Consider the following 43,686-nt stretch of genomic DNA (forward strand, 5'->3'; position numbering starts at 1 on the left):
TTCGCTTCGAAAACAAAAACAAACACCGGCTTGGATCAAGATGTTGAGCACCTATTCATTTGGGATTTACTTGCTGCATCCATTCGTACAAACGTTGGTAAGCAGGCAACTCACAGTCAATGATATGAGCCAAATAGCTTATCTATTTATACAGTTTATTGCTGGAGTTCTAGTTCCAATCTTGCTAGTTTATCTTGTTTCTAAGTGGTCTTATGGAGGATATGTTGTAGGGAAGATAGCAACTCCTATAAGGAAGGGCCATAGTAAACTGGGTGAGGCGAAGGTGGCGTGAAACCATAGAGTTAAAAGAAATAAACTTAAAAGACTTTTTCTCTATACGAGAAAGAGTCTTTTATCTTTAAATGGCAAAACTTTAAAAAAAGTTAAAAAGTAGATTTAGTTACCTGAAATAAGGTTTCTCTTGCTTAATATACAGTTTTATTTGTTTGATTGAAGATAGCAAAGAGGATGAGACGTTTAGTAATCTGTTCATAGTGAATATAATAGTAAATAGGGCATAAAAGGAGTTTGATAGAATGCATCAATTAGATGACCGTTTACTAGTTGAAACCTTTAAAAAGGCTAAAAGGTTAAACTTAAACGACGACTTTATAAAGTTGTTAGAGGATGAATTAATAAAGAGAAAATTACTAGACCAAGTCTACGTTAGTAGATAGTTTAAATGGTAAAGGTTGTTAATTTCGGCATATTAATAGTTCATTAACTGATAAATGTTACACTAGGAGAAGCCTGAGGTCATTTGAATAGTCTGAAATTATGAGAAATGGTTGAAATCCAATAAAAACTATATCCCTTTACTAATCAGATATAAATCAAGTGTCATCCAGAGGAAAGGGAGGTAATTTCATTGGAACCAATAATTAAAGTAATTATTGCGGAAGATAATAAAGATGCACAAGATATTATGGCTTCTTTTTTAAAACCACTTCAACAGTTCGAAGTTATTGGAGTGGCGGATAATGGTGAGAGCTTACTAGATGTTAATCTTAATCTGAAACCAGAATTGATTATTGCAGATATTAATATGCCTAAATTAAATGGGATTGATGCAATTGCATCCTGTTTAAAGGTCAATCCTGATTTGAAGTTCATTTATACAACAGCCTACGAAAAGTACGCAGTAAAGGCTTTTGATCTAAATGCAGTGGACTATTTAATAAAACCAATAAAGAAAGAACGCTTTTATGTCGCGTTAGAAAAAGCAAAAGGATTATTGGATTATAAAAAAGAGAAGACTATTTTAACAATCCAGATGGATCGAACTTCTTATTTTATCCAAAATAAGGATATTATATGTATCGAAAAAGAGAATCGGAAAACAATTATTCATACAGCTACTCAAAAATATGAAACAAATGATTCACTAGATAGTATTTTATCAAGGCTATCAAATAATTTTTTTCGGACCCATCGATCCTTTATTGTGAATATAGATTATATCTCTCATATTACAGCAGAAGGTGAGACATATCTTGCTCACTTACGAAATTACCCCCATCCAGCTTATGTGTCCAAGCTTCGTATAAGTGAATTGTACAAAGAGATCTCCTAATAAAGACACTCTACTTTCGTAAATAAGGCAAAAGTAGAGTTTTTTCCTTTGATTACCAACGTTATCCCCTGTTCGTGTCCACAAAACTTCATTAGAATAGAAAGAACGTATCTATTTATAAATGGAGGATAAGTGTGTGTTTGAAGATAATCCGGCAACCCTTACATTGCAAAAGTTAACTAGAAACTTACTTGACAGAGAAAGTGCACATATCATATATATGTTTAGTGAATATGATCAGTATGTCAATAATGCGCTTGCGTATATTTCTGATGGTTTAAATAATGGGGATAAAATTTTAGTTTTTGAAGACCAAACATTTTATTATACGTTAATAAAAAAGCTTCAATTATCTGGCTATACAAGAGAAGATATTCAGTCAATAACTTTTCAATGCAGCACGACTTATTATGGAACAGGAGAGGGGTTTAGCGCCGATAAAACGTTGGAAATCCTTCATGATTTTGTGGAAGATAATGTAGAAAAAGGCATTCGAACAAGAATATGGGGACAAGTACAAGTGCAAGATATGTCTATTAGTGAATTACGAAAATATGAATGTCAGTGCGATAAATTTTTCAGTGGAAAGAATTTCATCTCAATTTGTACGTATAACGGATTATTAACGCCTGCTTATCTACAAAATGAATTATTAAAAGTACATGAGTATTTAATGGTGGACCAGCAATTAGAAAGATCTCCTTTCTATCACCAAAGCTATGTTACCAACTTGTCTGATTCAGAGGTAGAAAGACTGAAAAAACTTGAAAGTGAAAACGATGAGTTACGTCGGAAAAACGAACGACTGTTAGTAAAACAGGCTAGGCAAAAAGAGCGGGAAAAGTTCCTTGATCTTGCAAGAGAAAATGCTGAAAAAGCGAATATAGAAAAAAGTGCATTCCTTTCACAAATGAGTCACGACCTGCGAACTCCATTGAACACGATTCAAGGATACATTCAAGTTATCCAGATGAATGAAAACGATGCGGAACTTCAATGGAAAATTAATCGAATTTACCAAGCGTCGGAGCAATTACTAAAGCTAATCGAGGAAATCCTAGATTTTACTGTGATTGATTCTGGAAAGGTAAATCTGAATAAAGAATTAATCAAGTTAAAGTCTTTTCTTCATAATTGTGTAGACTCTATCTTAGAAACACCAAAACACGATATCCAGCTTCATCTAGAGAAAATTCCTGATGATTTCTATGTAGAAGCAGATCCGGTTCGGTTAAACCAAATCATCATGAATCTTTTAACGAATGCCATTAAATACAATCAACCATTTGGGGTCGTGAACATATTCTGTTCGTTTAATGAATATAGCAATGAGATTCAAATCCATATAAAAGACAATGGAATTGGGATCGAACAAAAAGAATTAGATCTTATATTTGAACCTTTTTATAGGTCAAAAAGGACGATGGATAATTGGGAAGGTACAGGACTAGGCTTGGCGATTGTCGCACAATTAACAAAAAGAATGAATGGTACGTATGGTGTTACAAGTGAAATTGGCAAAGGATCAACCTTTTGGGTATCGTTTAAAAAAGTTAAGCCAAATCAATCATATGAATTAGAAAGTACAAATAGCAAAAAGGACACCGATGTGTTGGGTACGGGGGTTTTTAAAATTTTATATATAGAAGATAACCAAGAAAATAGAGATGTGATGGCCGTTATGCTACAATCCATGGATCATCATATTGATTTAACTTTTGCGTCTACGGGTGAAGAGGGAATAAATAAAGTGTTTGAAGACAAGTCTCATCTTGTTTTACTGGACTTAAATTTACCTGATATTAATGGATTTGACGTATTAAATAAGTTGAAATCGAACCCTATTACAAAAGAGATTCCTGTTGTAGCAGTGAGTGCAGATGCATTAGAGTCAACAATCAAAAGAGCGTTACTTGATGGGTGCGCGGCATACGTAACCAAGCCGGTTGATTTTAAGGAGTTAAGAGGGGTTTTACAGAAAGTTGCTGTGAAAATATAAACGATTTGTAAGTGTCTGTTATTGTTAAATCAACAATGACAGGCACTTTTTTTTGTTCAGAACAGTTTGATACGAATTTATTTTAATCAATAGAGGAAAATGAAGTGAAATTGTCGAATGATGTTCTAAAAAAGTGGAGGCAAACATGTACAATCGATTAATTTGCTTTAAAAGATGGAAGACACCATCTTTCTTATATAAAGAAGCTGAGAAGAGAAACGAAATCACATGATTACTTATGAAGCTTTCTTTTTAATGATTTTAATCAGTATATTAGGTCCTGTTGTAGGAGTTGTATTGTTAATTTTTTTCAATATGTTTGAGAAGCAAGTGTATGTATTAGAAATTGAAAAAAAGCAAATTGAACTTGAAAAGGAGCTAGAAAGAAGTAGGTACTTACAGTTAAATCAGCAGATACAGCCGCATTTTTTGTTTAATGCCCTAAATTCAATGCTAAGCTTGATCCGTTTAAAACGGTATGATGGGTTGAAAGAAGCGTTTGAGCATATGGTTCTATATCTTCGCTTTAAATATGTAGATAAAGATCCACTCTATGTTATGACTGATGAAATTTCCTATACAAACCACTTCATTGCTATTCAAAAGTTACGTTTTGGTGAAAGGCTACAGGTGTCTTGGGAAGTGGATATCGCTGTTAAACAGGCCTTAATTCTTCCGTATCTTTTACAAACACTAGTAGAAAATGCTTTTAAGCATGGAGTTGAAATGGTTGAAGGGGATGCTCTCATCCATATAGAGATCAAGAAGTATAACAAAGAAGTATCGCTAACAGTAAAAGACAATGGCCCAGGTTTTCAAGATACGTCTTTCCTTGATCACTATGAAGGGATCGGATTAAAAAATATAGAAACTAGGCTGCATCTACTTTTTGGTGAAACGGCCAAGCTAGTTATTCAACCAACTGTTGAAGAGAGTGGAGGCATTGTTACGGTAATCTGGCCATTTATAGAGGAGGAAAAAGATGAGAGTATTGGTACTTGATGATGAACCGTTAGAGTTGGATCAAATAGAAATACTTATTCATGATCATTTTCCGACATGGGTTGTAAAGAAAGCGCAAAATTATACAGAAGCAATGGAAGTCGTCGATCGTTCGTTACAAGAAGATCAGCCAATGCAACTGGCACTCATTGATGTAAAACTACCTGGTCGTAATGGTTTAGAAGTAGCAGAGAAAATAAAAGCAAGAATTCCGCAGATTGATTTTATTGTCGTCTCCGCCTTTCAAAACTTTGATTATGCAAAAAAATCTATTCAATTAAAAGTCGTCGATTACTTAGTGAAGCCTGTGATAGAAAAAGAATTTGTCACTGTTCTTCAAAGCTATGTTCATGAACATCCCGAATACGAGATTCATTCGGAAGTGGTACAGAAAATGATTCGGATTGTACAGTCGAGCTACCAGGATTCATTAAAGCTTTCTGATATAGCAAAAGAGTTACATATGAATGCTAATTACATGAGCCGATTGTTTAGTGAGGAAGTAGGGAAGAGCTTTTCTGATTATCTACTAGGATATCGAATTGAAATGGCAAAATCACTCTTAGTCAAACATAAAGACTGGAGTATTCAAAGGGTAGCAGAAGATTGCGGGTTTAATAGTCAGCATTATTTTAGTACAACTTTTAAAAAATTGGTTAATCAAACGCCAAAAGCTTTTCGAAAGTAAATATACTAGGGGTAGAAATCATGAAACAAGAAAAGCCGTTAAGTCTTACAGTTTTATTGTCTAATTGGTTTTCAATTAGCATGCTGTTTATTTCAGGAGAAGTTGTTTTGAGATACGGTGCAAAAGCAGGTTTTGTGATGGTACTTGCTTTTTTAGTAGCGCTCATCCTTGTTTTTCCACTCCTAAAAGAAAAGAGGTTATCGAATGTATCAACGGACTGGTTGCGCTTATTCTGGTTAATGGAAGTAATTCTCCTTCAGCTGTTTATAGGAATCATCTTAATTAAGGAGATTTTCTCATTTGCGATTTTTGAGGCAGCGTTTTGGACAATAATGGGTTCACTATTTTTTACACTTTTACTGAAATATGTTAAAAAGCTGCTTACTTTGTTCGAAATAAGCCTATTGAGTCTGATTTTTGGGATGGCCATATTATTACCGAATTATGTTTATTTACAAAAAGGTCTTGAAACGGTTTATCATAATTTACTTCATTATCATCCGAAATTGTTACATCAAGATCAAACAGGGATAAACGGTTTGTTTTTTCTTCTCGTCCTTATTTTTTTCTCGAAGCTGTTTGTTCAAATTCCTGTTTTGCGTCAAGTTACTGGTTCTACAAATGGAAAGGGATTTAGAAAGCTAATAATTGCAGGCATTATTTGGTCAACAATTGTTTTAGCCTTCTCAACCATGACGATTGTCTCAATTACTCAAAACATGACAATTGTTCATTCGAATGAATTAGTTCCAGAATTATTAAGGAAATTATCAACCCCTTTTATTTTTTATACGGTGTTGATTTCCTTTTACATCGGTACATTTATTAAAATTGCCCTATCTTTTCTTACATTTTTAGATTTTCCTCACAAAGGTTCCCTTAGTCCCAAACTTATATATCTTACGTTAGGGTGCTTGATCGTTCTTGTTCCTTACTTATACGTTAAAGAATATACTGTTCTAGCTATTTTCTTGTATGTTGGGGCATTGCTTAGTTCCCTAACGATTTTGTCCTTCCTCTTTAGCTTGGTAAAAAATCTCACAATGAAAAACCAGTAAGGTAACAATAGTGAAAAAAGTCTGAATAATTTTGCAAAAAATGTATTCAGACTTTTTTTATAATTTAGTTGTTAGCAAATAACAGAAAAAAGGGGAGATTTACAAAATGACAGGTAAACGTATAACACTGTTTCTGTTTGTATTACTTGTTTCATTGTTGTTCGTTGGTTGTTCTTCGGAGTCAACAACACCAGAATCATCAACAGATGATGCAGCTACAGATACACCAACAGGGAACAAAGTTGTTGTGGTTGGTCTCGAGGCTGAGCCAACATCTTTAGATGCACATCAATTATCTGATTATAATTCGAGTCGTGCTGCGATGGAATTGTATGATCAATTGGTTGAATTTAAAGATGAGTCAACCGATATTGTTCCAGGGCTGGCGGAAAAATGGGATGTTTCTGATGATGGCCTTAAGTATACATTTTATTTAAGAGAAGATGTAACGTTTCATGATGGAACTCCATTCAATGCAGAAGCTGTAAAATTTTCTATTGATCGACAAATTGATTCTGACCATCCTTTCCATGATACAGGACAGTTTGCTTATGCTGATTACACATTTGGACCAGTTGAAAGTGTTGAAGTTGATGATGAGTTTACAGTTACTTTCACGTTAAATGAGGCATATGCTCCGTTTCTAAGTAATATGGCCATGCATGCGGCAAGTATTGTCAGCCCAACAGCTGTAGAAGAACATGGTGCAGACTTCACAAAAAACCCTGTCGGTACAGGCCCGTTTAAATTTGTAAGTTGGAATCCAGGTGTGGAAGTTGTTCTTGAAGCAAATCCGGACCACTTTGAAGGAGCACCAAATGTAGATCAAATTATCTTCAAGCCAATTACAGAGCCACAAACTCGTTTAGCTGAGTTAGAAGCAGGAAATATGGATTTAATCGTAAACGTTCCACCCGATGACTTAGCACGTCTTGAAGCTGATGATAGCTTACAGATCATTGAGCAAGCTGGTATGCATGTATGGTGGACATCTTTTAATACTCAAAGAGAACCATTTAATGATGTGAAAATTCGTCAAGCGATCAATTATGCTATTAACAAAGAAGCCATTGTAGATGGTATTTTGCAAGGAACAGGTGAAGTGGCGAATAGTCCTGTCCCACCAGTTGTTTGGGGACATAATCCTAATGTGTCCAACTATGAATATAACCCTGAAAAGGCAATTGAACTTCTTGAAGAAGCTGGATACCCTGATGGATTTGAGTTAACGTATTGGGTTCCTGAATCAGGTTCCGGAATGCAACAGCCACAGGCAATGGCAGCCGCCATTCAATCAGATCTTTCTAAGGTCGGAATTGATGTAACAATCCAAACTCTTGAATGGGGAACGTATTTAGATAAAGTGTTCGTTCCAGTAGAAGAAAATGATATGGACATGCATCAAATGTCTTGGATTGGTGATAACGGAGATCCAGACAACTTCCTTTATGCCTTATTAGGTGGAGAACAATGGCCAACGGCAGGATTTAACTCCTCTTACTATGAGAACGCTGAAGTAGATGAACTTCTAAAAGAAGCTCGTATTACGAAAGACAAAGGTGAACGTACAGAAATGTATGAGAAAGCTCAAGAGCTGATTATGGAGGATGCACCTTGGGTGATTATTGATCATGAAATGCAGATTGTTGCAACAAGTAAAAGATTGCAAAACTTCAAACTTCATCCGACAGGTGTCTTCAGATTTTCAGATGTAGATGTTCAATAACGTGATTTTGTAAAGAGGAGATGCTTTCTCCTCTTTACCTATTTTTCTTCTATTCGTCACTTTAGATAGTGATTCTATGTTTAAGAGGTGAATGAAATGGCTTCGTATATTTTTAGAAGGATGATTGGGTTACTTCCTGTCTTGTTTGGGGTAACGATCCTTGTTTTTTCAATTATGCACCTATCACCGGGGGATCCAGCCAAAATTATTTTAGGTCCAAAAGCAACGGAAGAATCAATAGAAAAATTGAACGTACAGCTTGGGCTCGATCAGCCACTGCATGTTCAATATGTGACCTGGATAGGAAATGTCTTCAAAGGAGACTGGGGTAGATCAATTCAAATGAAAATGGAAGTTCTTCCACTCGTCATGGAACGGTTTTCGGCAACCTTAATTTTAACCGTATCGAGTTTGACAATCGCAACGGTTATTGGGATTGGTGTAGGGATTATCTCAGCTTACCGAAAGTATTCTTGGATTGATCGGTCTTTAATGATGTTCGTGCTAATTGGTTTTTGTTTGCCAGTATTTTGGCTAGGCATCCTTTTGCAAATTGTTTTTGGTCTGAAATTAGGTATATTGCCGATTTCAGGAATGTATCCCGCTGGACAGACAGGATTTAACCATTTGTTGACACATTTAATCCTCCCATCGCTCGCTTTATCTGCAGGAGCGGGAGCGGTTATTGCTCGGATGACTAGATCAAGCATGTTAGAAGTATTTGAACAGGACTATATTCGAACAGCTCGTTCAAAAGGAATTAAGGAACGCAAAGTAATTTACATTCATGCACTAAAAAATGCAATCATACCAGTATTAACGGTATTAGGGATGCAAGTCGGTTTTTTACTAGCAGGAGCTGTATTAGTTGAAATGGTATTCTCATGGCCAGGCATTGGAACTTTAATGGTCAATGGAATATTAGCACGAGATTTCCCGCTCGTTCAAGGAGTAATTTTATTAGTTGCTACGACTTATGTCGTGGTGAATTTATTAATTGACATCTTATATGCGATTCTTGATCCGAGAATCTCTTACAGTTAGGAGGGTGGGGATGGAACCTCAACAAACACAACTCCAGGCAGAAAATCAAACAAAAAATATATCACTTCCAAAACAGAAGCGTAAAAATCCATGGAAGGTCGCGATGAGAAAGCTAGCTCGAGATAAAGCAGCGATGTTTGGGTTGGCGATGCTTTTTGTGATTTCGGTTACAGTCATACTTGCACCTGTCCTACCTTTGCCTGATCCTGTAGAAGTTGATTTAGCCAATCGTCTGCAGCCGATTGGAACAGAAGGTCATTTACTTGGAACAGATGATTTAGGAAGGGATTTGTTAAGTCGGCTTATTTGGGGTGGAAGAGTCTCGATAGCAGTAGGGTTTATAGCCGTTGGGATTGCTTTAGTTTTTGGAACAATCCTTGGACTCATTGCAGGATATTTTCAAAAGTTCTTTGATACGGTCATAATGCGTTTTATTGATATTTTAATGGCATTTCCATACGTATTGTTAGCGATAGCAATTGTGGCTGCACTAGGACCTGGTTTAATGAACACGATGATAGCTGTCAGTATTGTTGGGATCCCTTATTATGCACGGATCGTTCGAGGAAGTGCGCTTATGTTCAGAAACATGGAATTTGTTGTAGCTGAAAGAGCATTAGGGGCAGGACATGGGCATATTCTCGTTCACCACATAATTCCGAATTGTTTACCCCCTTTAATCGTTGCAGCAAGTTTAGATGTTGGTTGGATGATTTTAGCTGCAGCAGGGATGAGCTTTATCGGATTGGGAGCACAACCACCAATGGCTGAATGGGGAGTCATGTTAAGTGAAGGTCAGCAATTTATTCGAGTGGCACCACATCTTAGTTTACTGCCAGGAGCTGCTATTTTTCTAGTCGTATTATCTCTAAATCTATTAGGAGATGGCTTGCGTGATGTTCTTGATCCAAAATCAAAATAAGAAAAGAGGAAATGAAATGAAACTTGTAGATCGAAACTGTATAAATACGTTTTCTATTGTGGGCTTTGATCCTGAAACAAAAGAGTTAGGAGTGGCTGTTGCTTCAAAATTCTTATCTGTTGGCTCAGTCGTACCCTGGGCAAAAGCAGGTGTAGGCGCTATCGCAACCCAGTCGTGGGCTAACCCTGCATATGGAAGTCGAGGACTAGAACTAATGGCTGAAGGTAAATCAGCACAAGAAGTGTTAGCCATTATTACAGAAGAAGATGATAATAAAGCTGTTCGTCAGGTTGGGTTAGTTGATGCATTTGGAGGAAGTGCGACCTTTAGTGGAGATGAATGTCATCCATGGGCTGGTGGCATTGCGGGCACTAATTTTGCTTGTCAGGGTAATATCCTAGTCGATGAAAAAACGACTCAAGCTATGGCTGAAACGTTTGAAAAAGTGAAGGGTGACTTGGCAACACGATTAACAAAAGCATTACTTGCAGGGGACGAAGCTGGTGGTGATAGTCGTGGAAAGCAATCTGCTGCGCTTTTAGTTGTCAAGGAAAAAGGAGGATATGGTGGCTTTAATGATCGTTACATTGATCTACGTGTGGACGATCATACCGAACCTGTAAAGGAATTAGAAAGAATATTAGAGTTGCATCAATTGTATTTTAAAAAATCAGCAAAAGAAGAGATCTCAGCTATTGAAAATGAGATTAAGGGTCGTTTAACAAAAGGTCTTACAAAATTAGAGTATATAAAAACAGATAATCCAAGTGAAGAGCAACTTTTCGAAGCGTTACACACGTTTCAATTAATTGAGAATTTTGATGAACGAATTCAAGAGACAGGTTTCATTGATAATAAAGTGCTTGAATTTATGGAAAGTCTAGCAGCAAGAAAGGGATGATGAGATGACGGCGCTCTTACAAGTAGAAAATTTAGAGATCCTATTTAAGAAGGAACAACAATACGTTTCAACTGTAAGCGGTGTTCACTTTCATGTAGATTCAGGAGAAATGGTAGGCATTGTTGGGGAGTCTGGATGTGGAAAGAGTGTCACATCCCTTTCCATTATGGGACTTCTGCCAAAAGATTTTAGTAAAGTATCACAAAATACAAAAATTCATTTTAATGGCAAATCATTAACGGAGATAACAGAAAAAGAGTACCGTAAGATTCGCGGCAATGACATGTCAATGATTTTCCAAGATCCGATGTCTTCCTTAAATCCTGTATTGACGATTGGGTATCAAATGAATGAAATGATCTTAGCTCATACGAAGTTATCCAAAAAAGAGGCGAGGAAAAAAGCAATTAATATGTTAGAAAAGGTAAGGATTCCTCGAGCTGAAAAGATTATTGATGAATATCCGCATCAGCTCTCAGGAGGAATGAGACAACGAGTAATGATTGCAATGGCTTTATCATGTAACCCTAAATTATTAATTGCTGATGAACCAACGACTGCACTTGATGTGACGATTCAAGCGCAAATTTTAAATTTAATAAAAGGACTTCAGAAAGAATTCAACACAGCCGTTATGCTTATAACACATGACTTAGGAGTTGTAGCAGAAGTGTGCGATCGTGTAGTGGTGATGTATGCAGGGAAAGTAGTAGAGGAAGCAAGCGTTGATGAAATTTTTAACGCACCGAAGCACCCGTATACAATTGGTCTACTAAACTCGATGCCTAGTTTAACGGATGAGAAAGATAGATTAGAAGCAATTCCTGGTGCAGTTCCCCTTCCAGAGGAGATGCCAAAAGGGTGTAGGTTTGCACCTCGCTGTTCAGAAGTGATGGATGCATGTTTGGAAAGTGCTCCTGAAAAAAGAATGTTAAGTTCAAGTCATTATTGTAGCTGTTGGCTGTATGAGGAAGAAGAGGTGGGCTAGCGAATGGAACCGATTTTAGAAATAAAAAACTTAAAAAAATATTTTCCGGTCAAACAAGGCTTCATTCGTAGGGCTTCGGGACAGGTTAAGGCTGTAGATGATGTGAGTCTGACTCTTTATGAAGGCGAAACACTGGGATTGGTTGGAGAAAGTGGATGTGGAAAATCAACCTTTGGACGAACTGTTTTGCAACTAGTAAAACCAACATCTGGTGAAGTCATGTACAAAGGAAAGGACCTTTCTAAATTAAGTTTTAAAGAGATGAGGCCGTATAGAAGGGAAATTCAAATGGTTTTTCAAGATCCATATTCTTCCTTGAATTCTAGGAAAACAGTTCGAAGCATACTAGAAGAACCAATGAAAATACACCATCTATTTACTAGAAAAGAACGGGAAGAAAAGGTTGATCATATAATGGAGTTGGTAGGGTTAAATCGTACGTTCGCCGACAGGTATCCACATGAATTTAGTGGAGGACAGCGTCAACGGATTGGAATTGCTCGTGCGTTAATGTTGGACCCTTCTCTAATTATAGCTGATGAACCTGTATCTGCACTTGATGTATCGGTTCAAGCCCAAGTTCTGAATTTAATGCAGGATCTTCAAAAACAGTTAAACTTAACATATTTGTTTATTGCTCATGATTTAAGTGTTGTAAAACATTTTAGTTCGCGAGTTGGCGTGATGTACTTAGGGAGATTGGTGGAATTAGCTTCGAAAACGGAGCTATATAAAGAACCTCTTCATCCATATACACAAGCATTAATGTCCGCGGTACCAATACCCAAAACAGGAATTAAGCGAGAACGTATTTTGTTAACCGGTGACGTTCCAAATCCACAAAACCCCCCAACTGGATGTGCTTTTCATGAAAGATGTCACGCTTGTATGGACATTTGCAAAGTCGAGCGGCCAGAGCTGAAAGAAGTTGGTAAAGGTCGTGTGGTAGCTTGTCACCTTTATAAGTGAAATCCCAAAAACCTTGAGAGGGAGATACAGCCTCTTAAGGTTTTTTATTTGTCCGCTAGTAAAGGAGCTGAATTGGCGAGTAAACAGCAATGAGGGGAGAGTCTGAATGATAAAAGTAGGTTAATTTTGCAAACAAAAAATCCTGAACCAGAATCTTGAAACTCAAGGTAGGATTCTTTGTTTATTAAATACATTTTTTTAAGAGTTTAACTAATACAAATAATCCAAACTCCAATCCCCCTCCAAAGGTCGGTCCGACACGCTTGTTAACTGTAACCTCTTTGAAGCTTCATTTAAGTAATAGCCTCTATAAGGGATACAACCTTTTGAACCTGTTACATTTCTAGTGAAAGATTGATCTGTAATAGATAAATTTTTCAATGTTTCTAAATCTTGTTTGTACACAGCCGCATCCCAGCGAACTTTTGAGACGATACTCGTTGTAACTCTATGTGATATACCAGTTAATTCACTTAATAGTTTAGCAGCTTTAAGAGGATACTCTCTTGCGAATTGATGAGTACGCATATGTGCTTTTAAGTAGGCTATGACAATGTCATCATTTAATTGAGCCCAATGATCTAATGCAACGAGACCTGTTAAATAGTCATCTGTAAAACCGTCAAAATGCATAGTAGCAGCTCCTTGTAATTCAGAAAGACTAACATAAGGCTCCCACATTACACTTACTCCGACACCTCTTTCAATAATGTTCGAATAACTTAAGTTCATGTCTTGATTAATGACTTCACATGTTGCGTTTATCCCTGAAAGAAGTCGATTTAATCGGTGCCCAGCACTGGAATTCGTAACAGTAGCAAGGGTGTGACCATGTAAATCGGTTACGTCGTGAAAATGAAGATCTTTAGGGATAACAAGTGAGATTCCTTCACTTTGAGACGTTTTTCCGTCAAAGGCGAGGAGAACAGGGTTGAAATTAGGGAATATCGTACTTAATTGATGACCGATCATAATTGGATAATCACCTAAAGAAGCAATTTGGATTTGGCCTGCAATCATCCCTTCTATTAGTTCTAAGCCGTTTTTAGCATTTATCCAGTTGATTTGCAAAGGGCGTGTAGGGTTCAATTCTGCTAACTCTTCTTCGAAAAAGCCTAGCTTTTTCATAAGTAGAGGACTCCACATGTGAGCTGTTTGACTTTGATACCCAATTGTAATCGTATCCGGTGTCGTCATTCGGATGGTTTGATCTATTCTGTTTTCATCGATTGGTTCGTGTACCTTCGAGTGTTGTCGAACCCATTGTTGGATTTCTTCCTTGTGAAAGTAAATTTCTTTTCCTATTTTAATAAAAGGCAAGCGCTTGAATTTACGCCAACGGTCTATAGTTGAACGACTAACTTCCAATAAGTCAATCGCTTCCTGCATGGTGATCAGATCTAAATGGTTCATTAGCTGCTGGCTCTCCTTTTACGTTATGCTTTCTTTAAGTATAGTGTTTTTACAATAAATTTGGTATTTAACGTTAGGAAATGTTCCATTCATTGTTTCGTTATCTAAGGACAAGTTTACAATTGGATGGGATAAATTGGGTGTTTTCTTCATTGTTCGTCAATTTTGCTCACTGGTCTTAAATCTCTCAATCTATATTGAATACTACAATGTTGAATGCTACGTTATAGGTATCTTGTAAGAGCAAAGGGAGGAAACGTAAATGAAAAAAATCGGAGCTTTTTTTAGTTCAGTAATGATGACTTCTTTATTATTAGCTGGTTGTGGTGGAGCAACTGAAAGTGATGTAAACGAGTCAAGTGAGTCTAGCGAACCAACTGAATCTAGTGATACGACAGCAGAGGTGACGGAAGAATTAACCGAAATAAAACAAATTACATCTTGGTTTGCTCAGCCAGACCATGGAGGACAATATGCAGCTTTAGCAAAAGGATTTTACGAGGAAGCGGGATTAGAAATGACAATTGAATCAGGAGGGCCACAAGTTTCAGCTGTTCAAATTGTTGCATCTGGAGAGGCCGACTTTGGAATGGCACCTGCTGATGCACTTATCGCCGCGCGTGATCAAGGAATTCCAGTTGTAGGTTTAGCTGCTATCTTACAATCAAACCCACAAATTTTATTGTTTCACAAGGATACACCAATAAGTGATTTTCCTGATTTAGATGGAAGAACGGTTTACGTTGCTCCAGGGGTGATGTACTGGGAGTACATTCAAAGTGCATACAACCTAAATGTTGATGAGATGGCGTTTACTGGACAATTTGGTCCGTTTATTGCTGATGATGAAGCGGTGAGTCAAGCATTTGTAACAACTGCACCTTATAACTTAGCTCAAGAAGGTATAGATGTTGATTATTTGTTTATTGATGATTCAGGTTACGAAACGTATGCGAATGTTCTTTTCACAACAGAAGATTATATTGAAGAAAACTACGATACAGTAAGGGCCTATATAGAAGCTAGCTTAAAAGGCTGGGACTATTACAAAACGAATTATGACGAAATAAATCCTGTTATCCAAGAAGCAAACCCAGACTATGATCTTGAAGCAATGGCATACGGATCTGAAGCGTTAATTGATTTAATTTACGGTAGTGATGCAGCAGAACATGGAGTAGGGTATATGTCCGAGCAGAAATGGTCAAAACTTTTGGCGCAACTAAAAGATATCGGAGTCGTTGAATCTGATATTGATGTGAATGAATTATTTACAACAGAATTTCTTCCAAATGAGTGACAAATAAAGGTAGACAAAGGAGAATCTCTTGCTTACACATGACAATAAACGAAAAAAATTCATACTGCAAGTGAGTTTGATTGGCCTTTTTGGAGGATTCTTCGGGGGACTTCTGGGGATTGGCGGTTCTTTTCTCGTTATTCCCTTTCTCATCGCTGTCTTTGGTCTTTCTCCACATAAGTCACATGCCACAGCACTTCCTGTTGCATTTGCTTCAGGTGTTGCCGCTTTAGGCTTTTATTTTTCATCTGGTCAGGTCGATGTCACGATTAGCATACAAGTGATGATTGGGTGTCTTGCGGGAGTGATTGCGGGAACACATTTAATGAAATATATCAAAGGACAAATGTTAAGTTTTCTTTTTGGTCTTTTTCTTTTATCATTAGCTGGTTTATATATGTTCCCTGTTTCTCCACTAGGTTCGATTGTTACATCAGGCGAATTGTCTACTCTTTTAATGGCTGTTGCTCTTGGTGTTATTGCAGGCCTTTCAAGTGGCTTATTTGGAGCAGGAGGAGGTACAATTTTGGTCCCAGGAACGGTTATCTTATTACAGGTAAGTGAGCATATGGGTCAGGGGATATCGTTACTTGCTATAATTCCAACAACGATCTTAGGCACATGGTTACAATACAAACAAGGTAACTTAGCTCTTGATATTGCCCCATTGTTGACAAGTACCGCTTTTATTGGTGGCTTAGCAGGAGGCTATATGGCGATTCTTACTCACGGAACCATTTTAAGATTGCTGATTGTTATGGCATTACTCTATATAGGAGTACAAAATGCGATCAAAAATTATCCATGGAGAAAAAAAGCCCCTTCAAGTCCGTTCTCTAAGGCAAATTAAGGAAAAAGATTTCCCCTTTTCAACTGTGAGAGGGGAATTTTCTTATACAAAGAAAAAAAGCAAGCATGCAACAGGTGAGTATTTATGCATGCTTGCTTTTTTTTATTTAGTACGATAAGATTCAAAAAGTTTTCGATGTTCCGTTGATGTGGGATGAAGTTTTTTAATCGGTGCTTGTTCAATCGCCTCATTTACACGCTTCGAAACCTCATGCATTAAGGCGCGTCCGTCCCAATCGATTGGCCACCCATTCCATAAACGAAGTTCCCTGCAACAAACACCCCTATGATTTGATCACGATTCCCAAAACGAGTAAGCTCCCAAATTAAATCACGAGATGGATGAAACTCAGGGGTATCCAAGTCAATAATGAGAAAATCGGCTTCTTTTCCAACCGCAATTTCACCCGTTATTTTTTCAAGGGAAATTGCTTCTGCTCCTCCAGTAGTGGCATGGTCAAACCAAGGCCAACCGCCGCCTGATGAAAAATCACCTACTTGAATTCCAAAAGCTAACCGTTGAGTTGCTTCAGCTGCATCCAGCAACCTGAATCCATCACTCCTTGTACTGTCTGTTCCAATTCCGAAACGAATTCCTTCTTCATGCATGTAGGTTGCCGGAGCGGTCGCATTGCCTTTCCACAATGTCGCAACAGGGTTATAAGCAATCGCTGTATCTGTTTCTTTTATTAGTTGTAATTCATGTGATGTTAATAACGTAGCATGAGCAATCAATGTATGAGGTCCTAGAGCTTCAACGGAATACAGATGCTCCAGTGGTCTCAGTCCACGATCAATTATTGATCGTTCAACGGCAGCGAGGTGTTCGTTCACATGCGTTTGAAACATCACACCAGCTTCATGACTTAAAGCAGCCACGCTATATAACATGTTATTAGAAGCAGCCTCTGGAATGGAAATGGCTAAAGAAGGGTGGATAAGGCCTCCGCTTGGCCAATTCGATAAATGAGACTCTGCCTGTTTTAGGATTTGTTTAGGATCTAATGTTGGAGCACCGCCTTGATCATTGCAAATCAAGCCAAGTACACAACGCAAGCCTGCATCTGTCACTGCTTGTGCCAAGGGGGCAAGATCTCCCTCTGCACGGGTTCCGGCATCGACTACGGTTGTAAAGCCTCCCCTAAGAGACTCAAGTGCTGCTAATTTTCCAGCTAGATACACAAGTTCTTCATTAAGAGAGCCTTCTAGCGGTACCCAGATTCGTTTAAAGATTTCAGAGGGTTCTCCAAATGCTAATGCTTTTCCAAAGGCTTGTGTAAGGTGATGGTGTGCATCGATAAAACCGGGCATCACCGCAGCTTTTGGAATAGGAATTTGTTTCGCATCTTGATAGCGAACTTGTAGTTCAGATGCAGGGCCAACATCAGCAAACTGTCCGTTCTCAACAAGCACAGCATAATTTGTCACAGGACCATGACGGAGAATGACATACTCTGGTAAAAGAAGCATCGGTTCGCTCGTAAAATCAGTTGGTTCAAGAAGCGTTCGAGAGGTCATAAAACCCCACCCTTTCTATACGAATAATCTATAACTTTAAAGTAACAGTGAGTGCTAAAGACGTCAATGAACTATGAAGTAACTGAGGACGAATGACGAAAATCAACTATAATTACCAGTTTTATACAATTATTTTTTGTAATTAACGTTTTCCTACGTACGTTATATGTGTGAAATAAAGTAAAACAAAAAAACAGAGGGTGAAGCTTTGCTCAATAAAATAAGACTCAGAGCATTTTTCCAGAAAGTCAATCACAATTTAATTAAAAAAATAAAAGGATGAAGCTGAATTACAAAGAAAAACAAAAAATAATCTCTATTCAAACAGAAGAATAATTATTTCATCACATATTTAAGCGCTTTCAATGTATAATGATAGAAAACTAGATAGTGTCTTATTACCTATAGAGAGAAAGAAGTGTTACACAATGAAACACAGTTACTATATTTATGGATTATTACTAACCATTACGGGTATTTCAGTGCTATTAACGTATCATTTTTTTATGCAAAGTTTAGACTTTGAGGTGCCGTTGAATGCAAGCGGAACAACACTTGATTCTGAGTATCATTTAGCTCTCATCGTACAGGAGAAGGAGACACCGTATTTACAAGAGTTATATTCAGGAGCTAATGACGCAGCTAAAGAAAATGGGATTACAATTGAATATATGGGTACGAAACAAACGAATATTAGCGATCATATCAAACTGATTGAAATGGCCATTGCTTCGAAAGTCGATGGCATCTTAACTCAAGGATTATCAAATGAATTTGAGCCAGTTCTCACGAAGGCGTTAGAAAAAGGAATTCCTGTTATCATTGTTGATTCGGATTTAGAGAACAATGAACTTGTAACTTATGTAGGGACAAACAATTATCAGGCTGGCTATGAGATGGGACGGGCCGTACTACATGAAACAATCGGGGAGACAAAGGTGGGTATTATTACGGGAAGTTTTATTCCGAATAATTTAAATGAAAGAGTTCAAGGTTTCATAGATGCAACAAGTCTTGAAGATAGAATTGAGGTTGTTTCAATTGAAAGCTCAAATCTAAGTAAAATTCAAGCTGCCGAAAAGACTTACCAAATGTTAAAGAACAATCCGGAAATTTCGATCTTATTAGGGACAAGTGCTCTTGATAGTTTAGGAATCGTAGAAGGAATACAAAAAGGCAATCCAACAACAGATATGAGCATTTACGCTTTTGATGCACTAGAAGAGACGATAGAATTCATAATTGCTGGTGACATTCATGCGACACTAAAACAAGAACCATATGAGATGGGGCACTTAGGAGTCAATTTATTAATCGACCGACTGGAAGGAAAAGAAATTTTAAAAGAATATCATACGTCCATTACTATTTTGACGAAAGAAGATGTAGTAGATGAGTACTAACCCAAGAATTAGGATGCCGATTCGAACCAAGTTACTGATTTATTTTGTTGTTCTCTTTATCGTTTTAAGCAGTTTATCCTTATTTATTTTTTATAACTATCATCAAACCGTAAAGCAATATGAACTGATACAAGAACGTTTTTTCTTATTAAATGATATTTCACAAAAATCAACACAAACGTACGAAGCAATGGACGCCTTTTTAAATAAAAAAATGACGAGTGATCAAGAATGGTATGAACATCATCGACAAGAACTACTTGATACAAAGCAACTTTTAAAAAACCATTTTTTGAATGAACATAATTATATTGATACTAGAAACTATCAAAACATGATTGAAAGTTTAGTAGAAGAAAGTGACAGCGCTGTTCAGGCTTTTTTAGCAGATGACATTGAGATGTACTCGGCAAAACAAAAAGAAGCTTTTATGTTAGTTGGCTTTATTCAGGATCAAACGTTGACGTTATTAAATAACGACTTATCAATGTTTAATACGTATTATGATGCTATAAACAAAAGGAATGATGCTTTAACATTAACCGTGTTGTTCATGTCTATTGCTACTTTTTCTTTTGGGATTTTTATTGCATATTTGTTTAGTAATAGCATTACATCCCCTATACACCAGCTTACAAGGACGGCCCGTGAAGTTGCCAATGGGAAGTTAGATGGACCTAAGCTTCCTGAATCAAATGATGAGATAGGATTTTTATCAAAATCATTTAATCAAATGAGAACAGATTTAATGTATTTTGTTAAACAAATAAAAAACAAATCAGAGCAAGATAAGTTATTAAAAGAGATGGAATTGAAAAGTTTGCAAAGTCAAATTAATCCTCACTTTTTATTTAATACACTAAATGCGATTTCCAAAAGTGCGTTAATTGAAGGCTCAGAGCACGTATTTAGATTGATTAATTCGTTAGCTAAGTTACTACGATATAACTTAGGTGTCATGGAGAAACCGGTAACGCTATTAGATGAATTAAGTGTCGTTCAGGAATATTTTTATATTCAAAAGACAAGGTTTGATGATCGCTTTGATTTTTCTGTGAATGTATCAGAAGAATGTCATACCTTAAAGATGCCAATTCTTACTTTACAACCTCTAGTTGAAAACGCATTTATTCATGGACTTGAACCATATGAACAAAAAGGTTTAATTGAAATTGAAGGCTATAGCGAAGGAGATCATATTGTTCTGAAAATAAGGGATAATGGGGTTGGAATGGACCAGGAAACGAGTGAAAGGATATTAGACAAATTATCTGAACGTTCCTCAAAAACTAGCGGGCATTCAACGGGATTGGGGTTAAAAATGTGCTTAGGAGGCTCGAGTTATTTTATCAAGGGAATGAATCGGTTGTGATTGATTCAGAGGTAGGGAAAGGTACAACAATCAAGTTAACATTACCAAAGAATTGGGAGGGAAGGCTGGATGTATAGAATTTTAATCGTAGATGATGAATCCATAGAGAGGAAAGGTCTTCGAAAAGTCATAACCGACGAATTTCCCAATGTCACAATTGAAGAAGCTGATAATGGTCGAACCGCTATATTAAAAGCAGAGGAATTTCGGCCGGATGTGATTTTTATGGATATTAAAATGCCAGGGATTGATGGAATTGAAGCATGTAGAGAGATTAAAAAATTGCATCCTTCCGTTCACATTATAATGGTTACAGCGTTTGATACATTTGAATACGCTCGGCAAGTGATGAAAATAGGAGTAAGGGATTATATTTTAAAACCGAGTACAAAAGAAGAGATTACCACTCCACTTAGAAAAGTGCTAACTGAAGTGGAACGAGAAAAAGAAAAAAGAAAAGAAGAAATTATTTTAAAGGATAATTACCGTCGTGCTTTATCGATTGTTCAATCAAAAGTGATCACAGCTATGTTAATGGAAGCTTCTTATGGGCAACATCTTGGGGATTTACAATTGGAACAAAATTTTCAAAGAGATAGTTTTGTGTTAGTTGTTGAAGCGAAGAAAAAACAAGGAGTGGTAGAACGTATAAATGTGCAGGAACTCATGAGCTATATACAAGCAGAGTTAGGGCATTTTTATCATCAATATTTTCTTGGAGAAGAGAATATGGGAAGGATTCCTGTCCTTGTTCAACTAACGGATCGAGAAAAAAATAAGGTTAGAGAGTATGCATTAAAAAGTGGACAAGAACTGATTAACAAAGGACGGTCTTTGTTTTCAAACGTGGAGTTATCTATTGGAATTGGAAGAGTGTATAACGAAGTTGAGAAGTTAGTGCAGTCGTACCATGAAGCGTTGTTTGCGTTATCAATGGCAAGAAGTGCTTACTCATGTAAGTATTACAATGATCACGTGGATAAAGCTGAGCATACTATGAGCTCTTATCCATACAAGCTAGAAAAAAAAGTACTTGAAACGGTAACCTCAGGGCAAACAGGAGATGTAGCATCTTATTTTCAACAGTATTTTGATGCCCTCATGTTATTCTGTGAAAAAAGCACGGATATTCTTGAGGAAAAATTATCTGAGTTTTTCATTCTGCTCAGTCGTCAAATCGCTGAAAGTGGTGTTTCCGTTTCCTTTGATCGACATCAGCTTGAAATGCAACCTGCGTCCTCAATTCAAAATAAACTAGTTGAGATCTCTCAGCACATTCATAAGATGTATCATTCACAAAATAAAGATGTGTTGGTTATGGCAAAAGAATATATTGATCAGCATTATAAGAAAGCAATCACGCTTGAAGAGGTAGCGGATGAAGTGAAACTAAGTCCACAATATTTCAGCAAAATCTTTAAATCCCGTGCAAATTGTTCGTTCATTGACTATTTGACAGAGATAAGAGTAGAAAAAGCGAAGGAGTTAATCCGTCTGCAGGAAAGTAGTGTAAAAGAAATCTGTTATGAAGTCGGCTACAAAGATCCTAATTATTTTAGTCGCGTCTTTAAAAATCAATACGGGCTTTTCTCCTAGTGAATACCGACATTCTCTCAATTAAATAGCAACAAGTTGTCAGTTAGATAAGAAACCATTAGTCTAAAGTCCTCCCATTAGGTGAGGGCTTTTTCTTTGAAAATTTGAAAAAAACAAACATAAAAATGCTAAATGGTTAAAAAAGTGCTAGTGAGAAAAGGAAACATGATTGGTTTTGACGTAAATGGAGAAATAAATTAAGAAGGACGTATTTAAGTGCTATATGTTTCAATGTTTTTAAGGGCGAATATGCATTATGATCATATTGTAAGCGTTATCAGAAAACGCATACAAAATAAAAGGGGGAAACAAAGATGAAGAGATTTGGAATGTTACTGATTGTTCTTATGCTTGCTGCAATTATGACAGCGTGTGGTGGCGGTAGTGAATCGGCCGGTGGAGAAGGTGGAGGAAGTGGCGAAGCTGGATTCGTTGGGGTATCGATGCCTTCGAAATCTCTTGAAAGATGGGTTCATGATGGAGATAACATGGTAAAAGAGCTTGAAGCTCTAGATTATAAAGTAGTCTTACAATATGCAGAAGATGTAGTAGAAACACAAGTATCTCAAATCGAAAACATGATTACACAAGGTGTTGATGTTCTTGTTATTGCGGCGATTGATGGAGAAGCATTAACAAATGTGTTACAAATGGCTGCAGATTCAGATATCCCAGTTATTGCCTATGACCGTTTAATTAGAGGGTCAGAGCATATTTCATACTATGCAACGTTCGATAACTTTAAAGTAGGACAAATTCAAGGAAACTACCTTGTTGAAGCTTTAGACTTAGAAAATGAAGCGGGCCCATTTAACATTGAGTTATTTGGTGGATCACCAGACGATAACAATGCATACTTCTTCTACGATGGTGCAATGTCTATATTACAACCTTACATTGACGAGGGTAAATTAGTTGTTAAGAGTGGTCAGGTAGGAATGGATAGAGTTTCGACATTAAACTGGAGTGCGGCTAACTCTCAATCTAGAATGGATAATTTATTAAGTACGTTCTATACAGATGAAGAAGTAGATGCAGTACTATCTCCAAATGATGGATTAGCAATTGGAATTATCTCTGCATTAAAGAACATTGGTTACACAGACCTACCAGTTATTACTGGTCAAGATGCTGAGTTACAATCCTTAAAAGCAATTATTGCTGGAGATCAGTCGATGACCGTATTTAAAGATACACGAGAGCTTGCTCAAAAGGTTGTAGAAATGGTATCTGCTATTCTTTCAGGTGAAGAGGCTGAAGTGAACGATACTGAAACATATGACAATGGTGTAATTGTTGTTCCTTCTTATTTACTTGAGCCGGTATATGTTGACGTTGATAACTATGAAGAAGTTATTCTTGGAAGCGGCTATTATACAGAAGATCAACTTCAATAATAAAAGTTCTTGAAAAAGAGGGTGTCTCAAACCCGGGTCAGCCCTTACTTGAGACACTCTCTTCCTACATTTATTTATGGTATATAACGAATCTAAGATTAGGAGTAAGTGGTAAGGAACTTCTACATCTTTAGGATAGAGGGTGTGGTGAAATGGCAATGCAATCGACCATTTTAGAAATGAAAAATATAACAAAGGAATTTCCAGGAGTGAAAGCTCTTGACACCGTTAATTTAAAAGTAGTAGAAGGGGAAATACATGCAATTTGCGGTGAGAACGGAGCTGGAAAGTCGACTTTAATGAAAGTGTTAAGTGGAGTTTATCCGCACGGTACGTATGAAGGAGATATTTTGTTTAAAGATCAAGTTTGTGAATTTAAAGACATTAAACAGAGTGAAAACTTGGGAATTGTTATTATTCACCAAGAACTTGCACTTATACCAGAGCTATCAATAGCTGAGAATATTTTTCTCGGTAATGAGCAAGCAAAAAAAGGAATTATAAATTGGAATGAAACAACAAGTAAGGCAAGAGAATTACTAGCAAAAGTAGGGTTAAAAGAGACACCCAACACGTTAATTAAAGATATTGGTGTAGGAAAGCAACAATTAGTTGAAATTGCCAAAAGCTTTATCTAAAAATGTGAAACTTCTAATTTTAGATGAACCAACTGCAGCTCTTAATGAAAATGATAGTGAAAATTTATTAGATCTATTGATGGAGCTACGTAGTCAAGGGATGTCATCTATTATTATCTCTCATAAATTAAATGAAATTAAGAAAGTGGCTAATTCCGTTACAATTATCCGGGATGGACAATCAATTGAGACATTGGACACAGCTGATATTACAGAAGACCGAATTATTAAAGGAATGGTAGGGCGTAGTTTAACAAACCGTTACCCAGACCATCAACCTAAAATTGGTGATACGTTTTTCGAGGTGAAAAATTGGAGTACGTATCATCCAGTCCAAAGTGATCGTCAAGTCGTCAAAGACGTTAACTTAACGATTCGAAGAGGAGAAATTGTTGGTATTGCTGGATTAATGGGCGCAGGTCGAACGGAGCTTGCCATGAGTATGTTTGGCAAATCGTACGGAAAGAAAACAACAGGTGAAATGATTAAGGAAGGAAAAAAACTTGATCTATCTAATGTGACCCAAGCAATTGAAGCAGGAATTGCTTATGTAAGTGAGGATCGGAAAGAGTACGGCTTAATTTTAATGGATGATATTAAACAAAATATCACTCTAGCAAATTTAAAAAAGATTACGAACAAAACGGTTTTGAATGAAAATGAAGAACATGTTGTAGCGGAAGAGTATCGAAAAAAAATGAACATCAAAACCCCTAGTGTAAAGCAGATTGTTGGGAATTTAAGTGGGGGCAATCAACAAAAAGTTGTATTAAGTAAATGGATGTTCTCAGAACCAGATTTACTTATTTTAGATGAACCAACGAGAGGAATCGACGTTGGGGCTAAATATGAAATTTATACAATCATGAATCAATTAGCTGATCAAGGAAAAGGGATTTTGGTCATTTCATCAGAACTACCAGAAATTATTGGTATGTGTGACAGAGTCTATGTCATGAATGAAGGCCGAATTACTGGAGAAGTAAACAGGTCTGAAGCAACGCAAGAAACACTGATGAAATATATGACGAAGAGCAGGGGGTAGTAAAAGTGAATACGATCACGAATCTATTTAAAAACAATATGAAACAATACAGCATGATTATTGCATTAGTCTTTATTGTTATTTTATTTCAGATTTTAACAGATGGTACCTTATTAAGACCTTTAAATATTACGAATCTTATATTACAAAATAGTTATATCTTAGTTTTGGCCATCGGAATGGTCCTCGTTATTATTACAGGTCATATTGATTTATCGGTTGGTTCCATCGCTGCATTTGTAGGGGCTATCTCGGCAATTCTAATGGTCAATTTACAGATGAATCCATTTTTAGCGATTATCGTCTGCTTACTTGTAGGTGCATTAATCGGAGCATGGCAAGGATTTTGGGTAGCTTATGTTGGTATTCCAGCATTCATTGTTACGTTGGCCGGAATGTTATTATTCAGAGGATTAACATTAGTCGTCTTACAAGGGCAATCCATTGCTCCATATCCTGCATCTTTCCAACAAATAAGCAATGGATTTATTCCTGATATTTTTGGTGGAGATGGCATTCATATTTTCTCCATTGTCATTGGTTTCATTTTCTCTTTGATTTTGATTGTAATGGAAATAAGAACGAGAAAAAACCAAGTGAAGTATCAATTTGATGTATTACCTCAAGGTTTGTTTGTTGCCAAATTAGTTGCTATATTCGCTGTAATTAACGTATTTACGTATGTATTAGCTACGTATAGAGGGATACCAAACATTCTTATCATTTTATTAGTACTTATTATTGGGTATACATTTGTGATGAAAAAGACGATTGTTGGTCGTCATATCTATGCGGTTGGAGGAAACTTAAAAGCTGCTTCTCTTTCTGGAGTGAAAACAAAACAAGTTACATTTGGTGTTTTTGTAAACATGGGTGTACTTTCTGCTTTATCTGGGCTTATTTTCGCAGCAAGACTTAATGCAGCGACACCAAGAGCTGGTAACTTATTTGAGTTAGATGCGATCGCAGCTGTATTCATCGGTGGTGCTTCAGCTTATGGTGGGGTAGGTACGGTCATTGGTGCCATCGTTGGTGGATTGGTAATGGGTGTTATGAATAATGGTATGTCCATTTTAGGTCTAGGCATTGACTGGCAACAAGCCATTAAAGGCTTAGTCTTATTAGCAGCAGTTGCTTTTGATATTGTGAATAAGAAAAAATCTTCATAATAAACTTAAATCATGAAAAAAGAGTTGGGACTGTTTCACTTTGTGAAATAGATCCAGCTCTTTTTCTGATATAAGGGTGAAAAAACGATTAGGTTTGCAAATTGAACCAAATTTGCTGAAATTCGGTTTAAAAGGAGTAATTTCTTCAAGTTGTAGCCATGATAAGGAATAAAAGGAGGATTCCAATGAATAAAATTATGATTTCATTAGCCACAGCAGCGGTCATTGCAAGTGGATTCTCAGTAAATGCTGCCACGGAAGAAACGATAAATTCTACAACTCAATTTGAAAACCTCAACACAAGTCAGCACTTTTACCATGCAGGTTATGAAGGAGAAACTGTACAAGAAATTATGGAGCAGTTGAACCAGATTGAAGGTGTGTACGATGGTCGAGTGATTGTTCATGATAATAATGTCGTAATTGGGCTTTCTTCACTTGAAAACAACGATGAAATACTAGCTGAAGTGGAGCAGATAACACGCAATATCGTTGATAGAGAATTTGTACGTGTAGTAACGGAGGAGCATGTTGTTGAACGCATTTATGCTCTAGATGATCGTCTTCGTACAGGGACACCTTTTGATACTGTAAGTGTCTATTTTAACGACATTTTAAGTGACTTAGCACATGAACGAATACGTCCAGCGGAACATTCGCGTTAAGCAATGTGTAAAAAAAGTGAAATTAGAAAAGCGAACAGTGTAATACTGTTCGCTTTTCTTTCGTATAAGAGGGCGACACGGCACTAACAAGTGTATTTTTTTCCTTATGTTCAATCAAATCAAACAAAAGAAATGTTTACTAACTTGTTAGAAGGGTACAGATTAGTAGTCACAAACAAAATTGCTGAAAAAATTAGAGGTAATGGGAAGGTGAACCTATTGCTGGTACATCCCTGGAATTCAAGTGAAGCATTTTGAATTTGGTGAAAGAGAAAAGGCATTGGATTGGATTCAGAAATAAATAGATAGGAAGAAGCGAACAGTGGTTGAGCTGTTCGCTTTTGATATTCAGAAGTCGGTGTGATAAACGTTGAAAACTAGGGGAGTAAAGGGTGTCAAGAAGTTATCTATCTATTGAAAATTTACTAATCACACTCCATTTCATACTCAGTTCACAATTAATTCCTATACTTACTTATAACAAAACAATATAAATTCTTCTAAAGGAGATGAGCTATTCTTGACTTTAAAAGGAATCCCTGTCAATCATGGAACAACCATTGTCTCAAAAATAAGTAAATCATCCAAACAGATAGTTGAAGAATTACGAAAAAAAAGCATAGATGCTGTTTTATGTAAAAGAAGAAGCGATGCATTTTGTTCTCAAAAATAATTGTGAATTTGACTAAAGTGGCATAGGTTAAATAAAGGTAGGAAAAAGGCCAACATGCATAGAAGTTCTAAAGGAATAGTCATTTAGTAGAGAGAACGATTAAGAAGGAGGCGTTCATGAATCGAAGAGACAAGTTACAATCGTTATTAGCAAAAGAGAATGTCACACAAACAGAAGCTTTTGAGTTTTTTGATCAATTGGATCGTGCAGACCTACCATTTATGCTTGGGTTATGGAAAGGAAAAGAAATGAAAACCGGGCATCCGATGGACGGCCTACTTGATGCTATTAGTTGGTTCGGTAAGGAGTTTGTTGACAATGAAACAGTACATCCTCTTGTTTTTCAAAAACGCAATGGTACTTTGTATAACATAAACCCAGGGTTTGTTCCAATGACTTTTCCGTTTGAAAAGGTCTCCAAAGGACTCGTGAAAACCCTGTTTTCCATTGCTTCTCCTATTGCTAAAACAAGGAAAGGGAAAGCTAGAATGCGAATGCTTGAATATAGAGGAGTCGTAAGTGCAACAATGATTTATGACCAGCATGGCATCTATGATACATTTAGAAAAATTGATGACTATACCATACTGGGAGTAATGGATTTAAAAGGGCAATCAGATGCTGCTTACTTTTTTATTCTAGAGAGGCTTACAAAAAAACATCATGTTTAAGGAGGAAGAGAAATGAAGGAGACGATAAAAAAAGGTTTGGCTTTAGGTATAGGATTAGCTGTTACGACAAAGGAGCAAGCAGAAAAACTCGTAGAGGAGTTAGTAGAAAAAAGGAGAAATGAGCCAACAGGAGTCTAAGGAATTTTTAAACGATTTATGGAAAAAAGGCGAGGATACACAAAGAGAAATTGATGAGAAGATCAAGAAGAAAGCAAAAGAAATGATTGGTGAACTTAACTTAGCTACAAAAGAAGAAGTTAGGGAGTTAGAGAGAAGAATTCAAGTTCTTGAAAATAAACAGAACGATTCATGAGAAGGGTTTTCATGGTAGAGGAAGGGTAAGGGAGGATTTCTTATGTTTGAAAGAAGGATTCGGCATATTCAACGCTACAGAGAGATCGCCTCAGCTTTTTCACGGAATGGGTTTGGTTTTCTTGTAGAAGAATTAGGTCTACAAGATATTCTTTCTTTGCCCAAGCGCTTGCTTAAGAAAAATCATGAGGTACATGCAAAAACGACGGGTGAAAGGGTCCGGTTATTTTTAGAACAATTGGGTCCAACCTTTGTGAAGCTTGGACAAATTGCTAGCACACGCCCTGATGTCATTCCTGCAGACATGATTCAAGAAATAAGCAAGTTACAAGATCGAGTGTCCCCATTTCCAACAGACGAAGTGAAAACCATTATCGAGCAAGAACTTGGATTTGAAATCGATGAATTGTTTAGTGAGTTCCATGAGGAGCCGCTTGGAGCAGCTTCTATTGGCCAAGTGCATTATGCTGTTTTAAAAACAGGGGAGCAGGTTGCGGTTAAGGTACAGAGGCCGGGTGTGGAGAAAATGATTCATACTGATCTAGAAATTCTTGAAGAATTAGCGGCTTTGGCGGAGCATCGTTTGCGCTGGGCAGAAAAATATCAAGTGAAAGCAATTGTGGAGGAATTTTCTAAAGCGATTTTAGCTGAATTGGATTATACAATCGAAGCGAAAAATGCTGCTAAGATCGCTAGGCAGTTTGAAAACAATCAGAAAATTCGTATCCCCTCAGTGTACAAGGAATTTTCTACAAAAAAGGTATTAACAACGGAATACTTTGAAGGAACAAAAATAAGTGAGCATGAGGAGCTTCGAAACAAAGGCTACCACTTGGGACGAGTAGCGAATCAGATTACTCATGCCATTTTTCACCAAGTTCTTATAGAGGGCTTTTTCCATGGAGATCCGCATCCTGGAAATATATTAGTGTTAGAAGAAGAGGTTATTGTCTTTATTGATTTTGGTATGGTTGGACGACTGACTTACGATATGAAGATTCAATTAGCAAATTTAGTTATTGCCATGATGAGGCAAAGCTCTGATGGGGTCATTAAAGCCATTAATCAAATGGGACTCGTACCTGAAGATGTGAATATGAGACTGTTACGTCTAGACATTGAGGAATTAAAAGAGAAGTATTATGATGTTCCGTTAAGTGAAGTCCATCTTGGTGAAGCTGTTAATGATTTAATGGAGATTGCTCATGAGCACCGGATTCGCATACCAGCTGATCTGTCATTACTAGGGAAAACGTTTCTTACTCTTGAAGGAATGGTCGAGAAACTAGATCCTGACTTTAGTATTATGAAAGCTGCAGAACCATTCGGTAGGCAGTTAATCAAGGAGAGACTACATCCGAAACGAATGGCTGAAAGAATGATTACCCATGTTGGTGAATACGGCGAGATTATACTAGAATTCCCAAAGCAAATGAAAGAAATTACAGCGCTTTTAAAAAAGGAAAAAATCCCTTTGGAAATCTCCATCCCAAAAGTTGAATTATTTCTAACAAAGTTGGACAGAATTAGCAACCGCTTGTCCTTTAGCATTGTTTTGCTCTCTTTTAGTATTATTATGGTTGGGCTGATCATTGGATCTTCCTTAAGAGGGCAAACGTCAGTGCTTTGGAATATCCCAGCTGTTGAAATAGGTTTCGGCGTAGCTTTGTTAATGTTTCTTTGGTTATTGTATTCGATTTTTAAATCAGGAAGATTTTAACTCTACATAATGTCAGATGAAAAAGGTCTTGGTAATTGTTTACCGAAGGCCTTTTTAAGATTATTTAACAAATAAGAGTAGATAGGAAGGGGAAATAGAGGAGGGGGTTGAAGTTATTAAAGAAGTAAAATGGATAAATAATACATAGTAAAAGGTATGGGACTAAGGGGTGAGTGAGTGTTTATAAAATTTATAAAAATAGGAACGGTTATGATTGTTTTATTAACCATTATATTTTTAGCCTCTTTGATTAATTGGATTTTCATTCCTTTAATCGTGTTTTTTCAAACATTGTTTTTTCCAATCATCCTTGCAGTTGTTCTCTTTTATTTAACTCGTCCGTGTGTCAGATGGTTAAGTAAAAGAATGCCAAAAACACTTTCGATTCTCGTGTTGTATTTAGGTATTGTCACTTTGTTTGTAGTGCTTTTAACATTAATTGTTCCAGAGCTTCAGAGGCAGTTTCAAAGTTTAATCAATAGCATGCCGTTGATTGTTGCTGAAATCCAACTTATGCTCATTCAGCTTCAACAGCATGAGTTAGTCGAACGTTTTGATTTAGCAGAACTTTTTCAGTTTGAAGAGCAAGTAGAGCAAGTCGGATTAATTATTAATAATGTCCTAAGAGAAATTGTGCCAAACACGATTGGGTTTGTTGGTGCTGTCTTTAATGTGATTATTGCCTTATTTGTCATTCCGTTTATTCTTTTTTATCTATTAAAAGAAGGAGAAGAAAAATTCCCGAGGAGCATCTTGAGGTTTATTCCAAAAGATAGACAAGAAGAAGCTCGTCACATCATTCGTGATTTGGATACAACGTTAAGCAATTATATCCAAGGGGTCTTAATTGTTTGTTTGTTTATTGGGATCCTTTGTTACACGGCGTTTTCTATAATTGGGTTAGATTATGCGTTAATCTTAGCGTTGTTTGCGATGGTGACAAACGTCATACCATATTTAGGCCCTTGGATTGGAGCGGTTCCAGCTGTTATCGTGGGAATCATTCATTCGCCTTTTATGATGTTGCTTGTCATTGTGATTGTTATCATTATTCAGCAAATTGAAAGCATCTTTGTTCAACCTCAAGTGATGGGGAGAAAGTTATCAATGCATCCGGTTACCGTCTTATTTTTAGTACTTGTAGCAGGGCGTTTCGCGGGTATTCTTGGGATGATTCTAGCGATACCACTTTATGCGCTTGGGAAAGTATTTGTCACACATAGCTATCGACTTTGGAAGGTAAGACAAGGAGAGGAAAGTATTAGATAAAGGTGCTAATTGTTTAATTAGCACCTTGTTTGTTTATTAATTTGTTCCAAGCTGTTCAATTTGATCCGATTCATAGATAGACACACCATTGTGGGCGAGTTGAGCCGATTTAAACATGGCGTTAGCTACCGTATGTCCTTGAATGGCTTTAGCTCTTTTTAATGGCCCGATAAAGAGAAAGGAAAAAGCGGAGTAGAGAAGCTCAGCTGTTTTTTCACCTAAGCGAAATTCTTCACGTTTCCCTAGAAGAAGCGATGGCCGGAATATGGAAACCGAATGAAAGTCTAGTTTCTTCACTTCATCCTCTAGTTCTCCTTTTATCCTTGAATAAAAAATTCTAGAACTTGAATTGGCTGTTGGTGCACTAACAAATAAAAATTGTTTTGCTCCGATGTTTTGCGTTAACTTGGCAATCATTAATGGGTACATAACATCAATTTTTCTCATCACTTCTTGGGATTTAGCTTTTTTAATTGTCGTTCCTAAACAGCTGAAAACATCATCAATTTGGTAGTCAATCATATTCTCGTCTAATTGGTCGAAATCAATGACTTTTTCCACTAATTTTTCGTGATAAATTCCTTGTGGCTTGCGTACAAGCGTAATCACCTTTTTATATTCTGAGCGTTGGAGCAGAATGATTAGTAGCTCACGCCCAACTAAACCAGTTGCACCTACTATTAGCGCTGTTTTTGTTGTCATTTCTTAGCCTCCATCTTTGTATCAATACTTGAAACTGTTTTCGATACTTGTACTAGTTAGTAACAGTTTACAAGGTTATTTCCTATTAGGGAAATAACAAGCTTTTAGAGTATAAAATTCATTTCGCTATTTCCATAAACTACCAAACGCATCAAAATAAAAGAGGAAGGGAGATACTTGCGATCGATTATTTCATATTTGGTTTGTTTGTTGTAGTTGGCGGTTGTTTATTGATTGGTACGACAAAGAAAGAGAAGAAGCGGTTTGGTGGAATTGGGGGAATGCTCGCTATTATCTTCATCGTCGTTAGTCAAATAATTAAATTTCAGTGTGGGTCAATGGGTCGTCCCTAGTTTTCTTGTCTTAAGCTTGTAATTGCTTATCATGATTAATTATCGCTGGATTAAAGCAGCATTAAAGAAAAAATCATGGTTGAAATGGGGATTAATTGGTTTAGATATATTGTTTACTTTTCTCTTTTTAATCGGCGGAGCGTTTGCGCTTTTTATTGTTACGTTTATGTATTTTCCATTCGCACCATAATCATTTTAGCAAGCAGGCATAAAAAAAGAACGATTGAAATGTCAATCGTTCTTTTTTACTTATTGAAGAGAGGGATAATCTAAAAGCTCAACATCTACTTCTTCCTCAGTGTTTCCTCTAAGGTAGCTATACTGAGATCGGTCAACAGGGATGAAATTTTTAGGAGTGTAAAAACGAAGCAAGTCGCCATTTACAATCGTATCCGAGAGATCAAGTCTTTGTTCTACTTCTTCCTGAAGCTTTAACGCCTCCTCTAACTGATGTTCTTCTAGTAACATACCAGTCTGTGAATCATAAAATTTAGAATCGGCCATAGTAATCGTTGAACTCACAAAGTCACCATTTCGAAATGGGATGAGATCATCATGTTGATCTGATAATAAGTCTGTTCCAAAATGCACAAATTCTTTTGTATCAATTCCTAGTAAGTGCAAAAGAGTAGGGAGGAGGTCGATTTGTCCCGCGTATTCTTCTATTAGTCCTCCTTCGATTCCAGGCACACGAATAAATAATGGTGTTCGTTGCAAGCCTGCACTTTCAAAAGGGGTTACTTCTTTTCCAATCACATGTTTCATCGCTCGATTATGATTATTTGAGATTCCGTAATGATCACCATACATAATAATAATGGAATTATCATAGTAACCGGCCTCTTTTAAATAAGAAAAGAACTGTTCAAGTGCTTCATCAGCATAACGTGCTGTTTGAAAGTAATTATTAACCGTTTTGCTTCCAGTTGTATGAGGAGCAAGTGTTGCTTCTTCTTCATTAAGAGTAAACGGAAAATGATGGGTAACGGTAATGAAATTAAGGTAAAACGGCTGAGGAAGTGATTCAATGTAAGGAATCGATTGCTCAAAGAACGGTTTATCCATTAATCCATAATCAGCTAAGTCTTCAGGCGCCATATCATAATAACTAGCATCATAAAAATGATCGTAACCTAACGATTTATATATTTCGTTTCGGTTCCAGAAGCTACCTTTATTTCCGTGAAAAACAGCTGAAGTATAGCCTTGTTGCTGCCCTAAGATCGCTGGTGCAGCATGATACGTATTTAATCCTTTCGTTGTAAAAGCAGCACCTTGTGGCAAACCATAGAGAGAATTGGCAATCATGAATTCTGCATCAGCTGTTTTACCTTGTGCTGTTTGATGGAAGAAGTTATTAAAGTAAAGAGTGTGCTCTTCTTCCGTTAGAGAATTTAAAAACGGTGTTACTTCTTCACCGTGAAGCTCATAATGAATTAAGAAATTTTGGATTGATTCCAAGTGAACATAAATAACGTTCAACCCTTTTCCGACACCAAAGTAATCGGGATTTGGTTCTGCATAATTTGATCTTGTAAAACGAAGAGCCTCGGTAAGACTATCACTATCCGCAAAAACCCTTTGGGTAGACGCCCTTGTACTTTGAACCGCATCGTATATTTGATAATTATACATTCCTAGGTATTTTACAATATAATTGCGATCAAATCCTCTTGTTAATAATTGAGGACGGTCGGTCTCAGCGATAGCCAAATTCACTCCAGAAATGCTCAAGGCCACAAGGAATAAAGCTAAAACTCTTCTTGTAGTAAATTCCTTAATTTCAATTGATTTACATTTGAAAACAAACGCAAAAAGGAGGATGGCTACATCAGCAAACAGAAACACATCCCATGGTGTTAAGAGTGTTGTTATACTGCTTCTGACATCTCCTAAATTTTGAGTCTGTGCTAAGTTAGGTACAGTGATAAAATCATTAAAAAAACGATAATACAACACATTTGCATATAAAAGTGAAGACATTAGTGCATTAATAACAAGGAGTAGAACAAATTTTTTACGTCCTTTTACTAAAAAAGCAAAACCTAAAAACAATAAAGATGAACCAAGAGGGTTCAAAAACAACAAAAATTGTTGAATGGTATTTTCAATACCTAAATCAAAGTGTGTTAGCTGAACAAAATACGTTTTCAGCCAAAGAAGAAACAACAGCAGTGAAAAAAAACAAAACAAAATCATTGCTGATAATTGGATTCTTCGTAAATAAATTCTTCATTTTTACCTTCCTTCTACTATAGTACTGCTACGAAAAAAACTCGAATGTTTCAAGAATCTTAGATTCTTTATCAAAAAAGCAAAAAAAGAATAAGATGAGTTTACCACGAACTGTCAATAAATAGAACTGTTTTTTTGAAAAGACGCATGAGGAAAAGGAAAAGAAAGGAAGCAATGAGTTTCTAATGCGATCTTCATTTTTTGGGGGAGTGGTAGGATGAAGAAAAAGAAACGAGGAAGGCCGTGGACATCAGCTAGTAGATATAAAAATGATGAGTAAGAAGGACACCCTTACTCATCATTATAATTTTTAGTACTTGTCTCCATTAAAGATCGAATTTTTCACAATGGCATAATCTACGGTGCGAATGGAGTCTAATTTTCTTCCGCCAGAGTAGGAAATGGAAGATTGAAGGTCTTGTTCCATCTCGATTAATGTATCTTGTAAAGAGCCCTTGTGCTCAACATACATTTTCTTACCTTCAACATTTTTCTTTTCCCCTTTTTGGAATTCAGAAGCTGATCCAAAGTACTCTTTGAATAGCTTTCCGTCTTTTTCTATTGTTTTTCCTGGAGATTCCTCATGTCCAGCGAATAACGAACCGATCATCACCATCGATGCTCCGAAGCGAACTGATTTTGCGATATCGCCATGAGTTCGAATTCCTCCGTCAGCAATAATCGGCTTGCTTGCTGCTTTTGCACACCAGCGTAATGCTGCTAATTGCCAGCCGCCCGTTCCAAAGCCTGTCTTAATTTTTGTAATACAAACTTTACCTGGCCCAATTCCGACTTTCGTTGCATCAGCACCAGCATTTTCTAATTCACGTACACCCTCTGGAGTACCAACATTGCCTGCAATAACAAAACTGTTAGGTAAGTGCGTTTTAATGTGGCCAATCATTTTAATGACTGAATTAGAGTGACCGTGTGCAATATCAATTGTAATAAATTCTGGAATAAGGTTTTCTGATGCTAAGTGTTCAATGAAACCATACTCTTCTTCTTTAACTCCAACACTAATAGAGGCGATTAAACCACGAGATTGCATGTCTTTAATAAAAGACTCTCTTTTTTCTGGTTCAAAACGATGCATGATGTAAAAGTAGCCATTTTCAGCCAAAAACTCAGCTACACTTTCATCGATTATTGTTTGCATATTTGCAGGTACGACCGGTAATTTAAATGTATGCCCACCGAAAGTAACAGTTGTATCACACTCTGAACGACTGTCTACTACACATTTTGCTGGGATTAATTGAATATCTTCGTAATCAAACACATTTTCCATTATTTCCACTCCTAAAAACGAATATTTTTGATAGTTAAGTTAAGCAACATTCGACCCTTACGTAATTTACAACATTTTTTTTGATGTGTCAAAGGTTTTTTATAGAAAACACGAATTTAAGTTTTTTATAAAAATGCTCAAAGATGTTGCAAATTTTTGTTTCATCATGTATTATTTGTATGAATTTAAAAGATCATTCTTCGTATAACCTCAACGATATGGGTTGGGGGTCTCTACAAGGTTCCGTAAAAACCTAGCTACGAAGAGAGTGCACAAGTGTATTCTCTTCGTAGCTAGGTTTTTTGTATTTATATCTAAAAAATAAGACAGGAAGAGGGAGGACAAAGAGGTGTTTAAGTTTGGAAGTGATGAAATTGATTAGGAATTGCTGATAGAAGTTAGGTGTACGGATACATACTTTTTTAAAAAAAAAGGAAGTGAATTGTTTATGGGAAATTATTAGTTTACTAAACACTATGAGAATTTTATAAAAGAACTATTTAATGGATTTATTATTTTGCAAACGGTTTCAACGATTAGTTCCTTCATTAATATATGCAGCTGTTGTTTTGTTACTAAAAAAAGAAAAACCAGATCCTTATAGAATCTGGTTTAAAATACGAGTTACGCCAATCTTACTTTGAAATCCTCATAGCCGAACTCACGTACGACACGATATTCTCCGTCTTTATCCTTTACAGCAATCGCTGGCAATGGCATGCCGTTAAACGTTGTGTTTTTGACCATCGTGTAGATCGCCATATCACCGAAAACTAAACGGTCTCCATTTTCTAAAGGTTGATCGAAAGAGTATTCTCCAATCACGTCACCAGCAAGACATGTTTGTCCGCCGAGTCGATACGTAAATGGCTTTTCATTCTTTTCGCCTGATCCAAGAAGAGGAGGGCGGTAAGGCATTTCTAATACATCCGGCATATGACACGTTGCAGACGTATCAAGAATCGCAATCTCGATGTCATTTTCTAGCTTATCAAGAACGGTTGTTACAAGGTATCCGGCATTCAACGCGATCGCTTCTCCTGGCTCAAGGTACACTTCTAAACCGTATTTGTCTTGCATTCTTTTAATACATTGTTCAAGTAAGTCAATGTCATAGTCTTCACGCGTAATATGGTGTCCGCCGCCGAAGTTGATCCATTCCATTTCAGAAAGCCATGGACCAAATTTCTCTTCAATCGCATCTAATGTAGTTGCTAAGTCATCCGAGTTTTGCTCACAAAGTGTGTGGAAATGTAAACCAGACACACCCTCAAGTAATTCTGGGCGGAAGTTTTTGATGGTTACACCAAAGCGGGAACCAGGTGAGCATGGATCATAGATCGCATGCCCAACCTGTGTAGAGTGCTCAGGATTAATCCGTAAACCTACTTTCTTCCCAGCTTGAAGAACTTTGTCTTTAAATTTTTTCAACCTGTGAGAACGAGTTGAAAATAATATGATCGCAATATGAAATGATTTCATCAATCTCATCGTCGCGGTAAGCAGGGGCAAAGCAATGATTTTCTTTGCCCATTTCTTCGCGTCCAAGTCTTGCTTCGTAAAGTCCGCTTGACGCTGTTCCGCTTAAGTATTGACCAATCAGTGGATAAAATTCAGACATCGAAAAAGCCTTTTGAGCAAGGATGATTTTCGCATCTGTTCGTTCCATCACACCATTTAATGTCTTGAGATTTTTCTCAAGAAGGCTTTCATCTACTATATAACAAGGTGTCGGCAATTCTTCAAATTTCATGTTAGCGTACAGTCTCCGGTTCTTTGATTGGCTCGTTATCAACAAGCTCAGGGTTGAAGCTTTCTTTCCATGGTAAGCCCCATTTGTTTAATGCTTCCATAAATGGATCTGGATCAAATTCCTCGATGTTGTAAACACCTGGTTTGTTCCACTTACCAGTCATCAGCATCATTGCACCGATCATAGCAGGAACACCTGTTGTATAAGAAACGGCTTGTGAGCCTACTTCTCTAAAACATTCTTCATGGTCACATACGTTATACACATAGTATGTTTTTTCTTTGCCATCTTTTTTACCTTTAAAGATACAACCAATGTTTGTTTTTCCTTTTGTACGCGGTCCAAGAGAAGCTGGATCAGGAAGTAAAGCTTTTAGGAATTGAAGTGGAACAATTTCTTTTCCTTCATATTCAATTGGCTCAATAGATGTTAGACCAACATTCTCTAGACATTTTAAGTGAGTGAGGTAGCTCTCACCAAATGTCATGAAGAAACGGATGCGCTTAAGGCCAGGAATATTAACAGCTAGAGATTCGAGTTCTTCATGGTACAACAAGTACATATCTTTTTCACCGATTTCAGGGAAGTCATAAACGCGCTTAATCTCCATCGGTTTTGTTTCTACCCATTCACCATTTTCCCAGTAGCGTCCGTTTGCTGACACTTCACGAATGTTAATTTCAGGGTTGAAGTTTGTTGCAAAAGGGTAGCCATGATCTCCGGCGTTGCAGTCAAGAATATCAATGTACTCAATTTCATCAAAGTGATGCTTAAGAGCATGAGCTGAAAAGACACCTGTTACGCCAGGGTCGAAGCCGCTACCTAAAAGAGCTGTAATACCAGCTTTTTCAAAGCGTTCACGATAATCCCATTGCCATTTGTATTCAAATTTTGCCGTATCTTCCGGCTCGTAGTTTGCTGTATCTAAGTAATTTACTTTTGTCGCAAGGCATGCGTCCATGATCGTTAAGTCTTGATATGGTAAGGCTAAGTTCATGACGACATCTGGTTTTACTTCTTCAATTAAGGCAATTAATTCATCTACATTATTCGCATCGACTTGTGCAGTCGTAATTTTCGTTTTGCCACCGTCAAGTTTCGCTTTTAAGTCATCGCATTTTGATTTTGTACGACTAGCGATACAAATTTCCTCAAATACTTCGCTGTTTTGAACGCATTTGTGGATCGCTACAGAAGCAACTCCACCACAACCAATAATAAGTGCTTTTCCCATTTTCCTATCTCCTTACTAAATAAAATTTTGCAGAATGAGAAGTCCTTAAAACCTACTTGATAGTAGCTTGCCTACTTACAGTGTCTTTACCCAAAAGAATATGGTTCAAACCTCTCAAAAAACGTTTTAAAACACAAAAAAGCAGGTGCTAAACGCATCATTGCGCACAACACTTGCTAAGATATTGTTTATATTAAAAAAGCATAGTAAATATATGACAAAGGTCATCATTGTGTTACTACTACCATAAAATTCAAAGAAAATTGTGATAGAAAGCTTTTAATATTTAAATATCTTTATTAGGGATCAGAGTCTATATAGCAAATAAATACTTTTTAGTACTCTTATTGACCGTTTCACAAGTTGATGTGCAAATGCACTGGTTGTAAAGTAACCAACTTATAAAATTTGAGCTTTTAACTCAATCAATAAGGCAACTTAGTTGCCAGTCGGCATTTGACCTAGCTGTCCGTATGGCTTTAACTTACTTGTTCGTAAGTGGTCAAAATTATCTGCTTGGAAAGACCTGATGTAATAAGATTCACTCTCCAAATTTAATGCTTCTCTACTGTAACAACATCTATTCGAAATTTCAATAGGTATAATAAAAAAATTTAAGAATAATTCTGATGAGTACTTTCAAGAGGTTTAATAGTCATAAGCATAAAAGTTGCTTATTTGCTAGCTATTTTCTAAGATTAAACTAGTTAGTAAACATTTTTGTTTAAAAAGTAATGAAGTCCTGAGTATTTCCTTTGTTTTGAGGGACGCTAGAAGGTAAGGAATAACCATTTATATGATTTATGAAGAGGAGAGAGGTATATGGAGAAAGAAGTAGGTGCGGCGTATAAGAGGAGCATTAAAGATCATTTGGTATGTAAAGTACGAGCAAGCGTCGTTTCCCTTTATACAAAAAGGTGGATTCTTCCTGTAGAGCGTTGGGCGGACTTTGACCCATTTATTTTAATGGCTGAAGACTGGTTTAAAAGAGGGGCTTTCTCGGATCATCCTCATCGCGGGGTTTCAAACAATCACGTATGTCGTAGATGGAAGGCTAGAACACATTGATAACGGAGGCGGACGTGATATTTTAGAGCCGGGTGACGTGCAATATATGAACGCTGGTTGGGCAGCAAGACATGGAGAAGAAGGGGTTGAAGAAGACATTGCCCATACACTTCAATTATGGCTAAACTTACCGAAAAACCTTAAAAAGACTGGAGCATCTTACAGAATATCTATTCAGAAGATGCTCCAGTTTTGAATTTGGATGGTGGACATGTAAAAGTGTTTTCTAGTCATTTTGGTGATGTAAAAGGGCCTCTTGATTCGGTCGTACCCATTCCATTACGTTAGCTGAGATTAGTCTTGAAAAAGGAGCGAGTTACATCCACAATCTGCCGGAAACACATAATGCGTTTTTGTACGTGTTATCAGGTGATCTTGAGTTTGGAAATGAAGAAGAGTCTGTACGGCTAACGAAACATGGCGTTGCTACTTTAACGTATAACGAGAACGGAGATGCAACGAAAAACAGTGAACTGAAAATAAAGTCGCAAAGCAGACGTTCAAAAGTACTCATTTATTCGGGGACGCCCATTAAAGAACAGATTGTCCCTTATGGACCTTTTGTGATGAATACAATGGGATGAAATAAGACAAGCGTACAAAGATTATCATGATGGTAAATTTGGACCTCCTGCCATCTAAAAGAAAGGACTAGAAGAGATGGGGATTGTTGTTGTGGAAATTTGTGATGGAAATATCATTACTGATATAGATATTGAAAAAATAATAGAAGAAGAATTTCCTGAAGTAGCTGTTATTGAAAGTAGTTGCCTTTCTTTTTGCGGAATGTGTGCGAAAAGGCCGTATGCGATTGTAAATGGTAAGCGTATCTTTGCTAAAACAGTGGACGAATGCTTGATTAAAATCAGAAAGCAAATTCAATCGGAACTAGCTATTTTTTCTTAATCCCTATTGACAATCCTAGTTCTTCATATTTTTTCATTTGCAAAATCCTTTATTTTATGATCTAATTTAACTATCTTTTTATACCTTTTTGTATAAAAAGTATCACGCTTAATTAGCCATAATAGATAGGGTGTATAAAATGAACCATTCATATAGAGTATTACTATATTACATGTATGTCCCAATTACAGATCCAGAAAGATTTGCTGCTGACCATTTAACCTTTTGTCAGTCATTAGGCTTGAAAGGTCGAATCCTTGTAGCAGCAGAAGGGATTAATGGAACGGTATCGGGAACTGTTGAACAAACTGACGAGTACATGAAGCAATGAAGGCCGATTCGCGTTTTTCTGAGATGGTCTTTAAAGTGGATGAAGCTGATCAACATGCATTTAAAAAGATGCATGTAAGATACAGGGAGGAACTTGTTACACTTCGATTAGAAAAAGACATTGACCCATTGAAAACGACTGGAAATTACCTTAGTCCAGCTGAATTCTATCAAGCTATGCAAGACCCTCAAACGATTGTCATCGACGCAAGAAATGATTACGAATATAATTTAGGTCATTTCCGTGGCGCAATTAAACCGGAAATAACCAATTTTCGTGAGCTTCCTGATTGGATTAAGGAGAATCGGGACCAGTTTGAAGGGAAAAAGATCCTAACTTATTGTACAGGTGGAATTAGGTGTGAGAAATTTTCCGGTTGGTTAGTCAATGAAGGCTTTGATAACGTCTCCCAGTTGCATGGAGGGATCGTCACTTACGGAAAGGATCCTGATGTACAAGGAAAGCTATGGGATGGGCAGTGCTATGTTTTTGATGAACGGATTAGTGTCCCTGTCAATCAAACAGAACACGTTATAGTTGGAAAAGATCACTTTACTGGAGAACCGTGTGAACGTTATGTAAATTGTGGAAACCCAGAATGCAACAAAAAAATTCTCTGTTCGGAAGAAAATGAGCATACGTTTTTACGTGGTTGTACACACGAGTGCCGAGTACATGAAAGAAACCGCTATGTGGTAGAACATGGTTTAAGCGCTAAAGACGTGCAAGAAAGATTGGAACAAGTAAAAAAAGTACAGATACCTTCCTAATAAACCGAAAATACCAAACAAAGGATGAATATCCTAGTTTGGTGTTTTTTTATTTGTCGTTATTATTTCAATGGCAAGGAGGGTACGTGTATTTCGGTAAATTTTCTTTATTTGTCACAGTAGGAGCAATGACCCATTCTTTGTAGTTTTTAATAGATTCTAGATTGATTTTTCAGCTTCCGTCATAAAAATTTGGTTTGTCAGTTACTTTAGTCATAGTGTACCCCCCTCTAATCACTTGAATACTCCTGTATTCACTATTATTATAGTAAAAAATACCTAGGAATTGAAAGCGTTTTATTTTATAAATTAATTATTTTTGTAGGATTGGAATTTGATTCGCTTTCTTAGGGGATAACTATTTATATCAAAAAAAAGGGGTGGAAAGATGAACAAAGATGACGTTAAAACACAAAAAACGGTTTTTAAAGACAATCAACATTTAGTTCCAGAAGGTACTTTGCCTGGTGGAAGAGAGGATTTAAGTGACAAAATAGGCAGTGTGAACTCCGAGGAATTGCGATATGAGCATGCAGACGATATATATGATGAATATTGAAAAGCGAATAGGCGCACTCTTTAAGAAGAGAGTGTTTAAAAAATGAGGGTAAAAAAAAGAGGTTAAATGGCTGGGCTAGCAGGATTCGAACCTACGCATGACGGAGTCAAAGTCCGTTGCCTTACCACTTGGCTATAGCCCAGCGAAGCGACATTTATATATTGTGCAATTTTAATCGTTATATACGTTTTTTAGTGAGAAATTTAAAACATTTAATTTGTTCGTGACATTACAGATGCATAAGGAACTTAATTAAGAAAAAAATAACGAGGAACCAATTAAAGGAGGGGAACATAATGGCAACTGGGAAAAGTTTTAACCATAAACGAAAAGGTCATCCAGGAGCATTTCCAAAAGGAAGTGAAGAAAGGCAACCGAAACATAATATAGAGGAAGAAGGATATTTGGTTGAAAAAGAAGCTTTTAAAAATCGTGTTACCGAAGAGTAAAGGCCAAGAGGTGCTTGTCAATGAGACAAGCACCTCTTTATGAATTCTTACTCTCTTTTATTTAATCCTTCAGAGACAGTTACAATTGTATAACCTTCCTATCTTAATGAATTAATAATCTTACGAAATGAATCATTAAAAAAAGGAACCTGCTT

36 protein-coding genes, 1 tRNA gene, 5 pseudogenes and 1 riboswitch are annotated in these 43,686 nt (G+C 36.8%); of the genes and pseudogenes, 34 read left to right on the forward strand and 8 right to left on the reverse strand.

Annotated elements, in window-relative coordinates; translation table 11 throughout:
- From JCM9140_RS25200 to JCM9140_RS12600, 13 genes are all read left to right on the forward strand, one after another.
- Positions 1-292, forward strand: a 292-nt coding sequence (locus JCM9140_RS25200) for an acyltransferase family protein (protein ID WP_034746938.1), incomplete at its 5' end; no start/stop codon positions are given.
- A gap of 244 nt (positions 293-536) precedes the next feature.
- Positions 537-677 (forward strand): sporulation histidine kinase inhibitor Sda, encoded by a 141-nt coding sequence (sda, locus tag JCM9140_RS23195; RefSeq protein WP_081727679.1) that lies wholly within the window; start codon positions 537-539, stop codon positions 675-677.
- 191 nt (positions 678-868) lie between these two features.
- Positions 869-1,573: a LytR/AlgR family response regulator transcription factor gene (locus tag JCM9140_RS12550; protein ID WP_052002242.1), complete on the forward strand. Its 705-nt coding sequence runs from the start codon at positions 869-871 to the stop codon at positions 1,571-1,573.
- A gap of 136 nt (positions 1,574-1,709) precedes the next feature.
- Positions 1,710-3,572 (forward strand): ATP-binding protein, encoded by a 1,863-nt coding sequence (locus tag JCM9140_RS22595; RefSeq protein WP_052002243.1) that lies wholly within the window; start codon positions 1,710-1,712, stop codon positions 3,570-3,572.
- Positions 3,573-3,800: 228 nt separating this feature from the next.
- Positions 3,801-4,574, forward strand: coding sequence for a sensor histidine kinase (locus JCM9140_RS12560; protein ID WP_034746941.1), 774 nt, complete (start codon positions 3,801-3,803; stop codon positions 4,572-4,574).
- Positions 4,555-5,262, forward strand: coding sequence for a response regulator transcription factor (locus JCM9140_RS12565; RefSeq protein ID WP_034746944.1), 708 nt, complete (start codon positions 4,555-4,557; stop codon positions 5,260-5,262). Before JCM9140_RS12560 ends, JCM9140_RS12565 begins: the two co-directional genes overlap by 20 nt.
- 20 nt (positions 5,263-5,282) lie before the next feature.
- On the forward strand, positions 5,283-6,320 hold the full coding sequence (locus JCM9140_RS12570) for a hypothetical protein (protein ID WP_034746947.1): 1,038 nt from the start codon (positions 5,283-5,285) through the stop codon (positions 6,318-6,320).
- Positions 6,321-6,426: 106 nt separating this feature from the next.
- Positions 6,427-8,046: an ABC transporter substrate-binding protein gene (locus JCM9140_RS12575; RefSeq protein WP_034746950.1), complete on the forward strand. Its 1,620-nt coding sequence runs from the start codon at positions 6,427-6,429 to the stop codon at positions 8,044-8,046.
- Positions 8,047-8,142: 96 nt separating this feature from the next.
- Positions 8,143-9,090, forward strand: coding sequence for an ABC transporter permease (locus tag JCM9140_RS12580; RefSeq protein WP_034746952.1), 948 nt, complete (start codon positions 8,143-8,145; stop codon positions 9,088-9,090).
- A 10-nt stretch (positions 9,091-9,100) separates the two neighbouring features.
- Complete coding sequence (locus JCM9140_RS12585; RefSeq protein ID WP_052002244.1) at positions 9,101-10,012, forward strand: ABC transporter permease; 912 nt, start codon at positions 9,101-9,103, stop codon at positions 10,010-10,012.
- A gap of 16 nt (positions 10,013-10,028) precedes the next feature.
- Positions 10,029-10,913: a DUF1028 domain-containing protein gene (locus JCM9140_RS12590; protein ID WP_034747008.1), complete on the forward strand. Its 885-nt coding sequence runs from the start codon at positions 10,029-10,031 to the stop codon at positions 10,911-10,913.
- A 4-nt stretch (positions 10,914-10,917) separates the two neighbouring features.
- On the forward strand, positions 10,918-11,901 hold the full coding sequence (locus JCM9140_RS12595; protein WP_034746954.1) for an ABC transporter ATP-binding protein: 984 nt from the start codon (positions 10,918-10,920) through the stop codon (positions 11,899-11,901).
- A gap of 3 nt (positions 11,902-11,904) precedes the next feature.
- On the forward strand, positions 11,905-12,870 hold the full coding sequence (locus JCM9140_RS12600; RefSeq protein ID WP_034746956.1) for an ABC transporter ATP-binding protein: 966 nt from the start codon (positions 11,905-11,907) through the stop codon (positions 12,868-12,870).
- Between the two features lie 210 nt (positions 12,871-13,080).
- Here JCM9140_RS12600 and JCM9140_RS12605 read toward each other — a convergent pair whose 3' ends face one another.
- On the reverse strand, positions 13,081-14,283 hold the full coding sequence (locus JCM9140_RS12605) for a helix-turn-helix domain-containing protein (RefSeq protein WP_034746957.1): 1,203 nt from the start codon (positions 14,281-14,283) through the stop codon (positions 13,081-13,083).
- Positions 14,284-14,545: 262 nt separating this feature from the next.
- Here JCM9140_RS12605 and JCM9140_RS12610 point away from each other — a divergent pair, with 262 nt between their 5' ends.
- Entirely contained in the window at positions 14,546-15,583 is a 1,038-nt protein-coding gene (locus JCM9140_RS12610) for an ABC transporter substrate-binding protein (RefSeq protein WP_034746959.1), read from the forward strand.
- Between the two features lie 28 nt (positions 15,584-15,611).
- Positions 15,612-16,433 carry a sulfite exporter TauE/SafE family protein gene (locus JCM9140_RS12615; protein ID WP_034746961.1) on the forward strand — a complete coding sequence of 274 codons (822 nt, stop codon included), beginning with the start codon at positions 15,612-15,614 and terminating at the stop codon, positions 16,431-16,433.
- A gap of 215 nt (positions 16,434-16,648) precedes the next feature.
- Here the strand turns inward: JCM9140_RS12615 and JCM9140_RS12620 are convergent, their stop codons facing one another.
- The gene (locus JCM9140_RS12620) at positions 16,649-17,950 is read right to left on the reverse strand and encodes an amidohydrolase family protein (RefSeq protein WP_201769719.1); all 1,302 of its coding nucleotides are present in this window, start codon (positions 17,948-17,950) and stop codon (positions 16,649-16,651) included.
- 428 nt (positions 17,951-18,378) lie between these two features.
- Here JCM9140_RS12620 and JCM9140_RS12625 point away from each other — a divergent pair, with 428 nt between their 5' ends.
- The 12 genes and pseudogenes from JCM9140_RS12625 to JCM9140_RS12675 all read left to right on the forward strand — a co-directional run bounded on the left by JCM9140_RS12625 (position 18,379) and on the right by JCM9140_RS12675 (position 31,880).
- Positions 18,379-19,353 carry a sugar-binding protein gene (locus JCM9140_RS12625; protein ID WP_034746964.1) on the forward strand — a complete coding sequence of 325 codons (975 nt, stop codon included), beginning with the start codon at positions 18,379-18,381 and terminating at the stop codon, positions 19,351-19,353.
- A complete protein-coding gene (locus JCM9140_RS12630; protein ID WP_052002245.1) occupies positions 19,343-20,725 on the forward strand; it encodes a sensor histidine kinase in 1,383 nt (460 codons plus the stop codon). The genes JCM9140_RS12625 and JCM9140_RS12630 overlap by 11 nt, the downstream gene beginning before the upstream one ends.
- 69 nt (positions 20,726-20,794) lie before the next feature.
- Positions 20,795-22,321: a response regulator gene (locus tag JCM9140_RS12635; protein WP_034746967.1), complete on the forward strand. Its 1,527-nt coding sequence runs from the start codon at positions 20,795-20,797 to the stop codon at positions 22,319-22,321.
- Between the two features lie 314 nt (positions 22,322-22,635).
- Positions 22,636-23,718 carry a multiple monosaccharide ABC transporter substrate-binding protein gene (chvE, locus tag JCM9140_RS12640; protein ID WP_034746970.1) on the forward strand — a complete coding sequence of 361 codons (1,083 nt, stop codon included), beginning with the start codon at positions 22,636-22,638 and terminating at the stop codon, positions 23,716-23,718.
- Positions 23,719-23,876: 158 nt separating this feature from the next.
- A pseudogene (gene mmsA, locus JCM9140_RS12645) lies at positions 23,877-25,401 on the forward strand (multiple monosaccharide ABC transporter ATP-binding protein).
- 38 nt (positions 25,402-25,439) lie between these two features.
- On the forward strand, positions 25,440-26,570 hold the full coding sequence (gene mmsB / locus JCM9140_RS12650) for a multiple monosaccharide ABC transporter permease (protein ID WP_201769720.1): 1,131 nt from the start codon (positions 25,440-25,442) through the stop codon (positions 26,568-26,570).
- A gap of 185 nt (positions 26,571-26,755) precedes the next feature.
- A complete protein-coding gene (locus JCM9140_RS12655; protein WP_034746975.1) occupies positions 26,756-27,235 on the forward strand; it encodes a YhcN/YlaJ family sporulation lipoprotein in 480 nt (159 codons plus the stop codon).
- 520 nt (positions 27,236-27,755) lie between these two features.
- Positions 27,756-27,908, forward strand: a complete 153-nt coding sequence (locus JCM9140_RS23775) for a hypothetical protein (protein ID WP_156314868.1) — start codon at positions 27,756-27,758, stop codon at positions 27,906-27,908.
- Positions 27,909-28,024: 116 nt separating this feature from the next.
- Complete coding sequence (locus JCM9140_RS12660) at positions 28,025-28,579, forward strand: DUF4334 domain-containing protein (RefSeq protein WP_034746978.1); 555 nt, start codon at positions 28,025-28,027, stop codon at positions 28,577-28,579.
- A gap of 12 nt (positions 28,580-28,591) precedes the next feature.
- A pseudogene (locus tag JCM9140_RS25420) lies at positions 28,592-28,892 on the forward strand (phasin family protein).
- A 42-nt stretch (positions 28,893-28,934) separates the two neighbouring features.
- Positions 28,935-30,611, forward strand: a complete 1,677-nt coding sequence (locus JCM9140_RS12670; RefSeq protein ID WP_034746981.1) for an ABC1 kinase family protein — start codon at positions 28,935-28,937, stop codon at positions 30,609-30,611.
- Positions 30,612-30,788: 177 nt separating this feature from the next.
- The gene (locus tag JCM9140_RS12675) at positions 30,789-31,880 is read left to right on the forward strand and encodes an AI-2E family transporter (protein ID WP_034746983.1); all 1,092 of its coding nucleotides are present in this window, start codon (positions 30,789-30,791) and stop codon (positions 31,878-31,880) included.
- Between the two features lie 36 nt (positions 31,881-31,916).
- Here JCM9140_RS12675 and JCM9140_RS12680 read toward each other — a convergent pair whose 3' ends face one another.
- Positions 31,917-32,582 carry an NAD-dependent epimerase/dehydratase family protein gene (locus JCM9140_RS12680; protein WP_034746986.1) on the reverse strand — a complete coding sequence of 222 codons (666 nt, stop codon included), beginning with the start codon at positions 32,580-32,582 and terminating at the stop codon, positions 31,917-31,919.
- Positions 32,583-32,812: 230 nt separating this feature from the next.
- Here JCM9140_RS12680 and JCM9140_RS24910 point away from each other — a divergent pair, with 230 nt between their 5' ends.
- The gene (locus JCM9140_RS24910) at positions 32,813-32,935 is read left to right on the forward strand and encodes a hypothetical protein (RefSeq protein WP_268870567.1); all 123 of its coding nucleotides are present in this window, start codon (positions 32,813-32,815) and stop codon (positions 32,933-32,935) included.
- Between the two features lie 31 nt (positions 32,936-32,966).
- A complete protein-coding gene (locus tag JCM9140_RS23780) occupies positions 32,967-33,125 on the forward strand; it encodes a hypothetical protein (protein ID WP_156314869.1) in 159 nt (52 codons plus the stop codon).
- Positions 33,126-33,184: 59 nt separating this feature from the next.
- Here JCM9140_RS23780 and ltaS read toward each other — a convergent pair whose 3' ends face one another.
- From ltaS to JCM9140_RS12700, 4 genes and pseudogenes are all read right to left on the reverse strand, one after another.
- On the reverse strand, positions 33,185-35,128 hold the full coding sequence (gene ltaS / locus JCM9140_RS12685; RefSeq protein ID WP_439644295.1) for a lipoteichoic acid synthase: 1,944 nt from the start codon (positions 35,126-35,128) through the stop codon (positions 33,185-33,187).
- Positions 35,129-35,480: 352 nt separating this feature from the next.
- Positions 35,481-36,461: a GMP reductase gene (guaC, locus tag JCM9140_RS12690; RefSeq protein WP_034746989.1), complete on the reverse strand. Its 981-nt coding sequence runs from the start codon at positions 36,459-36,461 to the stop codon at positions 35,481-35,483.
- A 180-nt stretch (positions 36,462-36,641) separates the two neighbouring features.
- Positions 36,642-36,741: riboswitch (purine riboswitch) on the forward strand.
- Positions 36,742-37,085: 344 nt separating this feature from the next.
- A pseudogene (nspC, locus tag JCM9140_RS12695) lies at positions 37,086-38,214 on the reverse strand (carboxynorspermidine decarboxylase).
- Position 38,215: 1 nt separating this feature from the next.
- Positions 38,216-39,448: a saccharopine dehydrogenase family protein gene (locus JCM9140_RS12700; RefSeq protein WP_034746992.1), complete on the reverse strand. Its 1,233-nt coding sequence runs from the start codon at positions 39,446-39,448 to the stop codon at positions 38,216-38,218.
- Between the two features lie 822 nt (positions 39,449-40,270).
- Between JCM9140_RS12700 and JCM9140_RS25425 the strand changes: the two are divergent.
- The 4 genes and pseudogenes from JCM9140_RS25425 (at position 40,271) to JCM9140_RS23785 (ending at position 43,082) form a co-directional block, all read left to right on the forward strand.
- Positions 40,271-41,158 (forward strand): annotated as a pseudogene (locus tag JCM9140_RS25425) (pirin family protein).
- Positions 41,159-41,176: 18 nt separating this feature from the next.
- On the forward strand, positions 41,177-41,422 hold the full coding sequence (locus tag JCM9140_RS12710; protein ID WP_034746995.1) for a YuzB family protein: 246 nt from the start codon (positions 41,177-41,179) through the stop codon (positions 41,420-41,422).
- Positions 41,423-41,561: 139 nt separating this feature from the next.
- Positions 41,562-42,523: pseudogene (gene trhO, locus JCM9140_RS12715) on the forward strand (oxygen-dependent tRNA uridine(34) hydroxylase TrhO).
- 388 nt (positions 42,524-42,911) lie between these two features.
- Positions 42,912-43,082 (forward strand): hypothetical protein, encoded by a 171-nt coding sequence (locus JCM9140_RS23785; protein WP_156314870.1) that lies wholly within the window; start codon positions 42,912-42,914, stop codon positions 43,080-43,082.
- 67 nt (positions 43,083-43,149) lie between these two features.
- On the opposite strand, the gene JCM9140_RS12720 is transcribed toward JCM9140_RS23785, so the two are convergent.
- Positions 43,150-43,224: transfer RNA gene (locus JCM9140_RS12720), tRNA-Gln, on the reverse strand.
- Positions 43,225-43,378: 154 nt separating this feature from the next.
- On the opposite strand from JCM9140_RS12720, the gene JCM9140_RS23790 reads away from it, so the two are divergent.
- Positions 43,379-43,531: a hypothetical protein gene (locus JCM9140_RS23790; RefSeq protein ID WP_166485463.1), complete on the forward strand. Its 153-nt coding sequence runs from the start codon at positions 43,379-43,381 to the stop codon at positions 43,529-43,531.
- Positions 43,532-43,686: the final 155 nt, after the last annotated feature.

It is taken from the genome of Halalkalibacter wakoensis JCM 9140 (assembly GCF_000513095.1).
Classification (GTDB): Bacteria; Bacillota; Bacilli; order Bacillales; family Bacillaceae_D; genus Halalkalibacter; species Halalkalibacter wakoensis.

Excerpts from the sequence above, each read along its gene's own strand:
- JCM9140_RS12580 (WP_034746952.1), top strand. The coding sequence starts at position 8,143 with ATGGCTTCGTATATTTTTAGAAGGATGATTGGGTTACTTCCTGTCTTG.
- chvE (WP_034746970.1), top strand. The coding sequence starts at position 22,636 with ATGAAGAGATTTGGAATGTTACTGATTGTTCTTATGCTTGCTGCAATT.
- JCM9140_RS12635 (WP_034746967.1), top strand. The coding sequence starts at position 20,795 with ATGTATAGAATTTTAATCGTAGATGATGAATCCATAGAGAGGAAAGGT.
- JCM9140_RS23785 (WP_156314870.1), top strand. The coding sequence starts at position 42,912 with ATGAACAAAGATGACGTTAAAACACAAAAAACGGTTTTTAAAGACAAT.
- JCM9140_RS12630 (WP_052002245.1), top strand. The coding sequence starts at position 19,343 with ATGAGTACTAACCCAAGAATTAGGATGCCGATTCGAACCAAGTTACTG.
- JCM9140_RS12680 (WP_034746986.1), bottom strand. The coding sequence starts at position 32,582 with ATGACAACAAAAACAGCGCTAATAGTAGGTGCAACTGGTTTAGTTGGG.
- JCM9140_RS23780 (WP_156314869.1), top strand. The coding sequence starts at position 32,967 with ATGATTAATTATCGCTGGATTAAAGCAGCATTAAAGAAAAAATCATGG.
- JCM9140_RS12560 (WP_034746941.1), top strand. The coding sequence starts at position 3,801 with ATGATTACTTATGAAGCTTTCTTTTTAATGATTTTAATCAGTATATTA.
- JCM9140_RS12670 (WP_034746981.1), top strand. The coding sequence starts at position 28,935 with ATGTTTGAAAGAAGGATTCGGCATATTCAACGCTACAGAGAGATCGCC.
- JCM9140_RS12620 (WP_201769719.1), bottom strand. The coding sequence starts at position 17,950 with ATGACCTCTCGAACGCTTCTTGAACCAACTGATTTTACGAGCGAACCG.
- JCM9140_RS12625 (WP_034746964.1), top strand. The coding sequence starts at position 18,379 with ATGAAACACAGTTACTATATTTATGGATTATTACTAACCATTACGGGT.
- JCM9140_RS12575 (WP_034746950.1), top strand. The coding sequence starts at position 6,427 with ATGACAGGTAAACGTATAACACTGTTTCTGTTTGTATTACTTGTTTCA.
- JCM9140_RS12660 (WP_034746978.1), top strand. The coding sequence starts at position 28,025 with ATGAATCGAAGAGACAAGTTACAATCGTTATTAGCAAAAGAGAATGTC.
- JCM9140_RS12700 (WP_034746992.1), bottom strand. The coding sequence starts at position 39,448 with ATGGGAAAAGCACTTATTATTGGTTGTGGTGGAGTTGCTTCTGTAGCG.
- JCM9140_RS12585 (WP_052002244.1), top strand. The coding sequence starts at position 9,101 with ATGGAACCTCAACAAACACAACTCCAGGCAGAAAATCAAACAAAAAAT.
- sda (WP_081727679.1), top strand. The coding sequence starts at position 537 with ATGCATCAATTAGATGACCGTTTACTAGTTGAAACCTTTAAAAAGGCT.
- JCM9140_RS12600 (WP_034746956.1), top strand. The coding sequence starts at position 11,905 with ATGGAACCGATTTTAGAAATAAAAAACTTAAAAAAATATTTTCCGGTC.
- JCM9140_RS12590 (WP_034747008.1), top strand. The coding sequence starts at position 10,029 with ATGAAACTTGTAGATCGAAACTGTATAAATACGTTTTCTATTGTGGGC.
- JCM9140_RS12610 (WP_034746959.1), top strand. The coding sequence starts at position 14,546 with ATGAAAAAAATCGGAGCTTTTTTTAGTTCAGTAATGATGACTTCTTTA.
- JCM9140_RS12605 (WP_034746957.1), bottom strand. The coding sequence starts at position 14,283 with ATGAACCATTTAGATCTGATCACCATGCAGGAAGCGATTGACTTATTG.
- JCM9140_RS12655 (WP_034746975.1), top strand. The coding sequence starts at position 26,756 with ATGAATAAAATTATGATTTCATTAGCCACAGCAGCGGTCATTGCAAGT.
- JCM9140_RS12595 (WP_034746954.1), top strand. The coding sequence starts at position 10,918 with ATGACGGCGCTCTTACAAGTAGAAAATTTAGAGATCCTATTTAAGAAG.
- guaC (WP_034746989.1), bottom strand. The coding sequence starts at position 36,461 with ATGGAAAATGTGTTTGATTACGAAGATATTCAATTAATCCCAGCAAAA.
- JCM9140_RS12570 (WP_034746947.1), top strand. The coding sequence starts at position 5,283 with ATGAAACAAGAAAAGCCGTTAAGTCTTACAGTTTTATTGTCTAATTGG.
- mmsB (WP_201769720.1), top strand. The coding sequence starts at position 25,440 with ATGAAACAATACAGCATGATTATTGCATTAGTCTTTATTGTTATTTTA.
- JCM9140_RS12565 (WP_034746944.1), top strand. The coding sequence starts at position 4,555 with ATGAGAGTATTGGTACTTGATGATGAACCGTTAGAGTTGGATCAAATA.
- JCM9140_RS12710 (WP_034746995.1), top strand. The coding sequence starts at position 41,177 with ATGGGGATTGTTGTTGTGGAAATTTGTGATGGAAATATCATTACTGAT.
- JCM9140_RS23790 (WP_166485463.1), top strand. The coding sequence starts at position 43,379 with ATGGCAACTGGGAAAAGTTTTAACCATAAACGAAAAGGTCATCCAGGA.